40 protein-coding genes, 1 tRNA gene and 2 pseudogenes are annotated in these 57,470 nt (G+C 49.3%); 19 read left to right on the forward strand and 24 right to left on the reverse strand.

The features are described 5' to 3' along the window. Positions 1-194: 194 nt before the first annotated feature. Together def and VB741_RS19975 are read right to left on the reverse strand one after the other, a co-directional pair. Positions 195-731 (reverse strand): peptide deformylase, encoded by a 537-nt coding sequence (def, locus tag VB741_RS19970; RefSeq protein WP_323366962.1) that lies wholly within the window; start codon positions 729-731, stop codon positions 195-197. Positions 732-735: 4 nt separating this feature from the next. Further along, positions 736-1,914 carry an HhoA/HhoB/HtrA family serine endopeptidase gene (locus VB741_RS19975; protein WP_323366963.1) on the reverse strand — a complete coding sequence of 393 codons (1,179 nt, stop codon included), beginning with the start codon at positions 1,912-1,914 and terminating at the stop codon, positions 736-738. A gap of 946 nt (positions 1,915-2,860) precedes the next feature. Here VB741_RS19975 and dnaA point away from each other — a divergent pair. Further along, the gene (dnaA, locus tag VB741_RS19980) at positions 2,861-4,219 is read left to right on the forward strand and encodes a chromosomal replication initiator protein DnaA (protein ID WP_323366964.1); all 1,359 of its coding nucleotides are present in this window, start codon (positions 2,861-2,863) and stop codon (positions 4,217-4,219) included. A 509-nt stretch (positions 4,220-4,728) separates the two neighbouring features. Then, positions 4,729-5,856 (forward strand): DNA polymerase III subunit beta, encoded by a 1,128-nt coding sequence (gene dnaN / locus VB741_RS19985; protein ID WP_442786406.1) that lies wholly within the window; start codon positions 4,729-4,731, stop codon positions 5,854-5,856. A 422-nt stretch (positions 5,857-6,278) separates the two neighbouring features. Here dnaN and VB741_RS19990 read toward each other — a convergent pair whose 3' ends face one another. The 5 genes from VB741_RS19990 to VB741_RS20010 all read right to left on the reverse strand — a co-directional run bounded on the left by VB741_RS19990 (position 6,279) and on the right by VB741_RS20010 (position 10,288). Continuing rightward, on the reverse strand, positions 6,279-6,704 hold the full coding sequence (locus VB741_RS19990) for a Fur family transcriptional regulator (protein ID WP_323366966.1): 426 nt from the start codon (positions 6,702-6,704) through the stop codon (positions 6,279-6,281). 98 nt (positions 6,705-6,802) lie between these two features. Beyond that, the gene (locus VB741_RS19995; RefSeq protein ID WP_323366967.1) at positions 6,803-8,185 is read right to left on the reverse strand and encodes a hypothetical protein; all 1,383 of its coding nucleotides are present in this window, start codon (positions 8,183-8,185) and stop codon (positions 6,803-6,805) included. Between the two features lie 28 nt (positions 8,186-8,213). Further along, a complete protein-coding gene (locus VB741_RS20000; protein ID WP_323366968.1) occupies positions 8,214-8,801 on the reverse strand; it encodes a hypothetical protein in 588 nt (195 codons plus the stop codon). After that, on the reverse strand, positions 8,758-9,180 hold the full coding sequence (locus tag VB741_RS20005; RefSeq protein WP_323366969.1) for a hypothetical protein: 423 nt from the start codon (positions 9,178-9,180) through the stop codon (positions 8,758-8,760). Before VB741_RS20005 ends, VB741_RS20000 begins: the two co-directional genes overlap by 44 nt. A gap of 166 nt (positions 9,181-9,346) precedes the next feature. Beyond that, entirely contained in the window at positions 9,347-10,288 is a 942-nt protein-coding gene (locus tag VB741_RS20010; RefSeq protein ID WP_323366970.1) for a hypothetical protein, read from the reverse strand. Positions 10,289-10,589: 301 nt separating this feature from the next. Here VB741_RS20010 and VB741_RS20015 point away from each other — a divergent pair, with 301 nt between their 5' ends. Further along, complete coding sequence (locus VB741_RS20015; protein ID WP_323366971.1) at positions 10,590-10,976, forward strand: RidA family protein; 387 nt, start codon at positions 10,590-10,592, stop codon at positions 10,974-10,976. A gap of 225 nt (positions 10,977-11,201) precedes the next feature. Continuing rightward, on the forward strand, positions 11,202-13,172 hold the full coding sequence (locus VB741_RS20020) for an FAD-dependent oxidoreductase (RefSeq protein WP_442786407.1): 1,971 nt from the start codon (positions 11,202-11,204) through the stop codon (positions 13,170-13,172). 39 nt (positions 13,173-13,211) lie between these two features. Here the strand turns inward: VB741_RS20020 and VB741_RS20025 are convergent, their stop codons facing one another. Both VB741_RS20025 and VB741_RS20030 read right to left on the reverse strand, forming a co-directional pair. Further along, on the reverse strand, positions 13,212-13,646 hold the full coding sequence (locus VB741_RS20025) for a DUF6918 family protein (RefSeq protein WP_323366973.1): 435 nt from the start codon (positions 13,644-13,646) through the stop codon (positions 13,212-13,214). 114 nt (positions 13,647-13,760) lie between these two features. Continuing rightward, positions 13,761-14,375, reverse strand: coding sequence for a DUF1614 domain-containing protein (locus tag VB741_RS20030; protein WP_323366974.1), 615 nt, complete (start codon positions 14,373-14,375; stop codon positions 13,761-13,763). Positions 14,376-14,737: 362 nt separating this feature from the next. Between VB741_RS20030 and gltX the strand changes: the two genes are divergently transcribed. From gltX to VB741_RS20045, 3 genes are all read left to right on the forward strand, one after another. Continuing rightward, positions 14,738-16,186 carry a glutamate--tRNA ligase gene (gene gltX, locus VB741_RS20035; protein ID WP_323366975.1) on the forward strand — a complete coding sequence of 483 codons (1,449 nt, stop codon included), beginning with the start codon at positions 14,738-14,740 and terminating at the stop codon, positions 16,184-16,186. A 221-nt stretch (positions 16,187-16,407) separates the two neighbouring features. Beyond that, positions 16,408-18,303: an ATP-dependent zinc metalloprotease FtsH2 gene (ftsH2, locus tag VB741_RS20040; RefSeq protein WP_323366976.1), complete on the forward strand. Its 1,896-nt coding sequence runs from the start codon at positions 16,408-16,410 to the stop codon at positions 18,301-18,303. Positions 18,304-18,575: 272 nt separating this feature from the next. Next, positions 18,576-19,655 carry a glycosyl transferase gene (locus VB741_RS20045; protein ID WP_323366977.1) on the forward strand — a complete coding sequence of 360 codons (1,080 nt, stop codon included), beginning with the start codon at positions 18,576-18,578 and terminating at the stop codon, positions 19,653-19,655. A gap of 72 nt (positions 19,656-19,727) precedes the next feature. On the opposite strand, the gene VB741_RS20050 is transcribed toward VB741_RS20045, so the two are convergent. Further along, positions 19,728-20,837, reverse strand: a complete 1,110-nt coding sequence (locus VB741_RS20050; RefSeq protein WP_323366978.1) for a pentapeptide repeat-containing protein — start codon at positions 20,835-20,837, stop codon at positions 19,728-19,730. 207 nt (positions 20,838-21,044) lie between these two features. Between VB741_RS20050 and VB741_RS20055 the strand changes: the two genes are divergently transcribed. Continuing rightward, on the forward strand, positions 21,045-21,482 hold the full coding sequence (locus VB741_RS20055; protein ID WP_323366979.1) for a secondary thiamine-phosphate synthase enzyme YjbQ: 438 nt from the start codon (positions 21,045-21,047) through the stop codon (positions 21,480-21,482). Between the two features lie 61 nt (positions 21,483-21,543). Next, entirely contained in the window at positions 21,544-22,476 is a 933-nt protein-coding gene (era, locus tag VB741_RS20060) for a GTPase Era (protein WP_323366980.1), read from the forward strand. An 84-nt stretch (positions 22,477-22,560) separates the two neighbouring features. On the opposite strand, the pseudogene VB741_RS20065 reads toward era, so the two are convergent. Together VB741_RS20065 and VB741_RS20075 are read right to left on the reverse strand one after the other, a co-directional pair. Beyond that, positions 22,561-24,166 (reverse strand): annotated as a pseudogene (locus VB741_RS20065) (TROVE domain-containing protein). Between the two features lie 210 nt (positions 24,167-24,376). Beyond that, a tRNA-OTHER gene (locus VB741_RS20075) sits at positions 24,377-24,499 on the reverse strand. A 168-nt stretch (positions 24,500-24,667) separates the two neighbouring features. Between VB741_RS20075 and VB741_RS20080 the strand changes: the two genes are divergently transcribed. Then, a complete protein-coding gene (locus tag VB741_RS20080) occupies positions 24,668-27,478 on the forward strand; it encodes an NACHT domain-containing protein (RefSeq protein WP_323366983.1) in 2,811 nt (936 codons plus the stop codon). A 12-nt stretch (positions 27,479-27,490) separates the two neighbouring features. Here the strand turns inward: VB741_RS20080 and dnaB are convergent, their stop codons facing one another. From dnaB to gloB, 3 genes are all read right to left on the reverse strand, one after another. Continuing rightward, complete coding sequence (gene dnaB / locus VB741_RS20085) at positions 27,491-28,840, reverse strand: replicative DNA helicase (protein ID WP_323366984.1); 1,350 nt, start codon at positions 28,838-28,840, stop codon at positions 27,491-27,493. A gap of 442 nt (positions 28,841-29,282) precedes the next feature. After that, positions 29,283-29,735 (reverse strand): 50S ribosomal protein L9, encoded by a 453-nt coding sequence (gene rplI / locus VB741_RS20090; RefSeq protein ID WP_323366985.1) that lies wholly within the window; start codon positions 29,733-29,735, stop codon positions 29,283-29,285. Positions 29,736-30,059: 324 nt separating this feature from the next. Continuing rightward, complete coding sequence (gloB, locus tag VB741_RS20095) at positions 30,060-30,827, reverse strand: hydroxyacylglutathione hydrolase (RefSeq protein ID WP_442786408.1); 768 nt, start codon at positions 30,825-30,827, stop codon at positions 30,060-30,062. A 212-nt stretch (positions 30,828-31,039) separates the two neighbouring features. Here gloB and VB741_RS20100 point away from each other — a divergent pair, with 212 nt between their 5' ends. Continuing rightward, the gene (locus VB741_RS20100) at positions 31,040-33,067 is read left to right on the forward strand and encodes a serine/threonine-protein kinase (protein ID WP_323366987.1); all 2,028 of its coding nucleotides are present in this window, start codon (positions 31,040-31,042) and stop codon (positions 33,065-33,067) included. Between the two features lie 149 nt (positions 33,068-33,216). Here VB741_RS20100 and VB741_RS20105 read toward each other — a convergent pair whose 3' ends face one another. From VB741_RS20105 to VB741_RS20125, 5 genes are all read right to left on the reverse strand, one after another. Then, positions 33,217-33,516: a hypothetical protein gene (locus tag VB741_RS20105; RefSeq protein ID WP_323366988.1), complete on the reverse strand. Its 300-nt coding sequence runs from the start codon at positions 33,514-33,516 to the stop codon at positions 33,217-33,219. A gap of 273 nt (positions 33,517-33,789) precedes the next feature. Beyond that, positions 33,790-36,429 (reverse strand): S8 family peptidase, encoded by a 2,640-nt coding sequence (locus VB741_RS20110; RefSeq protein WP_323366989.1) that lies wholly within the window; start codon positions 36,427-36,429, stop codon positions 33,790-33,792. Continuing rightward, positions 36,422-37,468 (reverse strand): ATP-binding protein, encoded by a 1,047-nt coding sequence (locus VB741_RS20115; RefSeq protein ID WP_323366990.1) that lies wholly within the window; start codon positions 37,466-37,468, stop codon positions 36,422-36,424. The genes VB741_RS20110 and VB741_RS20115 overlap by 8 nt, the downstream gene beginning before the upstream one ends. A gap of 359 nt (positions 37,469-37,827) precedes the next feature. Further along, a complete protein-coding gene (locus VB741_RS20120; protein ID WP_323366991.1) occupies positions 37,828-40,887 on the reverse strand; it encodes a reverse transcriptase domain-containing protein in 3,060 nt (1,019 codons plus the stop codon). Then, positions 40,884-43,337 carry a 3'-5' exonuclease gene (locus tag VB741_RS20125; RefSeq protein WP_323366992.1) on the reverse strand — a complete coding sequence of 818 codons (2,454 nt, stop codon included), beginning with the start codon at positions 43,335-43,337 and terminating at the stop codon, positions 40,884-40,886. The genes VB741_RS20120 and VB741_RS20125 overlap by 4 nt, the downstream gene beginning before the upstream one ends. A 415-nt stretch (positions 43,338-43,752) precedes the next feature. On the opposite strand from VB741_RS20125, the gene VB741_RS20130 reads away from it, so the two are divergent. Then, the gene (locus VB741_RS20130) at positions 43,753-44,031 is read left to right on the forward strand and encodes a phage integrase N-terminal SAM-like domain-containing protein (protein WP_323366993.1); all 279 of its coding nucleotides are present in this window, start codon (positions 43,753-43,755) and stop codon (positions 44,029-44,031) included. Here VB741_RS20130 and VB741_RS20135 read toward each other — a convergent pair. Continuing rightward, positions 43,997-44,702 (reverse strand): annotated as a pseudogene (locus tag VB741_RS20135) (IS1 family transposase). The gene VB741_RS20130 and the pseudogene VB741_RS20135 overlap by 35 nt on opposite strands. 88 nt (positions 44,703-44,790) lie before the next feature. Further along, positions 44,791-45,969 carry a pyridoxal phosphate-dependent aminotransferase gene (locus VB741_RS20140; RefSeq protein WP_323366994.1) on the reverse strand — a complete coding sequence of 393 codons (1,179 nt, stop codon included), beginning with the start codon at positions 45,967-45,969 and terminating at the stop codon, positions 44,791-44,793. 184 nt (positions 45,970-46,153) lie between these two features. On the opposite strand from VB741_RS20140, the gene VB741_RS20145 reads away from it, so the two are divergent. From VB741_RS20145 to VB741_RS20175, 7 genes are all read left to right on the forward strand, one after another. Next, positions 46,154-46,876: a rhomboid family intramembrane serine protease gene (locus VB741_RS20145; RefSeq protein WP_323366995.1), complete on the forward strand. Its 723-nt coding sequence runs from the start codon at positions 46,154-46,156 to the stop codon at positions 46,874-46,876. Between the two features lie 569 nt (positions 46,877-47,445). Continuing rightward, entirely contained in the window at positions 47,446-49,110 is a 1,665-nt protein-coding gene (locus VB741_RS20150) for an ABC transporter substrate-binding protein (protein ID WP_323366996.1), read from the forward strand. 83 nt (positions 49,111-49,193) lie between these two features. Next, positions 49,194-50,222, forward strand: a complete 1,029-nt coding sequence (locus VB741_RS20155) for an ABC transporter permease (RefSeq protein WP_323366997.1) — start codon at positions 49,194-49,196, stop codon at positions 50,220-50,222. Positions 50,223-50,342: 120 nt separating this feature from the next. After that, on the forward strand, positions 50,343-50,741 hold the full coding sequence (locus VB741_RS20160) for a hypothetical protein (protein ID WP_323366998.1): 399 nt from the start codon (positions 50,343-50,345) through the stop codon (positions 50,739-50,741). Positions 50,742-50,788: 47 nt separating this feature from the next. Next, positions 50,789-51,223, forward strand: a complete 435-nt coding sequence (locus VB741_RS20165; protein WP_323366999.1) for a hypothetical protein — start codon at positions 50,789-50,791, stop codon at positions 51,221-51,223. 261 nt (positions 51,224-51,484) lie between these two features. Then, on the forward strand, positions 51,485-52,297 hold the full coding sequence (locus tag VB741_RS20170; RefSeq protein WP_323367000.1) for a FecR family protein: 813 nt from the start codon (positions 51,485-51,487) through the stop codon (positions 52,295-52,297). After that, complete coding sequence (locus tag VB741_RS20175; RefSeq protein ID WP_323367003.1) at positions 52,281-54,953, forward strand: CHASE2 domain-containing protein; 2,673 nt, start codon at positions 52,281-52,283, stop codon at positions 54,951-54,953. The genes VB741_RS20170 and VB741_RS20175 overlap by 17 nt, the downstream gene beginning before the upstream one ends. A 53-nt stretch (positions 54,954-55,006) precedes the next feature. Here the strand turns inward: VB741_RS20175 and VB741_RS20180 are convergent, their stop codons facing one another. After that, positions 55,007-55,747: a metallophosphoesterase gene (locus VB741_RS20180; protein WP_323367001.1), complete on the reverse strand. Its 741-nt coding sequence runs from the start codon at positions 55,745-55,747 to the stop codon at positions 55,007-55,009. 477 nt (positions 55,748-56,224) lie between these two features. Further along, a complete protein-coding gene (bioB, locus tag VB741_RS20185; RefSeq protein WP_323367002.1) occupies positions 56,225-57,250 on the reverse strand; it encodes a biotin synthase BioB in 1,026 nt (341 codons plus the stop codon). Between the last annotated feature and the right edge of the window lie 220 nt (positions 57,251-57,470).

Consider the following 57,470-nt stretch of genomic DNA (forward strand, 5'->3'; position numbering starts at 1 on the left):
TATTGTTGGGACTAGATTGGCGTTCATATTCCAACTCTAGTCCTATTTCCTGCTTGATGCTCTACAACCTCCAACTGACAATACTTCAGCCCCTTTACTGATGGCCGAGGAACACCGGTTACGCCCTTTAACTTTAGAGTTTTGACTCTGGTTAGACCCATCCTACGACTAGGGCTAACCAGAGCTAACTCTGGTTAGCCAAATCGCTGCTGATAGTCGGCTTCGGTCAACACATCCTGAGGATCCTCCACCCGGTCGAGAAAAACTTTGCCCTGCAAATGATCGTGCTCGTGTTGAAAAATACGGGCGATAAAATCCTGAAAATATCGCTGGTGCACTTGGCCATAGCGATCCAGATATGTCACCTCAATTTCACGGTAGCGGGGAACCAGCCCCCGCCGCCCTGGCACACTTAGACACCCCTCCCAACCCCTGACCAGCTCATCGCCGTGGCTAAGGATATGAGGATTAATCATGGCCGTGGGCTCCATGGTGGGAGCCTGGGGGTAACGGGGATTAGGCCGGGACGCCACAATAAACAACTGCTGCTCCACCGCTACTTGAGGAGCCGCAATTCCTACGCCATTTTTAGCCGTCATCGTGGTCAGCAGATCATCAATCAACCTCTGGAGGTGAAGATCTGCTCCAAGATCCATCCCAGGGTCCATCGCCTGGGCCCGCTGCCTCAGCCGCCTATCCCCTAATTCAATCACCGGACGGACATTCCCCATGTGCCTATCGCCGCTGCGCCTGAGGCAACGCCTGGGTCTCCACAGCCAAGCTTACCTGGCGGCCGCCTCGGTCAATCTCGATAGCAATGGTATCTCCCACGCCCACGTCCTGCACAATCTGCTGGACCTGTTCGGCATCGTTGATGGTTTTGCCGTTCATGGATACGATCACATCGCCCACATCCAGGCCCGCCTGGGCCGCTGGAGAGTCCCGTAACACGCCTAAAATGACCACCCCTTCATCGACAGATAGGCGGATATTATTGCGAGAATCTTGATTAATTTGTTGGCGCAGGTCCCCGGTTAATGTGCGCATCTGAATCCCCAGATAAGCGTGATCCACCCGCCCCTTCTCAATCAATTCCTGGGCCAGACGTTGGGCTGAGTTAATCGGAATCGCAAATCCTAAACCCTGGGCTCCACCAATAATGGCCGTATTAATCCCAATCACCTCACCGCGCTCATTCAATAATGGACCACCGGAATTACCAGGATTGATGGCGGCATCGGTTTGAATAAACTGGACCCGTTTATCCGGCACCCGAATCTGGGCACTCGTGCGGCCTGTGGCACTGATAATACCTGCTGTAACTGTGCTGTCCAGCCCCAGGGGGTTGCCAATGGCAATCGCCCATTCCCCTGGGCGCAGCCGTTCTGAATCCCCTAGGGTGACCGTCGGTAGTCCTTGGGCTTCCACTTTAATGACTGCCACATCGGTCAGGGGGTCTTCTCCCACCACGTCCCCTACAAACTCACGGCCATCCTTGAGGGTCACCGTCACCCGATCGGCCCCTTCCACCACATGGGCGTTGGTCCAAATGAGGCCATCGGCCTTGACCACAAACCCAGATCCCTGGCCGCGCTCTACCCGAGTAGACGGCTGTTCCCCCTGGGTGCCAAAAAATTCTTGAAAGAACGGATCACTAAACACACTGGGCCGCTGGGCCACCGTTCGGGATGAATCAATCCGGACCACCGCTGGACCCACCTGCTCGGCCACCGCAGCAATAAAGCTGCGATCCGTTAGCAAACGTCCAGTTCCCGTCTCAGGCGAGGATTGTGCCGTGGTCGGCACTAGATGAGCCGTGGTCAGTACCGCTGCCGTCGTACTGCATACGGCAATAAAGCCATAGGTCACTAATGACTTAACAAACCGAACTGTAGAAGGGCTTAGATTAGACATGAATTGAGTGATGGATCATGGAAGGGAACATTAGACCTTGTCCATGTCCAGACCAGTCGTTTTGCCGTAGGAACAACGACTAGATGCAGACTGGGACATAATGGAAACCGCTTTCCCAAAGATTACGGCGTCTAATAAATTCAACTTTTATTGTAATTTGCTGACAGAAACTCGAGCTGTCCGGAGAGCCACTTGTTGCGATCGCACAATCTTCAGAGCACCTAAAGTTGCCTGCCAATACTCCAGTACCCGACCAATTCCAACCATCCCTGGAAAGGCTCAAGCCATCAGAACCGATCAAACATTAGCAAAACCTTGCCTGGAGAAGGAGAGCACATCCTTTAAAGATAGCGACATCCAAACTAAATTTTTGTATGTGTGCTTTCTGGATATGTGAGCAACAACAGGTTAGTGTATTAGAACTAAGTAGTTTCCAACATTCTAAGCAGTTATACCTACGTATTTACACAGTCTCAAGTCTAGTATGGGCAGTTAACCAAGCCAGATAATTAGGGCAAACAGCCTGATTTACCGTCCGCTTTTAGTTTAGGGGTGCATCCCTAGCCCCTGTTGATCTAGCCGTAATTTCATCCTAGAGTAGGCAAAACCACAAATTACAATCGTTGCGTTAGACCATCCTAAAAACGGTTCCATACACCGATGCAGTTTTCGACTGTAATCGAGTCTCCAGCAACTATTCAGTTGCACCTAAACGTTGAAGTCATGGCGAACTGCCCAAGGCATTGCTCTCGCTCAACCACCGAGCGAACTTTAGCTTGAGATCCCTAAGAAAAGTTCATCCTACCCAAAAATCATGACTACTCAAAGGCGAGTAGTCACACCTATTGAGGTAGATGTCATTGCCCTGTCCAACAGTCAATCCTGGACAGGGCAATGTGTCAATCGTTAGCGCAGAGTGTGCTCACCTTTAGTCGGAGGGTTAGTTGTGGACAAAGTAGAAGGTCTTTGGAATGAAGTGCTCGAGAAACTTCAGGACCAACTCAGCGGCCCTACATTTGAAACGTGGATTAAGCCCACCAGGGTGCAAACCCTAGCCGATAAAACACTCACAATTTCCACCCCCAATCCCTTCGCCCGCAATTGGGTTCAGAAACACTACATCCAAGTGATTTCCGACGTGGCCCAGGAACTGCTGGGCCACGACATTAATGTGGTTGTCACCGTTAGTGAAAATACGGATGGGGACACGGATCGATCCGCCGAAGCCGTTGCTTGGCCGCCCTCCCAAGTGGCAGAACGGAACCATAACGGTAAATCCAGCACCCCCGACCTCAACCCTAAGGCCGTTTTTTCCCGCTTCGTAGTCGGGGCCAATAACCGCATGGCCCATGCCGCCGCATTAGCCGTAGCTGAGTCCCCAGGTCGGGAATTTAACCCTTTATTTCTGTGTGGCGGTGTTGGTCTGGGTAAAACCCATCTGATGCAATCCATCGGGCACTATCGTCTGGATATCGATACCAGCGCCCGCATTGCCTACGTTTCCACCGAACAATTTACCAACGACCTGATCACCGCTATCCGCCGCGATAGTATGCAGCGCTTTCGGGAGCAGTATCGCGCTGTGGACATTATCTTGGTAGACGATATTCAGTTTATTGAAGGCAAGGAGTATACCCAAGAGGAATTCTTCCACACGTTCAATACACTCCATGAAGCAGGCAAACAGATCGTCTTAGCCTCTGACCGTCCCCCAAATAAAATTCCTAGGCTGCAAGAAAGGCTCTGCTCAAGGTTTTCCATGGGACTGATTGCCGATATTCAATCCCCGGACTTTGAAACCCGCATGGCTATTCTGCAAAAGAAAGCTGAATACGAAAATGTGACCCTCAGCCGAGATGTCACGGAATATATTGCAGCAGGCTACACCTCTAACATTCGAGAATTGGAGGGGGCTCTGATTCGAGCGATTGCCTATACATCCATCTCCGGTCTACCCATGACCATCGAAAACCTCAAACCCGTCCTCGACGCACCGGCAGGCAGAATAGATGCATCCCCCAAATCGGTCCTAGATATTATTTCCGAGACCTTTAATGTGCCGATTGACGATCTCAAGAGCAACTCCCGCCGCCGAGAAATCAGCCAGGCTCGGCAAATCGGCATGTATCTACTGAGGCAGCATACAGACCTGAGCCTGCCCAAAATTGGTGAAGTCTTTGGCGGCAAGGACCATACGACGGTGCTGTATAGCTGTGACAAAATCGCCCAGATGGTCAAAAAGGATCTGAATATGGCCCAGACCATTCGCGAACTTAGCGATCGCATCACCATCAGCAATCAATAACGCCCCTTCAGCTTTGTCACCCCAAGAAACCCAAATAGGGACAATCTAAATCCAGATCGTCCCCACTTTTTCTGTGGAAAACAGTACTGCAGAACTATAAACATTAGACCTACTTGCGCTTGAACCCATTGAAAATATTAAGTTTCATGCTACACACCACGTCTATTTCCCTGGGGAAAACCCTATTTTTTCTGTGGAAAAGTTGGGGATTAGCTGGGGAGAATAAAACGCCTAGTGGGGAAAACGATTGGCGCCCTGGGAGCCTTGGGGAAAACGTTCTGATCTATCCACAGGTTTTCCCCAAGGCTAAAAAGAATCAACCCCTGGCAAGTCAAGACTATAATCGGCTTTTCCACAGTTTCCCCAGCCCCTACTACTACTATTGTTTAAATCTAATAAAGAGTTAGATCTAGAGTCTAGACAAGCAAAACTTGTTCAAAATAAAGCCTTTCCATCCTTCTTGCAGGGTGTTACGATTGGCCAGCATTCTTGAGATTGATATGTCAGCCATAAAGTTCGTGTGTTCCCAAGGTGATCTCAACACGCACCTTTCCATCGTTAGTCGGGCCGTTCCTTCGAGACCCAATAAGCCCGTGCTAGCTAATATTCTGGTTAATGTGGATGAGGACACACAACGCATAACTCTGACCAGTTTTGATGAAACCCTGGGGATTCAAACCAGTTTCTCTGCCCATGTGGATACTGGGGGGATACTAACAGTCCCAGCCAAACTATTGGGGGATATCGTGGCTAAACTGCCGCCGGAAGACCTAGATTTTGTTCAATCAGAAACTGAACCGGTGATCACCCTAACCTGTTCCGCTGGAGAATATCGGGTTCGGGGGATGGATGCAACCGATTATCCCAACCTACCGCTGGTGGAAGATGGCCAGGTGGCCAGTGTTTCGGCCGAATCCATTTTAGAAGGCCTGCGGGGGGCCTTGTTTGCTACCAGTTCCGATGAAACCAAGCAAGTTTTGACGGGTGTGCATGTGATTGCAGAACCCGAAAATCTAGAGTTTGCGGCGACAGACGGGCATCGCCTGGCTGTGGTCCAAAGTGTGGATGACTCCGGTATGGACCTGTCCATCGACGTGACCGTACCTGGGAAAGCACTGCGAGAATTGGAGCGCATGCTCCAGGCTTATCAGGGTACAGAACCGGTTGCCTTGAGGTTTGATCCGACCCAAGTGGTATTTGAACTAGGCCATCAGCGGATTACAACCCGACTTTTAGAAGGCCAGTATCCCAACTACCGTCAGCTGATTCCTCGCAAGTTTGAGCGTCAGCTAACCATCGATCGCAAGCAACTCATGGCGGCGTTAGAGCGGATTGGTGTCTTGGCCGATCAGCGCAATAACATTGTTAAGCTTTCCATCTCAAGTACGGACCAGACCCTGGCGCTGTCTGTCGAAGCCCAGGAAGTCGGAAGTGGCCGAGAAGAAATGTCTGCCCAGGTCACGGGGGACGATCTCGACATTGCCTTTAATGTGCGTTATCTGCTAGAAGGTCTGCGGGCCTTGCCCAGCTCTGAAATTCAGCTGCAATGTAACTCGGCCACCAGTCCAGCTATTTTGACCCCTGTGAGTGGATTGCAGATGACCTATCTGGTCATGCCTGTGCAAATCCGCAGTTAAGCATAGGCCCTTAGCATCGGCTGTAAATACATACAGATCAGTTAATCGTTCATTGCCAGTTCTATTACCAAAGAAACTTAATCGATCATCAAAAATCCAATAAAGTTCAATTTAGTACGTGCATTAGGACGCATAATAGGGCAATCTAGTATATGCAAGCTAACTTAGCAAGGTACTAGATATGGAATTAGCGATGGCCGCAATTGTTTTTGGCACCGTATTTGTCTTATTTAGTCGGGATGTATTAAATGGTTAGGGGTACAAACTAGAATAAGTTACAGAAAATTCTACAGACAGTGCTTGTGCTTTCAAACTATCTTCCAGACCGTTAGTTGCCATCGGGCAAAACGACCTTTCGGGAGTTGAACAAGGTTTATATTGACCGATTTATATTTATTAGCGCCTGATTTATTAGTTTCTGTTTAGTCAGCTGTCCCAAAGAACTCAATCCGATAATCTGTAATCTTAAGGCCGGTAAGTTGTTCTACTTCTTGAATGACGGCGTCGGGTAGTTTGATATCAATATCAATTATTTTCTGAGTCTCCAAACAGTTGACATGGCTGTGGGAGCTATTGAGGTGACCATAGAGACGGCCATCGGAACGCTCAATACATTCGATAATGCCCTGTTCAAACAGTGCTTCCAGGTTTTGGTAAACCGAGGTATGGCCGATCTTTTTTTCCCGATGATTGAGTTCGTCATAAATTTCGCGGGCGGATAAATGCTCCTGCACATCCCATAGCAGCTCTAGTATGTAGCGGCGCTGACGACTCAGTCGCATACCCAACGATTGACAGCGCTCAATGGCGTCTGTCAAAGATGAAATTGGCGAGGATGGAGTTTGCATGATATTGACATTGCCAGCCGACATCAAACTCACTCTAGCTTGCTTTTTTTATTGTTGTCTATCGCCAACGGCAAACTGACTCTTGCGGTCTTCAGGCGTTAACTGTGAATTTGGCTAGTATCGCTGCCAGGGGCAACCTTGGCCTGAGAGCTGTCTTCAGCCTGAGGGGGACTTGCCTGGGATGAAACCTCAGCTACACCAGGGACAACAACCTTGGCCTGGGAACTGTCTTCAGCCTGAGGGGGGCTTGCCTGCTGAGGGGGGCTTACCTGGGACGACACCTCAGCTACACTAAACCCTACGGGATCTATGGTCGGGGCAGGGAACAGAGCTGGGTCCTGCTTTGTTCGGGGTGGTTCGTCTGCCTGGAGGGGCGTCGGGGCGGGCGGTGGAGCCAAAGGAGCTAGCGCTAATGCTGGAGTTTGTAAGCTGTCTGCCGGGGCATCGCCGGTGGTTTCCCGTTGTGCCAGGTAATGGTCAAAGGCTTGGGTAATGGCCTGGTAGCGTCTATTTTGGTCCCGTTGAATACTGGGTAAGGTATTCCCTAGGCCAGGGGCATTCCAGCGCTGGGTGTCAGGATCCATATAGGCATAGGTGCGGGCCCAGACGATGGCGTCGTCATTGTTCAGTCCTTTTTGTCTAGCTTGGGCGAGGCGGTCGATATAGCCGCCCCTTTCTAGGGCAGCCCTGGGGGACTGATTGGCTAAATCTAAACCGTTTAAAACTTCTCCTAGGGACATGGACAAGTCTGCTTGTTTGGCTTGTTGTTCAAGACTTTTACCCTGCTTTTGTAGGCGCTTGAGCTGTTTAGTGTCGGCTTCCTCGGGGGAGGAGGCACCATGTTGGTAGGAAAATGTGCCCATATTCCAAACACCATTGCCGGGGTCCGTGTGACCCTGGTAGGCGGGGGTGGGTTGACCACTAGGGGTACGGGTGCCTTCGGCACTGCCAATCACCCTGGCAACTAAAGAGTTAGAACCGCCTTCGTAGATCCACTGGGGTATGGCAGGTTGTTGCTCTCCGGCGGCTTGGGACGGTTGGATGGTCTTGGCGATGGTTGACTGGGAGGGAGAGTTAAAACTGAGGCCAATGGCCTCCTGCGCGCGCCCTGATGGGGACTGGTTTGGAGTGAGTACTCGCGTGGTGGGCAGGGCCTCCATGGGTGGAGGTGTCAAGATCCGAGTCGAGGCGATGACGTTCTGGGGTAATGGTGTTTTGGTTGAGGTTTGGTTGGTGGGAGGATTACTTGCTTCTGGGGGAATGGGTAGTGCTTGATAGGTTGGAAGTCCTGGACTAGCTGCAGCAACATTGAGGGGCGCAATGGGTGGATGCTCTAGGGTGGCCTTATTTGTGGTAACTGAAGGCTTGGGAGAAGGGCTGTCTAGGTCAAAGTTCACCCCCATGGCCTGGGCCGGCCGATCACCCAGGGCGCTGACCAATAGGGACAAGGCAAATAGATGATGGAGCTTAAAACGTGGCATGGCAGTCAAGGGTTCCAACAGGGGTGAACTAATTAATTGAGGTTTTGTCTGCGGGTATTTTTGGGGATTTCACTTGTTCACGCTCATTCTGTTCAGGTTCTGTTTTGTCTGAACCAGGGTGTTTAGAAATCGCCCTCTCTAGGACACCAGTTGAGGGTTCCACAATGATCCAAGTGCCATCGGGTTGGCGGCGCAAGGTGGCGAATTGGATCTGTTTGCCGTTGCCCATTTTTTGTCCGGCTTTGACCGGGCCAAATTTTGGCCGTTGCAGACCGCAAAACCGAAAGAGGTAGGCTGGCACTTCTGGGGTGGAATAGATCACACATTGTTCGATTGTGCTGGGCTCTACTTTGCCTGGAAATGGAACCCGTAGGGATTGGTGCTTAAGCTGAATAGAAATATCGCCTAAGCTGCCCACCACCAGGTGCTCGCCGATCTGATCACCCGGTTCTAATTCCCACTGTTGTTGAATATTGATGGCCCGCTGGGGTGGGATATCTGGGGTTTGGCAACTGCTTAATGCTAGTCCCCCTAACAATATCCATAATTTAGCCTGAGGCCAATTTAACAACCTACTCAAAACTGAAACGGTAGCCTGCATACTCGTCATTTTCATAGAGAATTACAAGGGTAGTGTCTGGATCAAAGGCCAGGGGATAGGCTTCTCTTTCGGCGTCAACACCGGATCGGATTTTTAGGGTGGGTAGCTGGCAGTAGGGCTCACTGACAACCTGACGCACCCGTGTTTTGGCATCTCGTTCTGGAATGGTGAGGAGTGTGGCTAGCTGTTCGCGGGAAAGTTGGGCTTCATTGCTAACAACTGTCTTGCAATCGGATTGTTGACCTAAGGTGGTTGGAGAGGAAAAAACTGTTGTGAGACTGTCGAAATCAACCAGCAGTGCTGCTAAGATCATAGTTAGGCTGGCGGCCACTAAGGGTTTTGTTCCTAAACGATGGGACTGGGGGCGATGGGGAATATTTTGTTGAAAAACCATGGAAAGACCTCTTTATATTGAGAATAGTGAGATTGTGCAGGACTGAAATTGGACGGGACTGAGACTGGACTCGGTGGAAACAACTTGAATAATGAATTCTGTTGAACTGCGGTTATGAAAATGTATAGAAGCTCTGATATCCAGTTGGGGGAATGCTTGGGTGTGATTAGGAAAAACGGCCACCGATGAGGAGACCGAGGATGATCACTAGGGTGCGATATCCTAATACGGGATTGGGACGGACACTAAAGATGGCTTGGTAGAGGCTGATGATCAGGCCGGCGATGAGCATCAATGCGACCGGTGTCCATAGGGCTGGATAAAACTGAAACACCTGGTTGAGAATGATTCGGACAATCGCTGCTCCGATACACCAAATTGAAGCATCGAGCAGGGTGAAGCGCTGGGAGCGGGGGGAGCGGGCCCTGGGCGGCGGTAGATAATGATTGAACCATTGTTGAATAGCTCGGATTGCCAGCTGGTAGAAGTGGCCAAGATCTTCGAGGAAGCCTCCTGGGGTTGGTCCGTCATAGGGACTCTCATCTAAGCCCAGGATCTCCCTTTGGGGATGATCAATGCCGGGCTTGAATAGCTGCGATCGCAACCTCAATTTTTCAGCATTCGACGTGGCGTCATTCTCGGCCTGATGAAAATTCACCGGGTAATAGGCCAAGCTTAAATAACCCTCGTTATTCTTTTGAATAGTGGGAATTTGTAGGGTGTTGCAGGTGGCTAAAAAGTGGGCAATGTGATCAATTTGTGGGGATGTGCCGGGCTGGATTTGTTGTGTCAGACGGTCGCCCTGGGCCTTTAGACGATATAGCGCTTGCTGTTGTTGCTGGGCTAGTTGCTCAACGTTAGCCAGGGCGATATCAAACTGTTGCAAACTCGGACTAGATAGATTGGCTGGAGCCATGGCTAGACCTAGAGACTGGGGAGAACTAGAGCGCTGTCTCAGGGTTTCAATAGCCGTTGTCACCTGGGCCAAGTTGGGGGAGGGAACAGACCGCGACTGTCCCCAAGGGGCTGCTATGGTCTCCGGAGGAGCAGCCTTAAGGGTTTGAAGCTTCTGCCGAATAGTCTGAAGTTCCATATCTAAATCGCTCATGGTACGGCAAAGGGGAGAACGGATAGAACATATGATCTATTATTAATACAAATGTACCATATGTATAGTGAAAATGATCAGCTTTTTGCTTGATTTTGGGCCTAAATTTCTAGACTTTGGGCCGGAGGGTTGGGTCTGGGGCTGTTGATCCAAATGATCTATGTTGATCTAGGGGCATTGGGGATCTACGGGATCTAACGGGATCTATTTGATTGGATGGATTTGATCCCGTGCATGGCAAAGTCTTGTTCAATGGGCAAAGATACCCACACGTCGTCTATTGTTGGCGGATACATTTACCATGCTCGAATTTATTACTTTGCCCGATGCCCTACCTCCGGTGGCTCCCTACTCCCATGCGGTGAGGGCTGGGGATTTTATATTTGTGACGGGGCAGTTAGCTGAAGATCCTAGCTCTGGAGAGGTGCTGAAGCTGGATATTGCAGCTCAAATGCGTCAGGTGATGGATAACCTGCAACGGGTGCTGACCCATGCTGGGACCCGGTTTGAAAATGTTGTTATGGTGCGCATTTTTGTCACGGACTTTCGGTACTACGAAGTTGTTAATCAGATTTATGCTTCCTATTTTGATCAGACTCGTCTCCCTAGTCGAACTACGGTGGGGATCACCGCATTAGCTGGGTATGGAGATGTTGAAATTGATCTGATTGTTTATTGTGGTGACTAGTCCTAGCCCCCCTACGGAGACCGCAATCATTTCGCCGGTGACTGGTGCGGGCCCTCTCCGGAGACCTCAGTCATTTCACTGAGGGAGTGCCACAGTTGCTGGACCTTCTGGGTATAGTTGCTGAAGATGGCCTGGGATGTTGTGATGTCAGTGACTAAGGAAAGATTTATGGATGGTTCTGTCAAGATGATTGCCCGTAATCTGGGACAGCGATTTTTGGCGGTCATGGGCTTTTCTCTACTGCTGGCTAGCCCCTTGGCGGCGGCTCCCATGTCTATCGACCAAACGGAGATCTGTGACGTTTTGGTGGTTGGGGGTGGTTTGGCCGGGGTGGCTACTGCCTATGAAAGTTTGCATGCTGGTCGCACGGTCTGTCTGACGGAGATGACCGATTGGTTGGGGGGGCAGCTCACATCCCAGGGAACTACGGCCCTTGATGAGGCTAGAATGCAGCGCCAGCTAGGGTTTTATGCGGCGGGTTATAAGGAACTGCGCCAGCGGGTCTTGGATCATTATGGTCGCCAAAATCCAGGGGACTGTTGGGTGAGTGCCGTTTGCTTTTTACCTGCCGATGCTCACGCAATTTTGGTGGACATGCTGAAGGATGCGGCCCGTGAAGGGAAGGGACAGCTGAAGTGGTTTCCGTCAACGGTGGTGAAAGAGCTGGAGGTGGAGGGGGCGATGATTGGGGGTGCGATCGCAATCCAACACATCCCCGCCCCTGGTACCCCACCCCTTAACACCGAGCCCCTCTCCGCATTTTTAGCCGATGCCTATGGCTATGAAGACTCGGAACGTCTGAGCAAACGGATCATTCGCTTTGAGCCCAGGGGCCATGCTGGTCCGGCAGACTGGTATGTGGTGGAAGCCACGGAAACCGGCGAAGTGATTGCCCTGGCTGGTGTTCCCTATCGCTTAGGATTAGATCCCAAGTCCTATCTCAATCCGTCTTCGCCAGCTCTGACGGGGGACCCCTACTGCACCCAGGGCTTCACCTACACCTTTGCCATGGAGCGTACCGAGTCGCCCCAATCGGCTGAGAAACCGCCCTATTACGACACCTATGCCCCCTACTTTAGTTTTGAGCGGCAGCGGGATAACACTAACTACATCGATTTTGTTTTCACCTACCGCCGTTTGCTGGCTCCAGGGAAGCGACCTGAAAAACGCATCTTTGGAGTGAGCGACATTAAGCCCGGCGATATCTCCATGCAAAACTGGACCTGGGGGAATGACTACCGACCTGGTACCGTCGTGGATAACCTGATTTATTCCCATGACCAGTTAGAGACCACGGGACAGCTAGAGCCAGGGGGTTGGCTTGGCGGTTTGCGGATAGATACCCTGCGGCGGGGGGAAGAAAATGCTCTGAGCTATTACTACTGGTTAATCGCGGGGTTGACGGATTCTCAGTTGGGGTATGGGGTCAAAGATGTGGATCTGCGCCATCGGTTCTTAACCGGGTTTGATTCCCCCATGAATACGGCCCATGGCCTTTCCAAACATCCCTACATTCGTGAGGCGCGTCGGATTGTGGGTCGACCAGCCTATGGTCATCCCGAAGGATTTATGATCAACGAAATTGATATTTCTCGGGTGGATTACAGCGATGAGTACTATCAAACCCAGCTCCCCGGCAATATGTATCTGTCCCTGCGCCGGGCCCTAGCGGGTTTAGAAACCACCGCTGCCATTGACTCAAACCAGAATGCAGCCGATATTCCCCGCCGGACTCGGTCCACCATTTTTCCCGATTCCGTCGGCATTGCCCAGTATGCCATCGACTTTCACCCCTGTATGGAGCAGTCCCCCCCGGAGCTGCCTGGCAATACTGAGCGGGCCGGCATCCGCCGGGCCCATGGCCAGAGCTATCCCGGTCAGATTCCTCTTCGGGCGATGATTCCCCAGGATATCGATAACCTGCTGGTCGCCAGCAAAAGCATTGCCACCAGTACGATTGCGGCGGCGGCCTATCGCGTCCATTCCTTTGAATGGTCCACGGGGATTGCCGCGGGAGCAACCATTGACTACGCCCTAGAGCATCAGCTGTTGCCCTATAGTTTGGTGGATGATCTACCGAGGGCTGAGCCTGGCTTATTAGAGTTGCAGCAGCGGATTCAAAAACGCGGCAACCCGACAGCCTTCCCGGACACGTCCATTTTTAATTTGGACTGGGAAGACTGGCGGGTTTGGTAATGGGAAAAACGGTGTGAGGGAAAACTCACACCGTTTTTCTTAAGCAGCGTGGCTGCTGAGGATTTGGGCTAGATCGGGAACGGCGGCTTCTACGTCGTTCTTGACCGACTTACGGAGTTTTTTATAGGTGGCGCTAACTACGCCATTATTGGTGTTGGCGATGCGGGCATCGGTCACACTGAGGATGCTATCGGCGGTGCGCTCGCTATGGTCGCTGAGGAACTGGACCGGGTCGCCCGTTGCTGTGCCTTCTTGCCACATGGGCTCTAGGGCTTTACAGGCATCTGGTAGTAGCCGCTCAATAGCTCCAGGAATATAGCCAGCCCCAACACCTTTGATCACCCCATAGGCGGTTTTCATGGCCATACCAGATAGTCCCCCCTTGGCGGCTACCTGTTTATCAATTAACTTGGCGCAGTCAGCAGCAATATTAGCTCGTACTGCCTGGTCTTGAATTTTTTCGCTCAGTCCCATAAGACATCACCTAAAGAATCAAATAAGTGTTACTAATTCATAAAGAATTTTCATTACTATTATTGTTCCGGTTCCCTCAGTAGATTCAGGCAAATTTGTCGGATCTTTGAGTCATCAGGCTAGGAGTAGGGCAAATAGGCCACAGAGGGCAATCCCATCCAGGACTCCTGCTCCACCGATACTGAGGGTGCCCGAGGATAGGCGCTCAATTTCTCGGAGGTGCAGTAGATCTGCGCCAATTAAGGTACCCAAAATGCCCCCAGCAAATGCCACACTCGGGGCTGCCACGCCCCCAATGAGCCAGGCACACACCACCGCTGTCAGTGGAGCCACCATGGCATTCATGCGGATGCCAGTGCCGGGGACGACTTGGGCGGCCGAATAACTGACTAAGGTGACGATGGCCGTTGTGACCAGGATGGCCAGGGCATGACCTCGGGTGATCTGATAGAGGGCCAGGATGATGGGAATGAGGCCGCCACCAACATTGAGGGCCACGACGGAGCGTTGAGGGCCCCAGCTCATGCCCACGGGCTGCAGGTTCTTCTGATAGAGGGGGATATTAATGCTGCTGCCGATGACAATGGCGGCCAGCAGGAGAATCGCTAACCCAGGGGCAAAACCTAGTTTTGTGACAGCCACGGTCACCATATCCACGGTGAACCCAGTGATGGCCAGGGGGAGCAGGAGCATCACAAATAAAAATAATACGATTGGCAAAACAATCATGGTTAGGATGCTCCTGGTTACTAAATGGGTGGCTAAACTGAGTAGTGCCTGGTGTGGTTGTGAGCAAATGGGTTGTTGCAGCAACTGTTGTCATAACTGTTTCACAGCCTTTGTTGCCATGCCTTTTGGCCACGGGCTGTGTGTCTGTTACCCTTGTCACTGATTTATTGTGGCGTGGATATGAGCGTGCATGAAGTAGAAAACGCCGTACTTGGTGGGGGCGGGTGGCAGTTATTTGTCATGGATATCTCTCGCTTTCAGCCATGCCTGATGTGGTGAGCGATGTGCGTCAAGCTATATCTGCCCTGGCGGCCATATAGTACGCTGATAGACCTAGCTGTTTCGTTGTCGGCATTATCAACATGTCTGTTCGTGTTCGGATTGCTCCGAGTCCTACTGGCAATCTTCACATTGGTACCGCCAGAACTGCGGTGTTTAATTGGCTGTTTGCGCGTTCCCAGGGCGGTACGTTTATTCTGCGGGTGGAAGATACGGATCTAGAGCGGTCTAAGCCTGAATACACCCAGAACATTATGGAAGGCCTGCGGTGGCTAGGTATGGACTGGGATGAGGAGCCGGTCTATCAGACCCAGCGGATGGGGCTGTATCAGCCAAAAATCCAAGCCCTGTTGGATCAAGGCCTGGCCTATCGGGCCTATGAAACCCCGGACGAACTGACGGCCATGCGGGAAAAGCAAAAGGCTGGCAGTGAAGCGCCCCGGTATAACAATCAGCACCGTGACCTCACCTCTGAACAAATTGCCGCCTTTGAGGCGGAGGGGAGACAGGCGGTGATCCGCTTCAAGATCGATGACGACCGCGATATTACCTGGAATGATATGGTGCGTGGCCCGGTGCATTGGAAAGGGCGAGATCTAGGGGGTGACATGGTCATTGCCCGAGCGTCATCCAGCACAGAAATGGGGCAGCCCCTCTATAACTTTGTGGTGGTGGTGGATGATGCGGATATGGGCATTACCCATGTGATTCGTGGTGAGGATCATGTGGGCAATACTCCTAAGCAAATTTTGCTCTACGAAGCGATGGGGATGCCGGTGCCGCAGTTTGCCCATACGCCGCTCATCCTGAATGAGAAAGGGGCGAAGCTGTCTAAGCGGGATGGGGTGACGTCCATTTCTGATTTCAAGGCCATGGGCTTTACCCCCGAGGCCTTGGTGAACTACATGACCCTGCTGGGGTGGTCTGCCCCCGAGGCTCAGGAGATTTTTACCTTGGATCAGGCGGCCAAGCTGTTTAGCTTTGACCGGGTGAATAAGGCCGGGGCTAAGTTTGACTGGGATAAGTTGGATTGGCTCAACAGCCAGTATCTCCATGAAAAATCTCCAGAGGACCTGCTGCCGTTAATGGAGCCTTACCTCAAGGAAGCGGGCTATGAGTTTGATCTGGCCACCGACCGCGATTGGTTATTGAAGCTGGCTGCCTTAGCAGGACCTAGTCTCACCCGTCTGAAGGACTGTGTGGAGCTGGGGCGCTTTTTCTTTGCCCCGACCATGGACTTTGCGGATGCCGCCGTTGAGCAACTTCAAAAAGACGGGGTGGCTGATGCGATGCAGGCGGTGTTAGAGGCGCTGCAAGCCCATGGCGGTTTGAATGAAATCAGTGATGCTCAAGATCTGATTACCCAAGTTACGAAGACGTTGGGGGTGAAAAAAGGGGTGATTATGAGATCGCTGCGGGCGGCGTTGATGGCCGATATGCAGGGGCCTGATTTGGTGGAGTCCTGGTTGATTTTGCACCAGCGGGGCTTTGATCAGGGGCGTTTGGAACGTGCGATCGCACTAGGCCGCTAACCCATCTGTTGCTGGTTCAGTACGTAACGCATTGCTTCTTTCTGAGAATTTACGTTACATTTAGTAAACAATGTAACCAATAGAACCTGTCTGATCTAGAAAGTTTTCATTTTTGGGATTTTTCATCAGTACATCGGTTTGAAAGTCTGTTTGCAGGATGGGCATTACCATTCCTGGGCAGCGGCAGTTAGGACGATTAATTACAACGAGGCCACCGAGATATGAAGCTTTCTTGGAGAGTCATTCTGCTTTGGACGTTGCCAGCCCTGTTAATTGGGTTTTTCTTCTGGCAAGGGTCCATGGGCGGAGACCCCGCAAATATGAGTCGTAATAATACGGCCAATACCCGTATGACCTACGGCCGGTTTTTAGACTATATAGATTCTGGTCGGGTGACGGCGGTTGACCTCTATGATGGCGGTCGCACAGCCATTGTTGAAGCGGTTGATCCACAGCTCGATGACCGTGTGATGCGCTGGCGCGTGGATCTTCCTGGCAGTGCTCCTGAGCTAGTGGAGCGCCTCCGCGATTCAGACATTAGCCTAGATTCCCATCCTCCCCGCAATGACGGTGCGTTGGTTGGTGTTTTAGGGAATCTACTGTTTCCGTTCCTGCTGATTGCCGGTCTATTTTTCTTGTTCCGTCGTTCTAATGGTGGTGTGGGTGGTGGCCCTGGCCAGGCGATGAACTTTGGTAAGTCCAAAGCTCGGTTCATGATGGAAGCCAAGACCGGCATCATGTTTGATGATGTAGCCGGGATTGATGAAGCAAAAGAAGAACTAGAAGAAGTAGTGACCTTCTTGAAAAAGCCTGAGCGGTTCACTGCTGTGGGTGCTCGGATTCCTAAGGGTGTCCTGCTGGTGGGTCCTCCTGGAACGGGTAAAACACTTCTGGCCAAGGCGATTGCTGGAGAAGCGGGGGTACCGTTCTTTAGTATCTCCGGTTCCGAATTTGTCGAGATGTTTGTGGGTGTGGGTGCTTCCCGGGTCCGTGACCTGTTTAAGAAGGCGAAGGAAAATGCCCCTTGCATCATCTTTATTGATGAAATCGATGCGGTGGGTCGTTCCCGTGGTTCCGGCATTGGTGGCGGTAACGATGAGCGTGAGCAAACCCTCAACCAGATGCTCACGGAGATGGATGGTTTTGAGGGCAATAGCGGCATCATCGTGATTGCAGCCACTAACCGGGCGGATGTGCTCGACTCTGCCCTACTGCGTCCCGGCCGTTTTGACCGTCAGGTATCGGTGGATCCGCCCGATGTTAAAGGTCGGATCGCTGTGCTGGAGGTCCATGCCCGCAATAAGAAGCTGGCGGAGGATATTTCGTTGGATACAATCGCCCGCCGCACCCCTGGTTTTACCGGTGCTGACTTGGCAAACCTGCTCAACGAAGCGGCTATTCTGACCGCCCGCCGTCGCAAGGATGCCATCACCATGCGGGAAATTGATGATGCGGTGGATCGGGTTATTGCCGGGATGGAAGGTACTCCCCTGGTGGATGGTAAGAGCAAGCGTCTGATTGCTTACCACGAAGTGGGCCATGCCCTGATTGGTACCCTGGTTAAAGCCCATGATCCAGTTCAGAAGGTAACTCTAATTCCCCGTGGTCAAGCCCAAGGTTTAACTTGGTTTACCCCCAGTGAAGACCAGATGCTGATTTCACGTTCTCAGCTGTTAGCCCGGATTACCGGTGCCCTGGGCGGCCGAGCTGCCGAGGACATCATCTTTGGCGATGCTGAAGTTACCACGGGTGCGGGCAATGACCTGCAGCAGGTAACTTCCATGGCTCGGCAAATGGTAACTCGCTTTGGTATGTCCTCCGAACTGGGTGCCCTCGCCCTAGAGAATCCCCAAGGTGAAGTCTTTCTGGGTGGTAGTTGGGCGGGCCGTTCGGAGTATTCCGAAGCGGTGTCCAAGCGGATTGACGAGCAGGTGCGGTCCATCGTTAGCAAGTGCTACGACGATGCTAAGCGTATGGTTGAGGAAAATCGGGCTGCTGTCGATCGAGTGGTGGATCTTCTGATTGAGAAAGAGACCCTTGATGGGGAGGAGTTCCGCCAGATTATTGCAGAATATACAACCGTTCCTGAGAAAGAGCGGTTTGTCCCTGTCCTTTAAAGATTCAGCCATCCTATTGACTGGCCGATAGGTCTGGTCGATGAACTGGTCTGAACTTGAGCATCGAAAATGGTGAGGTGGCGTTGTCTACTTCACCATTTTTTTGTTAAAAATTTCATGCCTGTCGCATGGCTCCCCGTACCGTTTTATTTGGGAAACGGCGATCTACAGCCCCGAGCTGGAGGCTCAGCTGGGTTTGATCCAATCGATAGGGATGGCTTTGCGCCTATAGCTGGATCACTTAAATACATCGACAGGAAGACATAGATTTTATGCCTAAGCTTTATTTGGCCATTACTAACCATGGCTTTGGCCATGCCACTCGGGGGGCTTCAGTCGCGGCCACCTTACTACAGCGTTATCCGGATGTGCACATTATCTTGGCGACGACCGCACCCCAATGGCTGTTGCAATCCTATTTACCCACCGATCGGGTGACCTATCGATCGGTGAGTTTTGATATTGGTGTGCTGCAAAGCGATAGCCTGACCATGGATAAGGCCGCCACCTTGGAGAAATTGCAGTGGATTCGTGACCATTGGGAGGAGATTCTGGCGCCGGAGATAGAGTTTGTGCTGAGGGCGGGAGTAGATCTCATATTTGGGGATATTCCTCCCCTGGTGACCCAGCTGGCGAAGGCGGTGGGTATTCCTTGCTGGATGATGAGTAACTTTGGTTGGGATTTTATCTATCGGCCCTGGGGTGGCGAGTTTGAGGCTATTGCCGATTGGATTGCGGATTGTTTTGGGGATTGCGATCGCATGTTCCGCCTCCCCTTCCATGAGCCCATGACCGCCTTTCCCCACATTACCGATGTGGGCCTCACCGGTGGCATCCCTAAACTTACCGCCGCTGCCCTCAGGGACCGCTATGGTCTCACCACCCCGAAGGAGCGCACCATTCTCCTCACCTTCGGTGGATTGGGATTGGCCCAAATTCCCTATGAGCAAGCACTATTGGCCTACCCGGACTGGCAGTTTCTTACCTTTGATCGCCAAGCGCCAGATTTACCTAACCTCCTCAAGGTGACCGACCGTACCCTGCGACCGGTGGACTTGATGGTGATTTGCGATCGCATAGTTTCAAAACCGGGCTACAGTACCTTTGCCGAAGCCTGTCGTGAAGACTGTGGCATTGTAACCATTCCCCGCCAGGACTTTGCCGAAGCGGCTTTGCTGTTGGCAGGCATTCAACGCCATGCCCACCACCAAATCCTAGACAGCAGCGCGTTTTTTGCCGGAGACTGGTCATTTTTAGCCCAGCCGTTAGTGCCCCCGTCCCTGGGCCCGTTGGCTAAGGATGGCAATGATGTGATTGCTAGCGCCATTGGTCAATACCTCAGCTCCGTTTAGATGGAAATCGGGAGTTTTGCCCTCGGTCAAAAATCCGTTCCCCATTGGGACAAGGTGTCATCACCCAAGCTTCTAAAGCGAAGCTATTAGCACCTTGTCCATTGACTGCGCATCATCGGCTGGCATTTGAGTGCCCGTCAAAACAGCATGGCTGAAATCTGCCCCTGCCATCTGAGTGGAGCGGAGGTCCACCTGGCTCAAGTTGGCCTGGTGCAAATTGGCATCCACCAGACAGGCCTCCTGTAGGTTGGCCCCCATGAGATTAGCCCCCGTGAGGTTGGCCCCCCGAAAATTTGCCCCCGCGAGGTTGGCCCCGCGAAAATTGACCTGCTCCAAATTGGCTTCCCTAAACACCGCTTGGCGACAATCCGTTTCCTCTAGGATGCTGTTTTGTAACTGTGTCCGGTATAGGGTTGTGTCCACCAGGCTCGCCCGAGTCAAAATAGCGTTTTGAATCTGGGCATGGCTGAGGTTAGCCTGGTTGAGAATTGCCAAATTTAAGCTAGCCATGGTGAAGTTCGCTTCTGTCAGCACAGCCCCTGTGAGGATGGCGCGATCTAAAATTGCCCTGGCAAAGTTTGTTCGACAGCCATTGATATCCTCCAAGATGGCCTGGGTTAGGTTCGCTTCCCGAAAGTCCGCTGCGGTGAAATTGGCCCGTCTGAAATTGGCCTGCTGTAAATTAGCTGTATAGAACACACTATTTTGTAAGTTTCCATAGCTGAAATTGCAATGGTCCATGTGGGCCATGCAGCCATCGACATCAGTCAAAGATGCCTCACAAAAAGTACTGTGGTTCAAAATCGCTTCCCGCAGATTGCTACCATGCAGGTCCGCCATGGCAAAGTTACTGTTTTCAGCCTCCACCCTGATCAGACTCGCCTCCCTCAGGTTGGCTTCCCGCATGTCCACTTCCCGCAGCTGCGCACAGTCCAGCCTGGTTTGGGATAGGTTGGCGGTGTAGAAACTAGCCTGGGTCAGATCGGCTTTAAATAAGTTAGCCCCCGAAAAATTACTGATGCAGCCGTCTACGTGGCTAAGGTTGATCCTCGGTAACTCCGCCCGAATCAGAAGGGCCTCTCTCAGTTCAGGTGCTTCTGCCTTAGGAGCTTGTAAGCGCCGCCAGTGGTTCCATTCCGCAACACCTTGCATGATGACAATAATGGGACTTGGGGACAGCATGCAGTGGCAAACTAAGTGGTAAATGGTCTAGCCAAGGTCTAAAAGAGCACCTAGTATCTATAGATCCAAGATTCCCCACTCGATAACTGATACAACGCCTAGGATTAGAAACGAGGCTGTGTTTTCAAGGACATTTGTTATCTCTTTATAGAGACCTGTTCTATGCTGAAAAGACATCATGCGTCTCCAATTCAGAGGATATCGCCCATGCCTTCCACCACCTCCTTGACCATTCATTACCAAACGATCCTGACGCTAGAGACCCGTCCCAAGGCTCTTCAGCGTTTTACGATGCAGGTGCAAGATGCCGTCCGTGAATCTAGGGTAACCATGGGGCTGTGTTGTTTGTTTTTACGCCACACCTCAGCCAGTTTGGTCATTCAGGAAAATGCGGACCCCACCGTCCTGATGGATATGGAAACTTTTTTGTCCAAGTTAGTCCCTGAGGGCGCTGACTATCGCCACAATGACGAAGGACCAGATGACATGCCCGCTCACCTGCGCACTGCCTTAACCCATACATCGGAGCAGATTCCCATTACGAATGGACGGTTGGCTTTGGGGACCTGGCAGGGGATTTATCTATGGGAGCACCGGAGCCGGAGCCATCGCCGTGATGTGGTGGTGCATATTACAGGTATTTAAAGACTTTAAAGGTAGCCAGTAGCCCAGACTAAGGGATAAGACTTAGAGGCATAGGACAAGAATGACCATTGATTTGGGGGGAACCCCATCCCCACCGCCAGGGTTTCGCTCAGGATTTGTGGGTATTGTGGGACGGCCCAATGTGGGCAAGTCGACGCTGATGAATTCAATGGTGGGTCAAAAGATTGCCATTACTTCCCCCATTGCCCAAACCACGCGCAATCGTTTGCGGGGGGTGATGACTTTACCCGAGGCCCAGATAATTTTTGTGGATACCCCTGGGATTCATAAACCTCACCATGAGCTGGGCAAAGTATTGGTGAAAAATGCCCGGATTGCGATCAATTCTGTGGATGTCACCCTGTTTGTGGTGGATGGGACGACTGGCCTTGGGAAAGGCGATCTGTTTATTGCCGATATCCTCAAACGCAGTGAAGTGCCGATTGTGTTGGGCATCAACAAGGCTGACCTCCAGTCCGAGTCTAAGGCCCAGATGATTGACATTAGCTACCAGGGTTTGGCCGATGAAAATGGCTGGCCCGTGTGTAAGTTTTCGTCGGTGACTGAAACGGGACTGGATGCTTTAAAGGCAACTCTGATAGAGCGTTTGGAGTTAGGCCCCTATTACTATCCCCCGGATTTAGTCACGGATCAGCCCGAGCGTTTCATTATGGGAGAGCTGATTCGTGAACAGGTGTTGCTCCAAACCCGTGAAGAGGTGCCCCACTCGGTGGCGGTGGTGATCGAGGCGGTGGAGGAAACACCGAAAATTACGAATGTGTTGGCCACGGTCTACGTGGAGCGTAATTCCCAGAAAGGGATTCTCATTGGTAAACAGGGGTCGATGATGAAAATCATTAATACGGCGGCCCGTGAACAAATGCAAAAATTAATTGCGGGTAAGGTGTACCTGGAAGTGTTTGTGAAAGTGCAGGAACGGTGGCGGCAGTCGAGGGTTCATCTGGCAGAACTGGGCTACCGCATTGAAGATTAGCCCATTGCGCACCATGTACATTTCATGGTGCGCAATGGGGTGGATTGGTCAGCAATACAAGGCATGAACAACTTTTGGCCCACCCTATGCTCCAGCTGCAATCATTTGAATGGCCTTGGGCATGGCTGGGTCAAAGCCACTAAAGTCCCAGGAATAGGGATCTTGGGGGTCCACAAGACTCACATGGTAAGGAGCTAGGGTGGTATAGATCGCCTTAGCCTTGGGGTTCACCTGGCGACGGTAGTCCGCTAAACGCTGACTGGGGTGAGATTTGCCAGCCCAGCTTTCGGCATCGGTCCAGAAGCAGAACACATCCACATGGATGCGTTGGCGAATTGCCCAGTCATAGGCAATGGATGCATCGGTGGCCCCAAAGTTGTTGTCGTTGGCTTTGGCTAGGGCCGAACTAAAACTATCGCGAGCGGTAATCTTGAGGTCCCGAAAATCAGTGGCAAAACCACGAATGATATAGTTTCGCTCTGCTTTAGCGGTGGCTAAGGCCAGGGTCGTGGCAATTTCACAACAGGTTAACCCCACGGAGCTAACGGTGTGATAGGACATGGACCCAGACACATCAATGGCATGTAAGAAGGTCTTGCCTGTGGGCTTAACCACCTCAAAGGAACGCTCTAGGGCCGTTTCTAGGATGTCCAGAACCCGAGGAATGGGCTGCCAGGTTTTCTGGCTACGCCCCAGTTGCCCACCAGACTGGTATGTTTTGAGTGCCTTGAGAATGTCTAGAGGATGAATGCGACCCTGACGCAGCTGCTTTTTGCTTTGCAGTCGCTCGGCCACATAGTCTAGATTCTTGTTGCAATGGGTTTGGAGCACGCTCAGGTGGGTGAGGGAACCTAAATTACGCAACAACGCCCCAATCGGCATATCCTGCAATAACAGCTGCCAGGCTGCGCGATCCATCTGACCGATGGGAGCGATCATTTCATGGGTCAAACGACCTTGACGAATGGCATCTAAGGTTAGGGATGGGTCTCTTTTGACCTGCTCATACCACCAGATCTGGGCCATGGCTGCACTGGGGGGTGTCTCGGGAACGGTATCCCAGCCCTGGGTGGCCCAGTTATAGAGGGCTTGGTGTTCGGTAGTCTCAGGTTTAACATGGAACAACCGCAACGCATCGCGATGGGTGTACCCATGGCGCTGTTGGTACTTGAGCAACTGGTAGGCGAGAGCTTTTGGATCTGGATTGGCTAGCCAGCGCTGACCACAGGTGCGGATTAGCTTCCCAAAGCCTCGTAGGCTACGGGTATAGTTGAGCCACTCATAGAAATGGCTGCCGGTGCGCACCACCTGCAAAAAGATCTCCTGGAATGCCTGTTTAGCGGCGGGGGTTTCTCCCATGGACAAACAACACGAGGGCAAATAGGGGGGCGCTGTTGTTGATGGCATGGCCGTTGCTGGCGTACAGAATCTCCTTGGCGGTGCGCTCTGGATCGGTGGCGACGGCCTTATTGACTACATGGGCAAACTCTTCGGTTAGCTCATGTTTGTCGGCATAGAAGCTGCCCTGGGCTGTTCCTAACAACAAACAACGGCGTAACTGTTGCCACAGATTAATTTTGTACTGGTAGCCGCCGGATCGGCCCTGGACCATGTCGGTCTCATGACCGGGGATGGGCTGAGTCTGGGGCGTGTGAGTGGCTCGGGTAAAGAAGGAATAGGTGGATTTCATCGTTCGGCCCTCCTGGGCAACTGTCTGGGGAAACATTTCCATGACCTGGGTGGGTCAAGGATGTTGTGAGGACGTTTTGGGTCCAGGGAGTAGAGCGGGAGTTGCACCCGCATCTCGTCGGATAAAGGGGAGTCGATTACCAGCGATAACCTTCATCCTGCGGCCCATAGGGCAAAATTGCGCTTTACTGTTTAAGCGATCTACTCCAGGCGTGACAGGGGGGATTCGAACCCCCGACCTCCCGCGTTAGAGGCGATAATCCTAATTCGTCGACCCTGACGGATAAGTGGTGAAAAAGGAGTTTAGGTGCTCTATCCACTGAGCTACTGTCACTTGGGTGTCGGTGGTGCGGTAGGTTTCGCAACCTGTTTGCCCCTCGACATGTTTAGAATAGGCCGGCAATCTACCCCCAAGCCAATGCCTGTTTTTATGGGTAAAAGCCTTGTTCCATGGGCGTTTTACAATTGGGGGGAGTCCGTGAGTTAGGGGAGGACCTCAACTTTGCCAAAATTAAGCTACGGTCCGGCGGCAAAACAGCGCACGTTGGCATTGCTGATGGCGCTGGTGGATTATGGCAATGATGAGCTAGAGGTGGCGGATGAAAAGGCCTTGGAGCGGTTGCGATCGCACCTCAATGTACACTGGGCCACGGACCGGCAACTGATTGTACGCACTACAATTCGGCATCTAGAAGTCCTAAGTCAGTTGGTCTCCGGCGAGCATGCCTTGTCCAAAGCCCAAATCAAAACCGCTTTGCACCATTTAGAGCACTATGTGGCGTTGCTCGAGGATAACCGCACCAGTCGCCGGGGTTCGGATGTGTGGCATTTTACGCTGACGCTGGGGGGACACCGCCGCGATCGCACCGCCCTAGTCGATCGGTTTCACCAAACCTGGGAACAGCGGCGTAGCGGTCAGCCGGTTCCAGCTGAGGCCCTAAAAGGATCGCCACTATCGTCACAGCTGAGCCGATCGGACTCCCCAGCGGCACCTAACCCCTGGCAACAGCGGTGTCAGCGGGCGCTGGAGGCTGCCCATGGCTTAACCTCAAATCTACTGACCCCCAACCTTGGCCATGGCGTTGCTGATCTCCATCGGCCGTTGACCCTGGTGGAGCATAGTCTGCACCCCAGTCCGGAAAAGGTTTCTGTGGCTACCGATCAGCTGTTAAACCAGCTGGAGCAGCAGCAGATGCGCCAGCTGGCCATCGTTGGGGAACCGGGAGCAGGCAAAACTACCCTGTTGCAACGGTTGGCCCAGCAAATTTTGGCCCATACCCCCGAGTTGGCGATTGTGATTCCCCTGGCTCAATTGGGCACCCAGTGCTTAGAAGGCTATATCTTGGGCGACTGGCTAAAGCTGGCCCTGGGAAAACGCACTGTGCCCTCCGAGGTGCAAGGGGACTTGGCAGCGCAGATTGAGCAGGGGCGGGTCTGGCTGTTGCTGGATGCGGTGGATGAGATGGTGGATGGGGGAAGTGTTGCGATCGCGCGCTTGGCCCAACAACTGCAGGGTTGGTTGGGCCATGGTCCCATGGTTCTCACCTGTCGCCTCAACCTGTGGGATGCGGGTAAAAATGCCCTGGGTCATTGGCCTGCCTATCGACTGTTGGGCTATGAAAGCTATGGCCAGCAGATTAAGCCGTTTATTCGCCAGTGGTTTTCCGCCCAACCGGAGCAGGGGGAGGCCCTGTGCCAAAAGCTGTCGCTGCCTGAACATAAGCGTTTGCGTAACAATCTGCGGAATCCCCTGCGGTTAGCGTTATTCTGTCGTCTGGGGAGTGGCGGTCAGCTACCAGGGACTCAACACCAGCTTTATCAGCAGTTTGTCACGGCTCTGTATGACTGGCAGCAAGATTCCCTGCCCACCACCTTGCTCGAACAACATCACATTAACCAGACGCTGTCAAAGCTAGCGGTTGCCACCCTCCATGGCTTCACGGTGCAGTTTAATCTCTCCTTGGTGACCCAGACTCTGTTAGAAATTGAGTTGCCCTGGTTTGAGCGTGCTGTTCAGCTAGGTTGGTTAACACCGTTGCCTACCACCACAGGGGAAAAGGTTTACAGTTTTCTCCATGGTACGTTTCGAGATTATTTTGCTGCCCAAGCGATTGATCGGTGGCAACAGTTCACCACGGTGGTAGCGGGCGGGCTACCTATGGTGTTGTCCCACTGGCAGGCGGTCATTTTGCTGTGGTTGGGGCGCAGTGATATTCCCATGGCTGAGAAGAACGAGTTTATGGTTACCCTGGTGCAGTTTCAGGATGGCTGTGGCCAGTTTTTTGAGCATCGAGCCTGGTTGCTGGCGGGGTATGCCTTGGGGGAACATGCCGATTGTCCCCAGGGAGATGAGATTATTCAGCGGCTGATGGCATGGCGTTTTAATCTGACGCGACAAGTTTCACCAATTTTGATTGAAGCGGCCAAGGAAGCCCTGGCTGAATCGGACTTGGAGCGAGTGGTCCAGGGGCTATCTACCCTGGCCCAGGATGACACCCAGAATTTTTTGGATCGGTGGATGGCTGCCTGGAGTTTAGGCCGGAGCTATGTTCCCCAGAGTGAGGTGGCCGTCAAAACGTTGGAAACGCTGTTGCTGAAAATGCGTAGCGATGATCTAAAAATGGATATGGCGCGCCATTTGGGGTCCTTAGTGCCGGATCACCCCCTGGCGATTGAGGTCTTGGTGAACATTATTGAAACGACCCCGAAAGGGGACACCCAATGCAAAGCGGCTCTCCGGCTGGCCCAGGTTGCGGCAGCCCATCCATTACCCATGGTTACCTTGGAAAAGCTGGTGGTGGAGAATTCTAGCTCCCAGTCTAGGCTGAATGCCCTGGCTCAGCTGAAACCGGATCATCCCTTGGTGGTGGGTAGAGCTGTGGGGCCAGATAGGATGCCTAAACCCCGCTACCCTAAGCAGCGAAAGCAGAAACACAGACCAGATCCATCTCGATTGATGGAGAGTATCTTGAGTCGGTTGGAGCAGGGGAGGTGCGATCGCAAACAATTGCATCTAGCCCGTCAGCTGAATCAACTGCAGCCAGGACATTCTGTGGCGATAGACCAACTCTGGCAATGGGTTGCTAAGGTGCCCGAGGATATGGCTGACCTCAAGTTGGCCTGCGAGATTTTAGCAAGCGGTGCTACGGATGCCCAAATTCCTGGCTTGGTGACCAAACTGCGTCCCATCTATGAGCAGTCCATCAATAGTGACCAGGGCCTCGTCTACTTCAAACTGCTTTGGGCCTGGGCCGATGCCTTGGGTTACCAGAAATTTCACACCGCTTGGCATGCGAAGAGACCAGACAGCTAAACGCGATCGCAGCTAGGAATTTGGTTTTGCCAAATTCCTAAAGAGGGTATATTGCGGCTCAAACAACAGTTTTACTGTGCCTGTGGGGCCATTACGGTGTTTGGCGATGATCACCTCGGCCAGACCTCGATCAGGTGTGTCTGGATCGTAATATTCTTCTCGATATAGCATCATGATCAAATCCGCATCCTGTTCAATACTGCCACTTTCACGGAGGTCAGACATCATGGGACGCTTGTTTGTTCTGGACTCTACACCACGACTGAGCTGTGAGAGAGAAATAATGGGGACGTTTAATTCTCGGGCCAGACCCTTTAACGAACGAGTAATTTTGGAGAGTTCTTGCACCCGATTATCACTGGTGCCTTCCATCAGCTGTAGGTAGTCAATCAGTATTAGCCCCAAGGCTCCACCGTTCTCAGCTTTGAGACGACGACACTTGGAGCGCATCTCGGTGACTGAAATATTGGGGGTATCGTCAATAAAAATAGGAATTTGAGAGAGGGAACTAATGGCGTGCCCCAGGGGCTCCCACTCATGTTGACCGATGCGCCCGGTGCGGAGGCGTCCACTTTCAATGCGGGCTTCTGACGAGAGTAGACGATAGACCAGCTGCTGCTTAGACATCTCTAAACTAAAGATGGCAATCGGTTGCTTGTGCCCACCGGCAATATTGCGAGCTACGTTTAGAACGAAGCTGGTTTTCCCCATGGCCGGACGTCCTGCGGCGATGATCAGGTCAGAACGCTGAAAACCCTGGGTCATGGCGTCTAGATCGTAAAACCCACAGGAGATACCGGGCAGCACCATGCCCATGGAGCGCTGTTCGATGTCGTCAAAGGTTTCGGTGAGGATATCGGAGGTGGCGGTGAGTCCTTGCTGGGGGCGTTCTTGGGTGATGCCAAAGATTTTTTGCTCGGACCGGTCGAGCACCGTTTCGATGGGGCTTTCGGTTTCGTAGCCGAGCTGGGCAATTTCGCCGCCGATTTGGATCAGCTTGCGGCGGGTGTATTTGTCCATCACCAGCTTGGCGTACTGGTCGATGTTGGCGGCACTGATGGTGCGGTCAAACAGCTGGGCTAATCGGGATTGGCCACCGGCTTTTTCCAGCAGGTTTTTGTCCTTCAGCCATGAGGCGACGGTCATTAGATCCGTGGGTTTGCCCTTGGCCTGTAGTTCGATGGCAGCGCGGTATATTTCGCGATGACTGACAATGTAGAAGGCCTCGGGCACTAAAATTTCGGTGACGCGTCCGACGGCTTCTGGATCTAGCAAGATGCCACCTAGAATGGCCTCCTCGGCTTCGATGTTCTGAGGCGGTAGGCGATCAAAATCTGCTTGAAACTTACGTTCTTGAGCCATGACGACCTGCAGGGGATACGGTGAAATTTAGCGAAACCGGGTTAGATGCGAAATGGGGTTGAGGCGGACCAATTTGTGGCGAACCTAGGGACGTTGAACCCTGGCCAATGGCTAACCTTAGTATCTTAGATCTCTACATCTAGCGTCAAGGACTGGAATAAAGTCCGGATCATTACACTATAGGTAGTGCAACTATGGGTAGTGCATTCGGGGGAAGTTTGGATAATTGCCAGAAACTAGTTCATTTGTATTGTATCAAATTTGAGGTTGCCGCACTTCAGTGTGACAGATGCCAACGGGCTGGTCTGTAAAACATGGGTCAGCTTCATCATTGATCAATGGGCGTGTAACTGCCACAAAGCCCTAGATCAGCAATTGATCTAGGGCTTTGTGGTGTATTAGCCTGGTCATCCAGTCGGTGTTAGCGGGTTGTTAGCCTCAACTAAGCCACCCGTAGTCTTAATTCGGCGGTGACTTCGCTATGGAGCTTAACTAGGACGGTGTACTCACCCAGCTTGTTGATGGAGGGCACTTCAATGTCGCGCCGATCGATGTCTTTGCCCGTATTGGTTTTGATCAGCTCGGCGACTTCATCAGCGGTAACCGTACCGAAGATCGCGTTGTTTTCGCCCACTTCTTTCTTGATGGTGAAGAGGCCGATGGTTGCGATCGCAGTTTTCATCGCTTCCGCATCTTGCTTAATCTGCTCTAGACGTAGCCGCTCTGCTTCGCGACGGCGCTCGACCTGCTTAAGTACACCGGGGGTGGCACGATAGCCTAACCCACGGGGAATTAAGTAGTTGCGTGCATAGCCAGGGGCCACTTCGATGAGGTCGCCCTGGTTTCCTAGCTTACTAATGTCTTGACTTAGAACTAACTGAACCCGTTTTGCCATAATAATTCCGCTCGGGCCCAGATAAAGCGCGCTTTGATCACATTTTTGAAAGCAGTTTCCCAGCGACTAACGACGGGATTCTGCAATGTGGCAACGGTTTATATGGCCCAGTCTCCTTCTTTGACCCGTTATTAAAACTTGTGCAGTCTAACATTCTATATAACTAGGGCCATCCGAGGCAAATTTATTTAGATTTAGCGGGCGGGTTAGGGTTGACTGTGGGTGGTGGGATGGTAACCACCCCATGGGTTGAAACGGATGGTTGTAGTGAGGTCTCGCTAGCCAGAACTGTGGTGGTGGGATGCGCCCTTGGTTAGATGTTGATTAGAACATGTCTTTCATGCCACGAATTCGCCCAAACACTCGGGCTGGGTCTTTCATTTTGGCGGTGGCTTGCAGTGCGGGCTGGTCCCACCGTAGAAATGGATTGGTCTTTTTCTCGATGCCCAGGAGGGAGGGCACGGTGGCTTCTTGCCGTTGGCGGGCTGCTTGTACTTGGGCGTAACGGTTCTGGAGGTCTGGGTTTTGGCCATCTACCGTGATGGCAAATTTGAGATTGCTCAGAGTGTATTCGTGGGCGCACCAGATGCGGGTGTTGTCTGGCAGTTGTCTCAACTTGTTGAGGGAGTTAACCATTTGGTCGGGGGTGCCTTCAAACAGGCGTCCGCAGCCACCGGCAAACAGGGTATCGCCGCAGAATAGTTCGCCGGGTTCATCGTCCTCGATGGGGGCAAAGTAGTAGGCAATGTGGCCCCTAGTGTGGCCAGGGACGAAGACTACTGTGGCGGTGCGATCGCAAAATTCCACCGTGTCACCACCGTTTAGAAACACCGTCTGGCCCGGAATCCGACCTTGGTCGGCCTCGCTGGCGTATACCGTCGCATCGGGAAACTGCTCTAGCAGTTGGCGATTGCCGCCCACGTGGTCACCGTGGTGGTGGGTATTGAAGATGGCGATCAGTTCAGCCCCCAATGCGGCCAATTTATCCAGCACAGGTTGGGCTTCGGTGGGGTCCACGACGGCAGCGACCGAACCTGCATGGAGCAGAAAAATGTAGTTGTCTGACCAGGCGTTAATGCGGTGGATCTGCATGGGGGAAGATGGACGCGACAAACAAATCTATTATGAAGGATCTGCTGGGTTAGTGCTTTTGCTGGTAGCCTACAATGCATATTCGGTCAATCGGTCACCCTCATTTTTTGTCAGAATTGGGATAAACCTTATTCCCGCCCAGAACGGTTGTTTCACCGTAGGCGAATCGACCGGTTGAACCTGGGCTGCGGTTTTGTCGATGCTTTGGTGCTATGCCCTACTGCCTCAACTGCGATTATGCTCACAATCCCGATGGCGATCTCTATTGCCATCAATGTGGTGCTTTGTTAGCGCTGAGGGGGCGGTTTAATATTTCGCGCCAAATTGGTGAAGGCGGGTTTGGTAAGACCTATTTGGCGGCGGACCTGGATAATCGTCATAAATCCTGCGTGGTGAAGCAGCTGGTGCATCAGGGAGAGAATCCTGTTGCTGCCCAGGAGTCTCGACGGTTATTTGAGCAGGAGGCAGAGCGATTAGATCAGCTGAATCATCCTCAAATTCCCCAATTGCTGGCTTATTTTGAGCATGATCAATATCTATATCTGGTGCAAGAATTTATTGATGGGCACGATCTCCAGGCTGAGTTGAGACGGCAGGGGGCCTTTACGGAGGCTCAGATTTGGGAAATTCTGAGGGAACTGTTGCCGATTTTGGCTTTTATCCATGGTCATCAGGTGATTCATCGAGACCTAAAGCCGGAAAATGTGATGCGTCGGGAGTGCGATCGCAAACTCTTCCTCATCGACTTTGGTGTGGCCAAGCTACTGGCCGAAACAGGCAATATGGGCGGCACCGTCGTGGGCACCCCAGGCTATGCCCCACCAGAGCAAATGCAAGGCAGAGTCAGTCCCGCCAGTGACCTATTTAGTTTGGGGATGATCTGTTTTCATTTGTTAACCCAAAAAAGTGTTTATCAGTTGTTTCAAGCGCATAACTACACTTGGGTGGATCACTGGCAACGGCATTTGAATGCCCCCATCAGTCAACGGTTAGAACAGGTGTTAGCTCAACTCCTAAAACTGGATGAGAAGGAGCGTTACGTCACCGCTGAGGATGTTCTCCAAGCGTTAAATGACCAGAAACCGGTGGTCAGAGATGCTAGAAAAGAGTCATCGAAGATATATCCCTTTGTCCGGACAGCCAAGTCTGCCAAAACCAGGCTGCAACAACAGACTACATTGTTTGCGCGACCCGTTCACAAGCTGCTGCTGGTCTTCGGTGTGGCAGGGGTTTTAGGTGCTGGCCTTTGGTATTTGCTTCGGCCTCAGCCCGATGCATCGTCTCCCAAGATAGCGCTGCTGCAAGGTTGGTCTGAATCTGTGCTGGAAAGTTCTCCCCCATCGACTGCTGACGACTCTTCCAAGCCGATGGCTGAAAGTTTTGCTCAAGTGACCCAGGTACCTACGGGCATTTTTAACTATGGTGGTAGTACGACCTGGGCTCCGATTCGGGGTTCAGTGGATGTGGAGATTCAGACCGCGAGACCTGAATTTCGCTTACGGTATGTACCGCCGGAGGATGTACCGCCTTCCAGTCAAGCGGGTTTAGAGATGCTGGTGCAGGGCAAGGTGGATTTTTCCTTAGCGTCTCGTCTGCCGTCGAATGAATTGCTAGAGGAGCTAGCAGCGAAGGGGATAAACATCAGACTTGTGCCGGTGGCGGAGAACTTTGATGTGGCTGCGGTGAATCTCGACCTGGCGGTGGATCAATTAACGATTGATCAGCTCAATGCCATTTTGGAAGGTCGGGTTCGTAACTGGCGTGAGGTGGGAGGACCTGACTTAGAGATTACTCGGTTTGACCGTGATGTGAATGAGAACTTTATGGATACGCGGCCCAATCTGGAGAGTGACAACATGAAACTGTTTACGACTCCCTCCGAGGCTGTGGGTACCGCGCCTGATTTTCCAGGGGGGATCTATGTGCATACGGCGGCTATGTTGATCCCGCAATGTTTGATGAAAACGTTGACCCTGGTGAATGGGGAGGGACAAAAGATTATTCCGTACCAAGAGCCATTGGTCCCGGCTGAGCAATGTCCGATTCAGAAAAATCAGGTGAATCTGGCGGCACTAGGCAGTGGTAATTATCCTAGACAGTTGCAGGATACGCTCTATGTGGTGATTAATCAGAATGGTGGTATGGAGCAGCAGGTAGGTGAGGCCTATGCGAACTTTTTGTTGTCGGATGAAGGACAAACACTGTTGGAAAAAGCTGGGTATCTAAAAATTCGACAATAAGGTGTAATGCAAAAAGCGTAAATGTATAATGCATCTACACTATACAGTTCAGTCAAGAATTGCTCCTATGATTGATGATAGGCCTAGCGTAGGAGCAATTTACTTTTTGCAATTTGAAAGATAACCGTTATTGAAATGCATAAGTTTCCTCAGGGAGATACATTAGTCTCTTCAACGCTTCCATATTTCTCCTTGCAGACGGAATAAATCTTCGAAGCAGGTAGTTTAGTACTATGTACAGGATAACGACCAAGCTCAACGGCGGCAAACAAACCTGGCATCTCATACCCTTCAATCTGAGCCGCGATGGTCTGCTGCAATTTTTCCACCCGATTTTCTAGGAATTCAATATGCGCTTCGATATCTTCATGCAATGACTCCATGGTGGTTTCTAATCGAGTCTTCTCTTGTGCAATTATCTCTTGTATACCTTCCAATCGCCGAGTCATTTGCTGCAACTCTGCACTCTCTGGTGCAGCAGGAACCCAGGCTCTGGGATGCATCGCCTGACAAAATCGAGCAATGGTGCCACTATCAGCACTATCCGTTTTAGTGCGACTCAGTTCGCTGTACTATCCACACTAACTGACTTGCGACATAACGATTGAGTTCAGCGGCGGCAAGTAATTTTTGTCTCCCACCAACCATCTTCATTCCGCCGCTGCAACGATTTGTTAGACATCACTTTCCTTGTACAGGATAGCAAGAATACGAGGAGCACTTTAGGAAGCAGTCAGCCGTACTTCCTGCTGTACTTGTAGAGGTTGTTGAACTTGAACAAATGCATTATAAATCGAAATTTCTGAACTAACAGCTTCAAAGCTAACAACTAAAGAATAGGGTACAGTTGCTTCTGAGTCTTTATTCCACCCCTCATGTCCAACCACCGCAATGCAGAAACCCTCACGCAGATCATAGGACTGCACTTTTGCCCAGTCCTTTTGCACGGTTCCTGTGCTTCTAGAGATCTCTTTCACGATTCCATCAATCCCCCTTGGTTTTCGCTGATCGTCGCCATTGGGTCTGAATTGTCTCTTGCCAAGAGTCCAACGAAATAATCCTTCACCCTCATCAGCATCTTGCGGTGCTTCATTATATTCTTTGAGTACTCTGTCTAGAAACTTTTGAGGATCTTCTCCTTTTTTACTACATGTCCAATCGAGCCATGTTGATAAATATTTCCTACGATGACGACGAGTACGACGAGGTTCAGCAACGTAGGACAGAGTAATCTCAATTAGAATATCAAAACCTTCACCTGGCCTTAAGAGGGCTTCTGGTATTTGAACTTGATAAACTTTAGCTTGTCGAGCGCAGATCCTTTCGTTATCTTGGGTTGTTAAGGTTACACGATTATTAGAATTACCTATAGCCCGATCAAGATTAGGAATCCCGTAACCCATTGTCCGAATGCCTTGATACAGTCTTTCAACTGACTCATTTGTCCAGTTAGGCAGACGTGCCGATTGAACGATGAGGGCGCGGTAAAGCAAGGTGCTCTCTTGAGGAAAGGTTGCTGCCAGCGTCGCTGCAATATGGGTCACTTTCGGCGCAGCAAATGAAGTGCCAACTGCATCAGCACTGACATCTTTACCACCATAAAGAGTGGATCGAACTAGTTCAGGGCAAACGGATTCTGGTTTTGTGAAACTTGGTGAAGTAGATGAGTCAATTACATAGTCTCCCCCATACTCCACTACTTCCGGTTTAATCGTGTCCCAAATTCCCAATCCCGAGCAAGAGAATGATGAAGGATAATCTGCTTCTGCTATCGATTTCAGAGGAGGATTCTGATAACTGCTATGAGATACTGAACCTACTGTCAGTGCTTGAAAACTTTGAGCAGGATTAGCGACTCGTGCAGAAGGAGACAATAAGTAATCTGGATAGCCCCGCGCAGCCTGCATGTGAGCGGAAATGGATGGTCGAGTAACAAAACTTGCATTTGCCTCAATATTGCCCGCAGCAACAATAAATAGAACATCTCCTTGTTTATCCCAAGTCAGTTTATCTATTGCCGCTGCCCAAGGAGTCATCGATTGTGTTCGACAAGGAGAGATGCCTGAAACTGAGTGATTAAAAATACGAGTTCTAGTTTGACAATAATAAAACTCTACGATTTCTTCCAGTACTTCAGGGGGAAATAGTTTTTTAGGTAGTTGGTTACCACCATCAAGAATTCTGGCGTTTTGAACCCAACATGTTGCCTGCTGAGAACCTGTTGAAGGAATTCCGTGAGGATAAAGAATGGCACCAGCTACTCTAGTGCCATGCCCGCCGCCTCCAACATAATCAGCAGTCATGTCAAGCTCTCCAGGTACCCATGATCTAGAATGTTGGGAATCGATCGCAGCCCGTAACTTTGGGTGAAGTTCTTGAACACCACTATCAATCACGCAAACTTTAGGTGCGCTCGGATCAGGCGCTTCTAATGTAAATGTTTCTCGATCAGAATCAGATTCATTAGGTGTAACTGAAGGGGCACTAAATTCATCAGGTTCACTGACATCAAAGATATATGGAAAATTAAGAACAAGATCCTTTAACCCTTTTCCGAGAATCCGAATGCGGCATGAGAAACTGTCTGGCAAGCGCGAAATGCCTATCTCGTCACCAGCTATATTTCGCAGAATTTCACCATTGTATTGGTTGATAAATTCCTGGAGTTTATCTGTGCGTTCTGAATATAGATCGTCCCAATCTTCAGGAGATAAATTGTGCTTGTCTAACCATTTATTTATGCGCTTCTGATATTTTTCATCACTCTCAGATTCTTTGCGTTTAGGGCATCTTGAATATTGTTCTTGAATGTTGATACAGGAAACGCCAATGTCTGCAATATATTCCTGTTGCTCAAGAAGTTGGCTCCACTCAGCTTTAAGACTATCGGAAAGAATATATTCTGGACGTTGAGTTCCTTCTAAGATCTCCCAAATTTCTGGAACTTTACCCCCGCCTCTCTGAGAATTGATAAACTGCTCAATCTTTTTTCTAAGTTCTGATAGCTCTGTATCAGCCGAAGCCCCGATAATATATCCCTGTTCTAAGTCCGCAACCACTTCAATTCCAAAGCTTTTTAGAGCATCTGCATCAAATAAATCAGGATCTACCTGTAGTATGAAGGATAATGCATCTGGCAGTTCAGGTTTGCCTTCTTCCTTGCGTTTTTTCTTCTCTTCTTTCCAGTTTGTGGTGATTAGATCGACTGATGATTTTAGCTTGCTGCTATGGCCCCCGGCATCCCCTCTATTTGCCAAAGTGGTTGCAGAAACTCTACCGCCACCACCCGGAGGGGCAGATGCAATTCCTTCCTTAACTAAACGAAGTGAGAGATGAGGAAATTGATTGGATCTATCAGGCATGAGAAGCTAAAACGTCTTGAATCGATTCTTCCAGATGTTCTTGAATAACTAATTCCTCTCGATCTAAGATGGCTCGTTTTGCAGCATCCTGGGCAACCCTAACAATTTGTGCAGCCGATAAATTAATCATTTTCTGCACAATCGAATCCCAATCAATTGAACCTACCTCAACGGAAGAAAGTGTCTGCTTCAGGATAGCTCTAATTTCTGGTTCTGTCGGCTTTGGTACTTCAATAGCGTCATCAAATCTTCTCCATACAGCGTCATCAAGAAACTTAGTTAGATTAGTTGCGGCAACCAGCAAACCGTTTGAGACTTCATATTCGTCAAGTAATTGCAGAAACGTATTGACCACACGCTTAATTTCTCCAACCTCTTGACTGTCCTCACGGGATTTGGCAAGAGCGTCACATTCATCAATAAAAAGCAAACAAGGAGTCGCAGCAGCAGTTTCAAATACTTCACGTAAGTTGGTTGCAGTTTCTCCTAGATAGGAAGACACCATTGCATCAAAGCGAACCTTGACCAAGGTTAATCCTGTATTCCAAGCAATGCGCTCAGCTCCCATGGTTTTACCGCAGCCTGGGGAACCATAGAGGAGAATTTTTTGGCGATAGCGTAACCCATGATGGGCAAGTCGATCACGAGCAGCATATTCCCGTTCAATGCGGCGAAATCGGGTTTCAACAGCATCCGAGAGAATCATGTGATGCCGCAAACAGTCATGAGGAACTGTAACAATAAAAGGATGATTAAATCGATGCTTACTCGATAAAAGCGTCAAAGATCGAGCGTCAGCAATTTTAGAGATAGTATGATTTGAGGTCGCTGAAGGGGTTCCTTCATGAGGAACTGCTGATAAAGCTTCGGGCTTAGAAAAGCGAGTAGTTTTCCGGACAATGTTTTCGAGCTGCTCGGCAAGACTGGTATGCCCTAGCTTCCGTTCTTCTTCAACTACAACGGACAGCATGCTCTGTATCGCCTGTGAATCTTCACTGGCAACAGCACGGAATAAACGTTTCAGCACCTCTCCCTTCATTTTGTGACCCACCGCCCACAAACATCTTCATCTGTTCTTACGATACCTAAAATTCCCCGAAATCTTAGCAAAACTTTACAAAATGTAAGCATAGCACCTTGACGGAGCACTACTGCCACCAAGAGTACATCAGGATGACGATCACAGACTCAAATTCTAAAAAAGCCTTAGGTGGACTTTCACGAATAGTTCAGGAATGGGTTAGGTGCAAAGGCAATGGTGATGTCTAACGATTGAGTTCAGCGGCGGCTAGTGAACCTTGCTTCACAACTACCTATCTTCATTTCGCCGCTGCAACGATTTGTTAGCCATCGTCAGGCTCAAAACCGCTTTAAGTTTCTACGTTGACTCAAATATATTTAAGGCGATCCTTCTTCGCTGTCAGTTGGGCCTTGCCCACTATAATAAGTTTCCCGGAGGATTTTAAGCTCTGGCAGGTCAAATATCTCAGATGGATTGCCTTGAAGAGCAAGATCTCGCGCACTTACAAGCATAGGATCATTGGCATTGACGGAAAATTCTTGCACAGCATTAGGTTCAAACTGCCCCAAAATTAATAGGTAGTTTTTCTCTAATCTGCTTGGCGGTGCTGGCTCAGAGCGAAGAGCAGTTTTTACCGCTTCAATATGCTGGTTTTGTTTGAAATCATTGTACTTGTGCCCTAAATACAGCCAAGTTTCAGTTGCCATAAGCTTTTCGGCTAGACTGACAGAATCATTTAGAGTAGTGGAAAATTGAACAATCAATTCCCATTCTTGAGTGTCAATGTCCGGCAGGAAGCGCATTGCCCGAATCGTAATCGCTTTAAGATACTCAGCAGGTTGCTCAAGGCTTTGATAATACACCAGTAAATTTCTGATTTCAGCATGATAGCCTTGTCGCGCTAAGTTTTCTAGAACATTTATGGGATCACGAATAATCCAAAAAGCTTCACGCAAAATCTCTATTAGAGTACTGATTATGTCCTCAAGACCTAAAATTGATAATCTATAGAGTGAAAAGCGAATATATCGTTGCAATTTACGCATCTCGTTTGGACTGCTGTCATCCAAATTGCGTAGTTCTTGCCAACTCTTCTGGAATAGCTCAACTAGTTCTTGACGTAATTCGTTTCTATTGCTAATCCAAACATCGTTAGCACTAGTGAAAGAGTCAACCCACTGAAGAATTACGCTAGAGGAATCGTTATTGGGTGGCTGGGTAGACTTTAATTCACCTTCCAATCCAAAGATTTCTTTTTGTTTTGATAGATCTCTATCACGACTTTTTTCACTGAATAGATACTTGTATATTTTGCGACTAAGATCTGTTTCATGTGTATGAATTTTTAATGCTTTTAGACATTGCTGATACTGCCCGATATGATGCCACCAGAGTTCGTCATTGTGATAGGCACTTGCAAAGATAGCACGATGCTCTGAGTTCAATATCCAAAGTGGATTTACAATACTATCGAATTGATCGCTCAATTTTTCCAGGCATTCATCTTCATCAGATTGACCTAAAAACAAAGCAATATCAAAAATCTTCTCTGTTTTTGTCTCATTGAGGTTCAGACCTAGATTTCTTAGCTCCTCTTTTAAAGTGCTTTCAATTACATCCATATCTTGAGAATTTGGAATGATTAGAATCATATCATCTACATAACGATGAAGCTCGACTCCCCACTCATTACCACTTCCAAATTTAGCATCTACTGAAGTTAAATAGATATTTGCATAGAAGCCTGAGCCGACACTTCCCTGTGTAATTCCTTGACCTAATTCATGCTCATCGATCTCTTTGGAAAGTAATAACCGAATTAGCCAACGCACACGTTCACTAACAGTTAGTTCTCTAGAAAGCTCATTGCAAAGCTGATCCTGAATGATTTTGGTATAGAATGATTCAATATCTGCTCTCAGGATCACACCATTAGGGTATCTGCTAGCACTGTCGCGTGCTTTCTTGATGTAGTAGCAATACGCTTGAAACCAATATTCATACAGATACTCTGTGCCTCGAATACCAGATTTTCCAGAAATTCTATATGCATAGCTACTACCTCTTAGTTGAGAAGCCTTATCACCTAATTTTTGGATAATTGCTACTGAAAGAATTTCTTCTTCAATGCGCGAAAGCCCCTTAGGACGAGAAACGCTAAAGTTCTTTGGCACTCTATATGAGATCATTTCATCCGTCAAAGCAACATCGCTAGCATAAGCACATAGTTGCTCTCGTAGCTCTCCAAGCCTTACTTCAAGACTAAGATCGAACAGACGCATTTCGGTCTCATCGCATAACGTTTCTCTTAAAAGATTATTTCTTGCTCTTGCCCAAGCTAATCTGAGATTATCAAGATTGATAACCTCATTCCATTCTTTATCTTCTTCCCTGTCAGCGCTATATACTGTTTGGAAATCAGCATAGAATTCTGTACTGTACTGTACGACGTTCTTTTGCTCTATCCAGTAACAATTGGGAGGATTTTCAAAGTACACAGTGTGATTATCTGAATTAATCTGATTAATAGTATGTCGATTCCCTACAACCTGCTGTAGAGTATTAACCATTTCTTTGATTCTTTCCTCTAAAGTAATTTCGCTATTTGTGCCTACTTGTACTTGCTTTTCCATATTCTTGGTTCCAATTGTCACAATGTGCATAATATCAATCGGAACATTTTCGATCAATTGTTTATATGCTTGAGCTTCAGCAGTACCTAGTCCAACATCATTTTCTGCTGTAGACTCATCAATATCAATACCTAAAGCTCTTAACTCTTCAAGGTTTTCCTGGCAATTTCTATAAGTTTGGCTGAATGGAGAAATAACATTAAGCTGCATAACTAAAACATTAGATAAGCATGGAGTTTGGAATGATAAAAGTTCATCTTTAAGATATCTATTAATGGGATTTATAGCATTTGGAAAACCTTCGATTACATGTTTAAAGTCAAGGTTGATTAGGTTTGCAGTTGATGACTTAAGATTTTCCATCGTCTTTTTGTAAAGTCCAATAGCACGATGGCTTGGATCAACACCGATGAAGAGAATGTTTACCTCATTTATCAGCTTTCCCTGCTCTTTTAATCGAATAACTATCTCCAAGAAAGCAGCCGAGGCAGCACCAGCCCCACAACCTATATCCAAAATACAAAACTTTTGTCGATGTCTCAACCAAGTTATGATCTGTTCTTCTCCAATAACAGAATCTAGCATGTAAGCTGCCTTAAAGTAATGCGCCGAGAAGAGAGCATAATATTGGAAAGCAATATGTTTCCAATCAGTTTCTTGCAGCTTCTGCTTTAGATTGCTGTAAGTCAAACTTTTATAGCCATCAGCATCTTGAACACTTGTTTCAATCCACTGGTGTACAGAAGTATACGCATTTATAATAAGAGGATGAAAGCAGCGATATACACGTTGTGTTTCAGTCATTGAATGTACTCCTCAGGTATTTCACGAATAAATGGACTGCGAGATTTTGAGTATCCCTTGAAATCCCTTGAGTAAGCAGATATAAATAATCTTTGCTTTGCTCTCGTCATTGCAACATAAAACAACCGCTTTTCTTCCTCTAATTTATTGTCGCGGATACTAAAAAAGCTAGGAAATTCATCCTCCGTGGCACCTGCAATAAAAACACTGTCAAACTCTAGTCCCTTGGATTGATGGACTGTAACGATAGGAACTTGATTATCATCCTGAGAAACCTGGTCTAAGTTCTTGGCAAGAGCCGTGAATTCAAGGATGCCGCGTAAAGCAGTATCAGGACGTAAAGCTAGGTCATCCCGTTCTTGAAAAATGCGTACAAGATGCCGGAGATTTTGTAGGCGTTTCTCATCTGCTTGGTAATAACTATATAGTCCAGATTCCACTAGCAACTTATCCAACAGATCTGATGGTCGTAGTGTTTGGCTAGCATCGCGCCAATCATCCATTTGCTCAGCAAGTGTTTCAAACTCATCTCCATAGCGATACACCAAAGCTTGACGGTAATCGGCTCTACGTTTAACTAACGGCACTAAAACTTCTAACAAATCAATTGTGGTTCTCACGTCATCCATTGCCTTATGGCTAGGCAGATGGGTAAGATTTAAATGCTCTGCTAATACTTCCAAGCTGTAACGATCAGACTCAATAAAGCGATTTGCCAGTTCTAATGTGTCTCCCCATTTCAGCTTTGGAACAGTAATACCAGCTTTTTGAGCTTGGGCTGTCACCATTTTGATGTCAAAGCCCACATTATGGCCGACCAGAATTGAATTTCCAGCAAACTCAAAAAACTCATTAAAAACATCCTTTGCAGATCGACCATGTTTTGACAGGAAGCGATCGCTATGTCCATGTATGCGTTCTGAGTCACCAACACTAACTGTATTTGTGATATAAGCGTGAAATTCAGCCTGTGATTTCCCTTCAATCAAGCGAATTGCAGCAATTTCAACAACCTCATCTTGACTGACTGAGAACCCTGTTGTCTCCACATCAAAGACTGTGACGACTCCAGATGAATAAGCTCTTAATAGTTCACTGAAGGGATCTCCATCGGCAAAAGTTCGACTTGATACCATGTCTATCAGGCTGAATCCGCAATTTTTCCCTTCCTCAATCACAGCTTTAACTGTGGCATCACCAATCCCACGACTCGGACGAAGCAGTATCCGACGCATGGCACCAGCATCAAAAGGATTGAGAATAAGACGCGGGTAAGCAAGCGCATCTTTTACTTCCTGACGCATGAAAAATTGGAATCGCTCAACTGTAACGCAAGGGATGCTCATACGCTCCAATGTTTGACTCACTACTTCTGTGCGTCTATGGCTGCGAGCAAGAATGGCCACTCGACTGTAGTCAAATTTTTCTTGATTACTGGCTAGCTGCTGGATTTGCTTACCAATCCATTCTGCTTCCGCTCTTTCATTATTTGCTAAATGGATTTGAATCAACTCACCCATCTCACACTCAGGTGCAGGTGTAATTTTTGTTTGTCGATGTTCAAATGAATCGGCAAAGCCAGAAGCCGCATTGAGAAGAATTTTTGTGGCTCGATAGTTCCAGGTCAAAGAATACGTTGTAGGGTTGAAATCAACATTGAATTGCTTAATGACTTCATCTGGTTCAGATCCTCTCCACTCATAAATCGTTTGATCCAGATCCCCAATCATTGCCAGGTTGCCGCTGTTAGCAGCCAAGTGCTTAACAATGTCATATTCCGACAGATGAGTGTCCTGAACTTCGTCAACTTGAACGAAATCAAACTTATCTGCCCAACGTTGGCTTATCTCCGATTCATGCTGTAACATGACCCGAAGATAAAACACAAGATCAGCGAAATCTAGAGCATGACGCTTTTGAAGGATAGCTTGATATTGAGCGGCACATTGAGCATTGTTACCGCCTAATAACGGGTATAGATTTTCGGCTAGATTGTGCAAAGATAATTGGGAACCTTCAGCTTTAACTTTGCAGTTCGCTAAGTCAAAGAATAATTGCTGAGCCTCACGATCATTCGATAAATTGAAAACTTCCTTGACTAGTTCAATAGAGTCGGCATCGTCATAAATTACAAAGTCTGCGGGCAACCCAAACTGACGAGCTTCAATCCGCAGTATAGAAGCACATAAACCATGAAAAGTATTAATCGTCAGATATTGCAATTGATCCGGGCAGTACTTCGATAACCGCTCTCTCATTTCCTTGGCGGCTCGATTTGTAAACGTTAGACAGAGAATCCGTTTAGGGGAGATGCCCTTATGAATCGCATGTAGAACTCGCTCTGCTAGTACACGAGTCTTGCCTGTCCCAACCGGAGCAAGGACTAGAATTGCGCCTTCTATGTGGCTAGCAATAGCAGTTTGCTCAAGGTTAAGCCCGTTACTAAGCATAGAGAGGAAAAAAACTTTAACGACCGATCATAGCTATAGGCATTCGGCGATGTCTTCAGTAAGCTTTAAAATTTCACGAAATTTGATGTTGTACTGACGATCCGGCTCTAGTGGCTAGTTTTTAAACAGCCAATCTATGGATCCTATATATTTTCTGGCAGCAAAAGCCTCAACAAGCAACTCAGAGGGCTAACAACTTATTATACTGAAACTTTCCGTATATCTACCCCACACAAGGTAAATACCCCGAAACTTTCCATGTATCTACCCCATAGAGCAGATTATACTGAAACTTTCCGTATAAACATCCCGCTCAGGTGTGTTACCCCGAAACTTTCCGTATAAATTCAGAATCCTATACGGAGATTGCCGTGTGATATTAAGGACATTCCTGAAATCCGTTACTTGATTTGCTATGTCCTCTCAACCCAAATTGCTTGATCAAGTTCGGGACGTGCTGCGGTTGAGGCACTATTCTTACGAAACGGAAAAAAGTTATATCCATTGGATCAAGCGCTTCATTAGCTTTCATCAAATGAAACCGCCTCGGGAGATGGGCGCTGCTGAAGTGGAAGCATTTTTGACTCATTTAGCAGTGCAGAAAAATGTCGCGCCTTCAACCCAAAATCAAGTGCTCAGCGCTTTGATATTTGGTAGTCCTAAAGGTGTAAGGATGCATTGTAGTGGTGAATAAACAGCCAAATAGCACCGATGTGATTCTCTAACTTTTTCGAAAACGAGAGTGTCTTCTGAACTAAACGTGAAACCCGTTGTCGCATCGTACAGTTGAATCGCTCAATATAACTGGTTTTGCCCCTCTCTTTGCCGACAGGTTGATGTCGCTTGCTGGGAAATACCAGTGCATAGGCTTCCAGAAATCAGTGTAAGCCACCGCACACTGCCGATAGACCGCTGGTAGAGAATCCCATAGTCCTTGGGCACCTGCTTCAGACCGATCGCCAATATAAGCGCCCACAATCTCTCGGGTATTGACATCCAGCGCTAACCAAATCCACGGCTTATTCCCTTTATGACCCACAAATGACCACATCTCGTCACATTAAAGGGGCAACGTGCTTTTTTTTGGGCGGACACTTCCACTGGTTGAGGAACGGCTTCATATTTTCGGTTGACATAGCCCTGGAGCCAGACTTCAGAGACATCACAAACCCTGGCAATGTCAGCCAGCGGAATCTTTTCCAACAAAAGCTGATCCACCAAGTCTTGGGTCTGCTGAGAGATCAGCTTTTGTTGGGGGTCTTTGACAAACTGACGGCCACAATCCTTGCACCGATAATTTTGCTTACCGTTATGAATAAGGCCATTCTTAACGATTTTTGAGGATTGACAGCTAGGACAGTTCATCGGCTTTTAAGATACATTGAGACTTCTTTCTCAATTGTATCTTTACACCTTTAGGACTACCAAATTAGAAATTAATCTAGGATGGGGACTATGTGGTTAATTCTTGAATACCTTTTGCCAGTCTATCTATGCCTAAAGATGCATTTTCTAGGGTGAGACTACCATAGGAAATTCTCAGATAACAGCCATCCTGCATCCCGAAGGACTGACCTGGAAGGGTAGCCACCTTATTCTTTTCGATTAACTGTTTCACTAACGCTAAATCTGATAACTCCGAATTGACCTTGAGAAAGAAATAAAATGCTCCATTAGGAACAACAATTTGACAGCTTTCAGGTAAAGCTTTTAGCTTTTGAAGAATCCTCTCTCTGACTTTCTCAATGGCTGATACATGTCTAGAAAGATAAGTCTTGTCAGCATCCAATGCACCTACGGCGGCATGTTGAGAGATGACTGGCGGACAAATTAGATTAGTGTCTTGTATTTTTAGAATGGATGGCAATAGCTTTTTAGGAATTACCATATACCCAATGCGCCAACTGGCAAACCCATAGGTTTTAGAAAGGCTGAAGAGAGAAATGGTGTGGGGCGTACTGTTGGGAAATGAGGCGGGAGATGTATGGCTGACTTGATCGTACGTAAAATATTCATAGGCTTCGTCACTAATGTGATAAATGCCTGCATCCTGGCAGATTTGATTGATTTCTTTGAGGGTGGCAGCATCATAAACCACACCTGTAGGATTATTAGGCGAAATGGTAACTATAGCCTTGGTTTTTGGGGTAATTGCTTGGTGTAAGGCATCTATGCGTGGCTGATATTGATCATCAGTCTGAACGGATATGGGCTCGCAATTAATCATGCGAATGGCCATCTCATGATTAAAGTAATAGGGAGTGTTTAAGATGATTTCATCTCCGGCATGGGTAATGGCTAATATGGCATTTAAGAACCCCATGTTGCTGCCAGCAGAGACGACAATACAGTTGTCATTGCCGATGTCGATGTGATTGTCTTGACGTAATTTTGTTTGGATGCCGCTTAATAGACTGGGAATGCCAATGGTTGATTGATATTTATGTGATTGGGGCTGTTCTAAAAAATCTTGAATCGCTGCGATCGCACCCTTAGGTGGATCATAGGAAACAACTCCTTGATCTAAAGGAATCGTGCCAGGATTTTTGTGGATCAGTTCTTTTATTAACGGAATGATAGGCGTCTGTATACTGTGCATCCGAGAGTATGCGGTATTTGTAGTGTCAGCCATCTAAAGATATGAGTACCCTCAAGATAATTCTTCTGCTTGTCTATATTACCTATGGGGAAACGGATGCAGTTGTGAATAAAGAGGGGGGCCTTTGACTGCCATGGCCTATGGCAAGTAAATTTAGACTGAATGTTCCTTTGCCTATTCCTGATATCTTGTAAACAAACGCATTTTTTGGTGCAGTGTGGTCCCGATTCGTGACGAAAACCCGGTTCAGATTACGCCCTACGTAACTTATGGGCTAATCACCTTGAACGTATTAGTCTTTATCTATGAACTGACGCTGTCATCGCCCATGGAGCTGACGGCGTTATTCCACACCTGGGCCGTAGTCCCAGAACAGCTAACCGAAAGCTTTTGGGGTGGTCGGTCAATCCCGTTTGATATCTATGAATGGTCCACCCTCTTTACCAGTCAATTCCTCCATGCCGGTCCCCTGCACCTGGCGGGGAACATGCTGTACCTATGGATTTTTGGCAATAATGTCGAAGAACAGCTGGGCCGGGTGCGATATCTGCTGCTCTATCTGGGGTGTGGTGTCCTAGCTGCCTTGACCCAGTGGTACTTTGGTATGTTTTCTGAAGTGCCGTCCTTGGGAGCCAGCGGTGCGATCGCAGGTGTCATGGGAGCTTACATCTTCAAATTTCCCACCGTTCGGATTCTGACTCTGGTGCCCTTGGGGGTGATTTTTTTGCCCCTCAGGATTCCAGCCATTTTTTACCTAGGCTTTTGGTTTCTACAGCAGGCAGCCTATGGTATCGCGAGTCTTAGTGTGCCGACCAATGTGGGGATGGCGGACGGTGGCGTTGCCTACTGGGCCCATGCCGGTGGATTCATCTTTGGTGCTCTTCTGGGACCAGCCCTGGGGTTATTTGAAAATTCTAGCGAAGAGATTCAGCAAGCGTAGATCAGGCCATCTGTGAAATAGACCCTAGGGTGTTTTGATTGAGAGGTTGTTGAATATCATAGCGGCCCTGAAAAACTTGACCTTTCAAGCTCAACTTCAACCTGTTGTTCAGGTGTCATGGGCCTAGTCTAGGGTAGCTTTTTGGGAAGGTTGGGTGCAGTTCTCCCAATGGTAAAGGTGGATACATGAGGTGGGTGATCAGGTCATTTTGAGACGATTGACCATGGGTATTGGGTAGCGATCGCAAACCATTTCCACATTGCCCTTACGTCAAAATCCATCTGGGCAGCACACCACTCAACCTATGACGTAACCCATATCGGTCTAATCCGGCACATGGCTTGAGATTGAGCGTTACCCAACGCGCGAGCCGATTATTTTCCGCTGGTTTAGCTGCTAAGCAACCCTACAACCATCGTCAAAATCTACCCTGTTCGGTTACCTGGCCAATTGCTTGAAACCTCTGAGAATGGTAAAACTAGCACCCATGGGTTGTATTTGAAATCGATCCAAATTTTGGCTCGGTTAGAATACGCCATCGCGGTTCGTTAGCGCATCGGAGATCCCTTATGTCGGTTCAGTTTTTAGGTAGGCGTCTTTGGTCAAGACCACTACGCGCCTTGGGTTACTACATTGGTCTATTTAGTCTTTGCCTTGTGTTTGCTGTGGCCTGTGGTGGCGGTGCCGATCCAGAACCCTCGACCCCGGCTGCAGACAACGGACGCATCACCGTGGGTACCACCCTCAGTGCCCGTACCCTAGACCCGGCCGATGCCTACGAAATTTTCCCAGGCATTTTGCTATACAACCTGGGGGATCGCCTATATACCTATGCACCGGGAACCACCACCCTAGAACCGCAGCTGGCGACGGAGATGCCTACCATTTCTGAGGACGGCCTGACCTATACGATTCCCTTGCGTGAAGGGGTCAAACTCCACGATGGTTCTGCTTTCAATGCCGAAGTGATGGCGTTTTCCATTCAGCGTTTTATGGAAAATGGTGGCCGTCCGGCGTTCTTGCTATCGGAAAAAATTGAGAAGGTTGAGGCCACCAGTGAGTATGAACTGACCATTACGCTCAAACAGCCGTTTGCCGCCTTCACCTCGTTACTGACCTTTTGGGGTGTGACGCCTGTTCCACCCGAAACTTACACCATTGGTGAAGCCCAGTTTAAGCCTGAAGAATTTACCGGTTCTGGACCCTATAAGCTGGCCTCCTTCAGTAGCGATGTGATCAAACTGGATGCAAACCCTGACTATTGGGGAGATGCACCAGGCAATCAGGGGATCGATATTCAGATTTTCACCAGCCCCGCGAACCTTTACAACACGTTTCAGTCGGGCGGTGTAGACGTGGCCTACCAAACCCTCGATCCTGAACAGATTGCTGCCTTGGAGCGGGATGCGGATAAGGGCGGTTGGAATGTCATCGAAGCCGGTTCCACTGTTGTTAACTACATGTCCCTTAACCAAAAAATTCCGCCTTTTGATGATGTGAATGTGCGCAAAGCCGTGGCGGCGATGATAGACCGTAATCTGATCAATGACCGGGCCTTCCAAGGCCAGGCAGAACCACTCTATAGCCTTATTCCTAAGAGCTTTGAGGTATCTGAGCCCGTGTTTGAAAAGGCCTACGGTGACGGTGACTATGAAAAGGCCAAGACATTGCTCAAAGAGGCGGGTATTACTGAGGCGAATCCGCTGGAGTTTGAGATTTGGTACCCCACCTCTTCCACCACCCGTAGCGTGGTTGCCAACACCCTGAAGGAGGCGATTGAGGCTAATTTACCTGGCCTGGTCAAGGTGCAGGTGAATACGGCAGAATCTGCCACCCTTTGGGAAAATGTGGAGAAAGGCATTTATCCCAGCGTGTTGGCCAACTGGTACCCGGACTATTTTGACCCTGACAATTTTGTGCAACCGTTTTTGAGCTGTAACAAAGGTTCGGAAGCAACCCTATGCGAGGAGGGGGCAACTCAGGGCAATGGTTCGTTCTACTACAGTGACAAGACCAATGACTTGTTAGCTAAGCAAAGTGCGGAACTGGATGAGTCGGCGCGCAATGGCTTGTTTAAGGACCTGCAACAGGCGATGGTGGATGATGTGCCCTACATTCCCATGTGGCAAAACAAGGATTATGTGTTTTCCGCTGCGGGTGTAGAGGGCGTTGCCATTGAGCCTAATCAGCAATTTTTGCTGTGGCAAATCAGTAAAGCTGTGGCAAATCAGTAAATAAGTGATTGGGTTTTCCTGTAAGGGGACGGATTGCAATCCATGCCTCTACGGGAAAACCATGTTAACTATTGGGGAAATTCATGTCATCTCGGTCCAATGCACTGCGTTATTACGTTCTGTCGCGGTTGATGCTGGCACCGTTGATGATCTGGACGATCACCACGGTGGTATTTTTGCTCATGCGGGCGACGCCGGGGGACCCGGTGGATGCGCTGTTGGGGCCACGGGCACCGATTGAGGCGAAGGATGCGCTGCGATCGCAACTTGGCCTCGACAAACCCCTATTTATCCAGTACCTCGACTACCTGGGGCATCTACTGCGGTTCGACCTGGGCAGTTCCATTGCCAGCCAAGGCCAAACCGTCTGGCAAATCATCGGCGATCATTTCCCCGCCACGGTCGAACTCACCATCTGTGGCCTAGCCGTAGCCGCCATCGTCGGCATGACCGTCGGCTCCATTGCCGCTTCCCGGCCCAATACCCCCATTGACTTAGGGGGCAGGCTGTTTGGCATTCTCACCTACGCTACCCCCATGTACTGGTTTGGCATGATTTTGCAGCTAGTCTTTGCGGTCCAGCTGCGGTGGTTTCCCATCGGCACCCGCTTTCCCCTAGCCCAAAGCCCGCCTGATGGCCCCACGGGGCTCTACCTGCTCGACAGTCTACTCCATGGCAATCTGTCCCAATTTGGGACCTCCGTCTATCATCTAGCCCTACCCAGTCTGACCCTAGGTGTTTTGATCAGTGGCGTGTTCGAACGCATGGTCAGGGTCAACCTGAAGCAAACGCTACGGGCTGACTATGTTGAAGCCGCCCGCGCCCGAGGTATCCCTGAATTTCGCATCATCACTGTCCACGCCCTCAAAAATGCCCTGATTCCCGTCATCACCATCCTGGGATTAACATTCGCATCCTTGCTGGGAGGGACTGTTTTAACGGAAGTCACCTTTTCATGGCCCGGTTTAGCTAACCGTTTCTTTGAAGCCATCTCTCAGCGCGATTACGAAGTGGTGCAGGGCCTAATGACATTTTTCGGCACCATTGTTGCCCTAGTGAGTATCGCTATCGACATCCTCAATGCCTATGTGGATCCCAGAATTCGATACTGACGGCACGTCAGTCCCCTACAAATGTGGGTAGGTATTTTTATTATATAAATGTCCAATGCAAAGAATTGAGTTTTGTAATATTCTTGAGTCTATACCTTGACCTGAAGCGGTAGATTATTCATGCGTTTTACAGTGCATCCCTTGAGGAAGCCCGTAGCTCTATTCGCCCATCGTTGGGAGTCTATACCAGGCCTGGCCCAAGGTTTTGGGGTAAATACTATCGTTCAACTCGTTCAACCTTTAGCGTTAGGGTTAGGGGTCTTAATTTTTTCGGTCAGCCTGGGCAGTGACCTGACTCCAGTAACGCAAAGCGTCCAGTTTCAGTCCCCGGAACCCCATCAACATCAAGCATCCGAGTCACCATTGCCCCTGTCTGTCCCCAGAGCACGGCCACATCAGTGGCGACTCACAGGAGCCGCAATGACGAATCATCACCTGACAGCTGCCCACTTCTTTGGCCATCGTTCCTTAAGCTCCCTTTCTGCCGAAACCCATGAAACTTCTAAGCAAGGGGCGTAACGTCTCACTTTTTGCTGCTACAGCTATGATTTAGTGAGGTCTTGGTTATGATTGTTAATATGCCTCCTAATTTTGATGCTAAACAAAACTTGAAGGCCTGGCGACAGCTGATCTGTGGCTGGGTTACAGTTGGTATGTTCTGTCTGTTGCCGATTGTTCCTGTCTTAGCTCAATCAGAAGATTGTAGCTTTTTCGCATCTCCTCAAGATTTGAATACCTTTGAAGGGGAGGATAGCAGAGTTGTTATTGGGCAGGTGGAAAGTCGCCCCTACGTTGTTCTCTTAACCCATGATTTTCAGGATAACTTGCCTGCTATCCGCGCTTGTATTCCTGATGCATTTTTGACATCCTCCAGATTAGGTAGCTATATCCAAATCGCGTCTTTTAGTAATTATCGTGATGCCAGAAATCTGGCCAATCAAATTAATAATTCTCTTGATGTTAACGTACGAGTAATACACTATAGTCGCTTAGGTCTATAGTCATCATCACTTGAAGATCTCAGCCAAGTGCAGTAACTCTGCACCCTTGCTTAGAAGAGTGTCTCGGCCAAATGGCCTGAATTCCCAGCCATTGTAATGAAGCAGAAGATTGTTGCGAGAAAGGCGTGTCATGATGTCAGTAATCTGTTCACAGTATGTATGGAAGGGCCTCTAAAGATGATTAGGCTAAATTGCAACATACTATCTCCTCGTTTACGCCCGCAACGTCTTGCTTTGCTGGTTGGTTTGGCGGTGATAACTGTGGGACTTACTGCTGAAATAAGTGCTAGTCCTCTCACGGTTCGTGTAAATCGATGGCTAGAACTGCGCAACTTTAGTGGTGCTGTTGACTCTCGTCAGAATGGCCAGTGGCGTCAAGCGCAGATCGGTGACCGATTGAGAACAGTAGGTGATGGCCTACGTACTGGAGCAGGATCATTAGCTCGCCTCGCTGTTGATACTCAGGTCGGTTTTGTGAGTTTGTCTGAAAACACAACACTCACTGTCAGTCAGCTATATACGACTTCCAGCGGAGGCAAGGTAACTGAACTGGATGTTCCCCGAGGTCAAGCCAGGGTATTTGTGAGGCCCTTTACTAATCCAGAGTCTCGACTAGAGATTCGTACACCAGCAGGTGTGAATGGTGTGCGTGGTACAGATTTTGGTATTGCAATTCAACCCAGCGGTCGTTCATCATTAGTTGTTGAAGAAGGGAGTGTGGCTGCGTCCGCCCAGGGTCAGTCGGTGGCAGTAAATTCTGGGTTTCAAAATTTCACGATTCCAGGGGAGCCGCCTTCTGATCCGATGCCGATTACTGAAAATCCGAACTTAAACATTCGACGAGTGGACCCTCAACGTCGTAATGGTGAGGAGATTGTGTTGTTAGAAGGCACAACCTTTTTTGTGAATTTACTGGTTATTGACGGTGTCACGCAAGAAATTATTGCTGATGAGAATGATGAACAGATAGGTAACTTTGCATTAGAGGTGCCACTACCTGCAGATAAACGCATTGAGGTAACAGTTACTACTCCTCTTGGTAAAGTTCAGATCTATGATGTGGTCGTTCGCTAGTTGGCACAAGTTTTTACATCGCTGTGAACCTCTGCTTCCAGGGTTTTTGCTGAGCGGTATCATTGTTGGTTTATCTTCTGTTGGTGCTTTTGAACATCTTGAGCACCTGTCTGCTGATTCTTTGACTCGTTTGCGGGGAGAAAGACCCTGGAGTGATGAGTTGTTGGTGATTGGTATTGATGAGCATACCTTGGATGATTTAGGTCCGTTTCCCTTGGCCCGAAGGTATTATGCTGACTTACTAAAAGTCTTGTCTGAAGCGGATGCCAGCATCGTGACCTTTGATATTTTGATGACTCATGATAGTCCCGACAATGCAGAACTGGCTGAAGCAATGGTTGCCTATAAAAATAATGCTGTTGTGCTTGCTGCAGCTACAAATAAAGAAGGGCGCTTTCTAGAATCGACTCAATCGTTATTGGATAGCGCGATTGCTACTGGTCATATTAATCAAGCGTTTGACACTGATGGTATTACTCGCCGTCATATTCTCTACACTTATGACAACCATTCGCTGGCATCGGCAACGGCTAAGACTTATAGCTTGACAACCGATCTGATTACTTTGCCACAAGAACAGCAGATATATATCAATTGGCCAGGGGCTATTGAAAATATCTCCTATGCTAGTTTGGTCGATGTACTGACTGGAAAGATTCCATCAGAAAGGCTCAAAGATAAAATCGTTTTTGTTGGTTCGACAGCCACTGCCGAAGATCAACAATTACGCACGCCTTTTGATTCAAAAGATCCGGTTTGGGGTGTTTATGTTCATGCAGCTGTTATGGACAATCTGCTAGAGCAGAACTGGTTGAGAGTACCAGATAAACGCTGGGTTTTATTGGCTATTTTATTGGCTGGTCCACTCATGAGCTGGGGGCTTAAGGGGCGATCATTCCTTGGCCAGATAGTGCTTTGGGCAGGTTGTGTGAGTCTTTGGTTTTTGTTGTGTTTAGGAGTTCGATATCAAAATATCGTGTTGCCACTGGCAACACCGATTGTCCTGCTAAGCCTGACAGAAGGCCTGATTGTTTTTACCGACCGTTTACGGAGTAGTGCCATACTCCAGGCACGAAATGAGTTTCTAGGTACCATGAGCCATGAGCTGCGGACGCCGCTCAATGCCATTATTGGTATTTCTGAGATGATGCAGGAAACCCATCTTGATCCTAGGCAACGAGAATTTAGTTCCACTATTCAAAATAGTAGTCAGGCGCTGTTGGCATTGATTAATGATGTGCTGGACTTTTCTAAAATTGAGGCAGGTAGACTGGTATTGGAAGAGCATCCTGTTAATCTGCGCAACGCCATTGAGGAGAGTTTAGATATTGTTTCTACCCGTGCTGCGAATAAGCCCCTGGAGCTAGTCTATATGGTGGATCCTCAGACTCCAGCGGTCATTGTGAGTGATCCGATCCGATTGCGGCAGATTTTACTCAATCTGCTCAGCAATGCGGTGAAGTTTACGGAGGAAGGTGAGGTAGCTGTGATTTTGCAGCCAGCTGCTAATGATGAGTTAGGGGCTCCAGTTACTCGTTGGACCCATTCGACAGAGCAGTCCATACTGTTGCTCTTTGCTGTTCGAGATACGGGTATTGGTATTCCAGCAGATCGGATTGGCCAAATTTTTGAACCGTTTCGGCAAGCGAGTACGTCTACTACCCGGAAGTATGGGGGTACTGGTTTAGGCTTAACAATTAGCAAGCGTCTGGCTGAAAACATGGGGGGCCGTTTGTGGGTGGAAAGTGAACTCAATCAGGGTAGTACGTTTTTCTTTACGATTCGTGCCCAGGTGGATCCTGTGACGGTTCAACCAGAACAGCCTGAAGCTCTTGCGGCCTGGGCTCATCAACGGATATTAGTGGTTGATAAAAACAGTACCCGTCGTACGGCATTGGCCTGGCAGTTAGAGGCTTTGGATATTGAGCCGATATTTACCCGTAGCGTGGCGGAAGCTTTACTCCTCATACAGCAAGGTCAACAATTTGATGGTGTGATTTTAGATGCTGCGATCACTAAACTTGATAGCATGAGTGCAGTTGAGTCGTTGCGACAGGCTATGGATAAGTCCATCATGCCCCTGATTGTGCTGGCGGATATTCAGGAAAAGCTCAGTCACAGCGAACGAGATGATGTGGCCATGGTTTGGAAGCCCGTCAAGCAGGCTGCCCTCTATAGAGCGCTGATGCAAATTCATCCAACACAGGCTACCGTAGCCATGTCTCGCCCTGACCCATCGGATATCGCTGATGGGGCTGAAGAGTTGAACGTTAGTTTAAAGGTCCTGGTTGCGGATGATAATCCAGTTAACCAGCGGGTAGCCCAGCACATGCTGCAATTGTTAGGTCATCAAGCTGATATGGTGTCAACCGGCGGAGAAGCATTTGAAGCGGTTGAGCAGGGAGACTATGATGTGGTTTTGATGGATATGCGGATGCCGAATATGGGTGGTGTCGAAGCAACTCGCTGCATTCGTCAGCTGGGCCAGAAAATTTCTCAGCCTTGGATTATTGCCATGACGGCTAATGCTAGTTCGGAAGATCGTGACCGTTGCCTGAAGGTAGGGATGAACGACTATTTGAGTAAACCTATCCGTCGCGATAGTCTATCCCAAACCTTGATGAATGTTAATAAGTCTTCTGTGTCTATGACCTAAGTGGGTCCACCCGATCAGACACCCCCATTGCCACCGAACAGGTTAGGAATTCTCTAGCTAACTAGAGAACGCTGCTTAATTTTATGCTGTTCCACTGGGGCTTCGGCTTCGGCCATGGATCGGATGCGGAGCATTTTGTGGAATACGTTGAACTGATACACCATGGCATTGTCCGCATCTAATGCGGTTAGCCAACCACTTTTGGGGTGATAGGCACCCGTGTCAATGTCTAACCAGCTCGGGCCTTTGGCGATTTCTCCAGGGGCAATACCCGGTAGGGTAAAGGTGATGGTGTGGCCAGTGATAATCAGTTTGTCGGGGAAATAGGGTTTTGTATGGCTATGGAAGCTGTCACGGATCCAGCAGTATTCGTGGCTGGTTTGTTCTGCGATGGTGTGTTGGGGATTTAAACCGGCGTGGACTAGCCAAATGTCGCCTAGATCAAGGTAAAACGGTAAGTCTTTAATCCAATGGAGATGATCAAACAGATCGTCAACACTGGTGTAGCTAGAGAGGGTGGATTGACCGCCGCTATATAGCCAGCCCTGGAATGCGGGCATATGGGCTTCACCGTTGGGGAAGGCTTCCAGCAGCAACTGCTCGTGGTTGCCCATGACGCATTGATAATTATTTTGGCGTACATAATCGATCACCTGGCGGCTTTGGGGGCCTCGATCGATCAGATCGCCGACGCAATAGATTTGGTCCTGGCTACCTGGGGCCACTGCTTCCATCAGCTGCATTAACCCGTCATAATGGCCGTGAATGTCACCAATAAAAATACGACGGGTCATAACAGGGTTGGATGTGATGTGAATAGGATATCTACTGATCGGGGGAGAGGTGACGATTGGATAAAGTATAAAACGTTACTATTGCTCGATTACCAGGATGTATGTGAGTTTAGTATGCCTTTCCTATAGCTATAGACAACAGGTTGGTTGGTCGGATTTTCCAAGGCTTTAAGTAAGGTTTACAACAGCAACAGATGTAGTTGTAAAAATTGATTTGGCGATGGGATGGAGAATGTTCTAAACTACAGATATCATTCTGGTGGATTAGACGGTCTGAGTCTGATGTTTGGAGTTACTCAAAAGTTGCTCATCAGTGTAATCTTTAATACACCATTCTAGCGATTGTCCTCTATTTTTATCAACCAGCGTATATTTAGGATTCTAATACCCAGGCCCTAGATTCAGTTCTGACCCGTTTGGGTGCCTTTAGTTGTGGTGTGTTGAGCAGTCTATGGATATGGGCTAGCTGATGGCTTGTTAGATCTTGTCATTGGCTAAGGGGCTACCGTCAGGGGCTTCCAGGGTAAATCCCGCATCCGTGACCATGGCGTAGTCCTGGTCGGCGCTTTGGCCCGCTGTGGTGAGATAATCGCCGACAAAAATGGAGTTGGCTGGGTAAAGGGCTAGGGGTTGTTGCGATCGCAAATGCACTTCCCTCCCCCCCGCAATCCTAATTTCCTGGGATGGCAGTAAAAAACGAAACAGACATAAGATCCGTAGGCAGCGCTGGGGCGTCAGTTCGCTCAGCTGGGCAAAAGGCGTTCCTGCAATGGGAATTAAGAAATTCACCGGTACGCTGGTGACATTCAGTTCCCGTAGGGACTGGGCCAGATTGATAATATCGTCGTCCGATTCCCCCATGCCCAAAATACCGCCGGAGCAGGTGGTCAACCCTGCGGCCTGGACCGCTTTGACCGTCGATAATCGGTCCTGATAGCCATGGGTGGTACAGATATCTTCGTGATGGGCTTCGGATGTATTCAGATTGTGGTTAACCCGATCCACCCCTGCGGCCTTGAGCTGATGGGCTTGGTCTTCGTTCAACAGCCCCAGGGTGGTACATACCCGCATGGGGTAGTCGGCTTTCACGGCCCGCACGGCATCTAAAATTTTCTCGAATGTCTGGGGTGCGGGGGTGCGGCCCGAAATGGCCATGCAAAAGGTGCCCGCCTTGAGCTGGTGGGCTCGTTCGGCGGCGGCCAAGATCCGGTCTTTGGCCATCAGGGGATATTTTTCAATTTCTGCCGATGAAATTTTTGATTGTGAACAATAATGGCAGTCTTCGGGGCAGAGGCCGCTCTGGGCATTGAGTAAAAAGTGCAGCCGGACCCGATTGCCCCAATAGTGATGACGGACTCGGTAGGCTGCTGCGAGCTGGGCCAAAAGCTCTGTGTCGTCAGCCTGTAACACCCTCAGGGCATCTTTACGGTCAATCGCTTGACCAGCGAGGGCCTGCTCAGCTAGTAGGTTCCAATTAACTGAGGTGTGTACGGCTTGAATCATCCTAAGGCTCCTTTTGAAAATGGGCGCAGCGGGCTGCGCCCATCCTCTACGGTAATACGAGACGGGACCGGCGCACTAAAACAGGTCCAGAACCAGCAATTATAAATTCAAAATGTAATATTTGATACAGACGCGCGTGCCCAGTAAATGGGTTTTAAGAAATAGTTGAAACCTAGCGTGTGGGTCGGGTGCATCTCTATGGAAAATATCGGCATCAGCC

Source organism: Leptothoe sp. PORK10 BA2 (assembly GCF_034932105.1).
Classification (GTDB): Bacteria; Cyanobacteriota; Cyanobacteriia; order Phormidesmidales; family Phormidesmidaceae; genus Leptothoe.

Bases quoted from the DNA above. Each gene is read 5' to 3' on its own strand.
- def (WP_323366962.1), bottom strand. From the start codon at position 731: ATGGGGAATGTCCGTCCGGTGATTGAATTAGGGGATAGGCGGCTGAGG.
- VB741_RS19975 (WP_323366963.1), bottom strand. From the start codon at position 1,914: ATGTCTAATCTAAGCCCTTCTACAGTTCGGTTTGTTAAGTCATTAGTG.
- VB741_RS19990 (WP_323366966.1), bottom strand. From the start codon at position 6,704: ATGCAAACTCCATCCTCGCCAATTTCATCTTTGACAGACGCCATTGAG.
- VB741_RS19995 (WP_323366967.1), bottom strand. From the start codon at position 8,185: ATGCCACGTTTTAAGCTCCATCATCTATTTGCCTTGTCCCTATTGGTC.
- VB741_RS20000 (WP_323366968.1), bottom strand. From the start codon at position 8,801: ATGAAAATGACGAGTATGCAGGCTACCGTTTCAGTTTTGAGTAGGTTG.
- VB741_RS20005 (WP_323366969.1), bottom strand. From the start codon at position 9,180: ATGGTTTTTCAACAAAATATTCCCCATCGCCCCCAGTCCCATCGTTTA.
- VB741_RS20010 (WP_323366970.1), bottom strand. From the start codon at position 10,288: ATGAGCGATTTAGATATGGAACTTCAGACTATTCGGCAGAAGCTTCAA.
- VB741_RS20015 (WP_323366971.1), top strand. From the start codon at position 10,590: ATGCTCGAATTTATTACTTTGCCCGATGCCCTACCTCCGGTGGCTCCC.
- VB741_RS20020 (WP_442786407.1), top strand. From the start codon at position 11,202: ATGGGCTTTTCTCTACTGCTGGCTAGCCCCTTGGCGGCGGCTCCCATG.
- VB741_RS20025 (WP_323366973.1), bottom strand. From the start codon at position 13,646: ATGGGACTGAGCGAAAAAATTCAAGACCAGGCAGTACGAGCTAATATT.
- VB741_RS20030 (WP_323366974.1), bottom strand. From the start codon at position 14,375: ATGATTGTTTTGCCAATCGTATTATTTTTATTTGTGATGCTCCTGCTC.
- gltX (WP_323366975.1), top strand. From the start codon at position 14,738: ATGTCTGTTCGTGTTCGGATTGCTCCGAGTCCTACTGGCAATCTTCAC.
- ftsH2 (WP_323366976.1), top strand. From the start codon at position 16,408: ATGAAGCTTTCTTGGAGAGTCATTCTGCTTTGGACGTTGCCAGCCCTG.
- VB741_RS20045 (WP_323366977.1), top strand. From the start codon at position 18,576: ATGCCTAAGCTTTATTTGGCCATTACTAACCATGGCTTTGGCCATGCC.
- VB741_RS20050 (WP_323366978.1), bottom strand. From the start codon at position 20,837: ATGCTGTCCCCAAGTCCCATTATTGTCATCATGCAAGGTGTTGCGGAA.
- VB741_RS20055 (WP_323366979.1), top strand. From the start codon at position 21,045: ATGCCTTCCACCACCTCCTTGACCATTCATTACCAAACGATCCTGACG.
- era (WP_323366980.1), top strand. From the start codon at position 21,544: ATGACCATTGATTTGGGGGGAACCCCATCCCCACCGCCAGGGTTTCGC.
- dnaB (WP_323366984.1), bottom strand. From the start codon at position 28,840: ATGGCTCAAGAACGTAAGTTTCAAGCAGATTTTGATCGCCTACCGCCT.
- rplI (WP_323366985.1), bottom strand. From the start codon at position 29,735: ATGGCAAAACGGGTTCAGTTAGTTCTAAGTCAAGACATTAGTAAGCTA.
- gloB (WP_442786408.1), bottom strand. From the start codon at position 30,827: ATGCAGATCCACCGCATTAACGCCTGGTCAGACAACTACATTTTTCTG.
- VB741_RS20100 (WP_323366987.1), top strand. From the start codon at position 31,040: ATGCCCTACTGCCTCAACTGCGATTATGCTCACAATCCCGATGGCGAT.
- VB741_RS20105 (WP_323366988.1), bottom strand. From the start codon at position 33,516: ATGACTCGGCGATTGGAAGGTATACAAGAGATAATTGCACAAGAGAAG.
- VB741_RS20110 (WP_323366989.1), bottom strand. From the start codon at position 36,429: ATGCCTGATAGATCCAATCAATTTCCTCATCTCTCACTTCGTTTAGTT.
- VB741_RS20115 (WP_323366990.1), bottom strand. From the start codon at position 37,468: ATGAAGGGAGAGGTGCTGAAACGTTTATTCCGTGCTGTTGCCAGTGAA.
- VB741_RS20120 (WP_323366991.1), bottom strand. From the start codon at position 40,887: ATGACTGAAACACAACGTGTATATCGCTGCTTTCATCCTCTTATTATA.
- VB741_RS20125 (WP_323366992.1), bottom strand. From the start codon at position 43,337: ATGCTTAGTAACGGGCTTAACCTTGAGCAAACTGCTATTGCTAGCCAC.
- VB741_RS20130 (WP_323366993.1), top strand. From the start codon at position 43,753: ATGTCCTCTCAACCCAAATTGCTTGATCAAGTTCGGGACGTGCTGCGG.
- VB741_RS20140 (WP_323366994.1), bottom strand. From the start codon at position 45,969: ATGGCTGACACTACAAATACCGCATACTCTCGGATGCACAGTATACAG.
- VB741_RS20150 (WP_323366996.1), top strand. From the start codon at position 47,446: ATGTCGGTTCAGTTTTTAGGTAGGCGTCTTTGGTCAAGACCACTACGC.
- VB741_RS20155 (WP_323366997.1), top strand. From the start codon at position 49,194: ATGTCATCTCGGTCCAATGCACTGCGTTATTACGTTCTGTCGCGGTTG.
- VB741_RS20160 (WP_323366998.1), top strand. From the start codon at position 50,343: ATGCGTTTTACAGTGCATCCCTTGAGGAAGCCCGTAGCTCTATTCGCC.
- VB741_RS20165 (WP_323366999.1), top strand. From the start codon at position 50,789: ATGATTGTTAATATGCCTCCTAATTTTGATGCTAAACAAAACTTGAAG.
- VB741_RS20175 (WP_323367003.1), top strand. From the start codon at position 52,281: ATGTGGTCGTTCGCTAGTTGGCACAAGTTTTTACATCGCTGTGAACCT.
- VB741_RS20180 (WP_323367001.1), bottom strand. From the start codon at position 55,747: ATGACCCGTCGTATTTTTATTGGTGACATTCACGGCCATTATGACGGG.
- bioB (WP_323367002.1), bottom strand. From the start codon at position 57,250: ATGATTCAAGCCGTACACACCTCAGTTAATTGGAACCTACTAGCTGAG.